Here is a 55759-nt window from a genome sequence, read left to right as displayed (position 1 = left end):
ACCGCACAACGCGCTGCTCGTCACTGACGACGCGGAATCGCCGGCAGCGATCGAGCGGCTCGACATGCGCCATTGCTGGGCGGGGATTGCCCGGATCCAGGCGGCGCACCTCGCCCAGATCGCCACGATGCCGGAAGACTATGACTTCCAGTCGGCGCTGCTGCGCGTCGCCGCCCAATCGGGCGCGTTGCAGGTGCCGCTCGCGCCGGTATGGGCACGCGCCGGCCATGCCGTCGAACGGAGCGCGCAAGGACTGGCCGAGCGCAATGATTCGGTGCTCGCCGCCCTCAGTGACCGGCGCACTTTGTGGGCGGACCGGTGGGTATTCAGCCGGGCGGCCCGCTATGTGCTGCCGCAGCTGATGGCGCGCGAGATCCCGGACTGGGCGCCGCTGATCGCTGGTGGCGTTCTGGGTGCTGGATCGGTCGTGGCGACGTTCGCGGGCTGGCAGGGCATTGGTGTGTGCATCGCGCTGCTCGCCGCACTGGCGCTTGCCACGGGCGCCGCCCATGCGGCGCTGCGGGGCGAGGAGCCACGTGCCCGCGGGATCGAGGCGGCAGTGTTCGTGCTGTTCGCGCTGGTGGTCTTGGCCAATGGCTGGCGGATGCATGTGGGGCTAGGCACGGCTGCGTCCACGCTGCTCGCCCTGGGCACACTGGTTGCGCAGCTTCTCGCGGAGCGCGTACCGGTCCCGCGCCGCCGCTGGTGGGCCAACGCATCGGCGCAGCTGCTGATCCTCACACCGTTCGCGATCGCCGGCTTCCCGCTGATCGGCTTGGCTGTGGCACAGCTTTACGCTGTCGCGACGCTCGCGGCCGCGATCGAGGCGGTTCGCCACCGATCCTAGTCCGGCGATCTTAGGCTGCGCTTAATTCGACTGGGGTAGACTGGCGTGATGTCGGACGACATCGCCGATACGCGCCATGGTTCTTTCCTGGGCGCTGAAGACCTGCTGGGGCGTGCCGCAGCGGCCGAACGGCGCGTGCGCGCTGCCACGGCTGCCGCCGCTCAGGACTTTTCGGTGCCGGAGGCGTTCCGGCTTGATGAAGCCACCCGCAGCGGCATGACGGCGCTGCTAGAAGAATGGGTGGAGGCCGCGGAGCGCGCGCTATCGGATTTTGCGACGCCGGGAGCAGGTGAAGTGCTGCCGCTGCTGCGCGCAGCTGGCCTGCTGAACGACTGGACATTGACCGACGCCCTGATCGGCCAAGTGCGGCAGGACCAGCTCGGTAAGGCGCTACCCCACCATGCGTCGGCCGATCCGGCGCGCGTCAGTCTGATCAACCGCTTCATCGATCATCCAGTGCCGGCGATCGCCGAAGCCGCCCGCGATCTTTTGCTGGCGGGGCATCACAAAGGAAATCCTGAAACGGGACAACAGCGTGCGCCTCTGCACTTGCATGCCAAGCTGCTTTGGTGGGTTGCATCCGCGAAGCGTGAGCAGGCAGGAGCCGAGGCTGATATCGCTCTAGACGAAGCATTATGCGCAGCCGTGCGCCGTGCGATCGCCGCGGCGGAGGCGTTCCCGAACGAGGCAGCAGACGCCGCAGCGATGCGGTTTGCGGCTGCGATCGGCAGTGCACCACGCGAAGTGCCCGAGCTTCTGGTCGAAGCGCTACGTGATCGTCGGCTGGCGCTGTTCCTGGCGTTGTTCGCCCATGCGGCGCAGATCGGATATGCAGATGCGCGGGCGCTCGTGCTCGATCGGCATCCCCAGCGGCTGGTGCTGGCGCTGCACGCCATAGGCGCACCGCGCGACACCATCGCGCAGATCGGGTTTCTGTTGTGTGAGGCGGATCCGAACAGAGCGATCGCCGTGCTTGCCGACTGCGTCGACGCGGTCGGCGCGGTCGATCATGCCCAGGCATGGGCGGTGCTGGCGGCGTTGCGGCTGGACCCCGCCTATCACGCGGCGCGAGCGGCCCTTCGCCGTAGCGCCATGGCAGGATGGGGCGAGGGTGGCCGATGAAGCCGGCCCCCTGGCGGTCGCGCGCGTCGATGCCGCCGGCCGGCTGATCGACGCCGAACCCCTGCTGAAGGCGCTGAACAGCCGCGCGGGGGGGCGGATCGGCGCACCGCTGGCAGTGCCAGGTATCGCCGAACTGGCCAGCCTTTCTCATCGGCTGGGCATCCGCATCGCACGCGGGGTGGTCGCGGCTGATGGCGAGGAGGATCTGGACCTGTGGGTCCGCGCCGGTCCGGATCGCGGCGGTGTCCGCCTGGAGGTGAGCGGCTGGCGGCACCGCTCGGCGTGGCGTCCAACGCACGATCCGGACAGAGAGAGCGACTTCTTGCGGACCCATGGCGAATTGCTGTGGGAGACAGACGCGTCGCTGCGCCTGACGTTCGTTTCTCCCGATGTGGGCTCGTATGAGGGTGTGGATCCGCGCGCGCTGCTGGGTCAGCCGCTGACGCGCTTGTTCGCGCTCGCGCAGGACACGGACGGGCAGTTGCCGATCCTTTCCGCGGTTTCCGCACGGGCCCGTTTCGACGGCCAATTGGCCGAGCTGCGCGGAACCGCGCAATGGGTTCGGCTGGAGGCACGGCCCCGTAGCGATGCCGAGGGACGCTTCGCCGGGTTCGTTGGCGCGGCCCATGCGCATGACGGCGGAGCCCTTGCGACGCGCGCGGCAGCGACCGCCGCCCTGCCGCAGGTGCCGTACCCACCGGGTTTCGGGAGACGCCTGGAGCGGGCACTGCGTGCGCCGCTTGCCCGGATCATCGCCGCCGCAGAAGCCATCGACAAGCAGGACAGCGGGCCGATTCGAGAGGATTATGCGGGATATGCTGGGGATATCGCCGACGCCGGGCGGCATCTGCTTGCTATGATCGAGGATCTGGCGGACTTGCAAGTGGCTGAGGAGGCAGCCGTCGCAACGACGGCAGACGCGATTGATCTGGCGGCCCTAGCCCGCCGGGCGGCCGCGCTGCTTACTGTGCGCGCATCGCAGACTGGGGTCACGATCGACGCGCCGGCCGCGGAGGCGGTGCTGCGCGTGACGGGAGATTTTCGGCGGACGTTGCAAGTCCTGGTCAACCTGATCGGCAATGCGGTGCGCTATTCACCATCCTACGGCGTCGTTCGAGTCGCGCTGGCACGGGAAGGCGGCGTCGGGTGCGTTATCGTCGCCGATCAGGGCAAAGGCATCGCGCCGGCCGACCATGAAAAAATCTTCGAGAAGTTCGCGCGACTGGATCCCGCCGAACCGGGCGGCAGCGGATTGGGGCTGTACATTGCCCGGCGGCTTGCACGGGCTATGGGCGGCGACCTGGCAGTCGAAAGCACGCCGCAACACGGCGCGCGCTTCCTCTTCTCACTGCCGCTGCGGGAGTGAACCGGGTGCCAGCGGATTTGGCGGGCACCCGGTAGCCGTTCAGCGACGGCGACAAATCTGCACGGGACGGCCGTACCGCCATTCCGTCCAGCACACGCGGCGGCCGCTATAGCGATAGCCGCCATTCCAGCCATAGGAGCGGCCACGATCCCAGCCGCGATGGTGGCCGCGGTCCCAGTGACGCTGCCGCTCCCACCGATCGTGACGGTCGACTCGATGGTCGTAGCGATGCCGTTCATAGCGCGGGCCGCCCCAGCCCTGCGCGTTGGCGCTGCTGGCGCCGGCAATTCCAGTCACGGCCAGGCTGGCGAGGGCGAATAACTTAAGCAATTTCATGGCTCCACCTCCTCTTCAATAAGGAAAGCAGTACCTTTTGCCGCGCTTCACGAAGCTGAACCGGCTCGTAGGCCCCAGTTCATCTTCGCATCATTTGGAGGAGACGGGCATGAGCACCGCGGCCGAGGGGATTGAGCAGCATCGCGGCGCAGGAAAGCAGGAAGAAGCCGAGCGGCGCGCCCGCGATCGTCCAGCGCATTGCCGCCAGCGTGCCGGCCTGTTGCTCGGCATTGGCGACATAGCCGGCGGAGCCGAAGCCGATGCCGAGGATCAGCGTGGCGACGCCGATCGCGATACGCTGGAGCAGCGCCGCCATGCCAAACACGACGCCCTCCACGCGCAGCCCAGTTGTCCGTTCGCCATATTCGATTGTGTTGGGCAGCATTGCCCAGAAGACGAAATGCAGGCCGACAATCGCCGCCTGCATCGCGACCAGATAAAGTTGCATCCCCCAGATGCTGCCGATTCGAAGCGTCCCGAACAGCACAAGGCCAAGGATGCATGCTCCGGCCGCGACGAACCATAATGCGCGGCCGCCGATCTGCCGCTGCAGCAGCATCCATACCGGTACGGCAAAACCGCTCATTACTCCCATCCAGCCCAGTGCCTCCTGGCCGGCGGCTTCATCGTGGAGGAAATATTTGAAGTAGTAGAGCACGGATTTGCCGAGGATCGAGGTAGCCACGATCATCGCCATCATCGCCACATTGAGCGTCACGAAGGCGCGGTTAGCGGCGATGCTGCGCAAGGCGGCACCGATGGAAGGCGGGGTGGCCTTCGTCGTTTCCGGCGCACCATTGGAACGATAGCTGGCGCCGACAATCAGCAGGATCCCCGTGCCCAAGGCCGCGAATGCGACTGCGGCACCCAGATAGACGCGTGCCGGTACGGCGGTGCCGGCGAACCAGGCGCCGATCGGGATGGTTCCGCGGGCCACCACAACCCAGGCCAGCGTGCCGAACAGCATCCGGGCGCCGGCGATGAACGCGCGATCACGGCTGTCGCTGCTGATCCGCGCCGACATGGCGAGGTAGGGGATGTTGACCGCGGCATAGGCGGTGCGGAACAGCAGGTGACCGCCTAGGATCAGGGCTACGCCCGCAGGTCCGTCAAGCACGGGCGGCAGATAGGTCAAGATGCATGCCAGCCCAAGCGGCACTGCGCCAAGCATCAACATGCGCCGATAGCCGCCGCGTGGCCGCCATCGATCTCCGAGCGTGCCGACCGCGAAGTTGACGAGGCCGTCCCAGACGGTCGCGGCGGTGTAGATGGCTGCCGCCGTCTCCACCGGTAGTCCGAGCGCATCGGTGTAGTAAAACAGCAGGAACAGCATTAGCCCCTGCCAGTAGAGGTTGAAGGCAAAGTCCCCGCAGGCGAACAGCAGTAGCCGTGGACGCCCGATCACGCGGTGGCGCCCAACGTCGTGCGGAGCAGATCGGTGCGCATGCGTCCGTGCGCGAGGACATGGCGGTGGAAGGCGATGGCAGAGCGGCTGCGTGCCAGATCTTCAATGGCTAGCCACATTGCGGCTTCGCCCGCGCGCGTCGCGGGCTCCCGGACGATACGGTCCAGATCAGTGGCAAAAGGTGCGAAATAGGCGGGCTCTCCCATCCATTCGCGCCAGTTATTCAGCACCATGGTGGAGGACCAGCCCTCCACGTGCAGGCCCAGATCAGCGAGGGCCCGAGCGATACGGAACAGGCGCCAGTGGCATTGTCCCAGCTCGCCCAGCGGATCGCCGCGATAGGCTCCCTGCGCCGATGCCAGTTGCTCGGCATAGATGGCCCAGCCTTCTGCGAAGGCGGCGGCATAGGTGATCCGCAGTGGGTGAGGCGAGGCCGCTGCCTCCATCGGGAGTTGAACCATGTGGCCGGGTACAAGCTCGTGATGCACCACCGCCGGCAGCGTCCAGCGCGGGCGGCGGCGGATGTCCTTCAGGTCGACAACATAGGCGCCCGGCCGTGCGCCATCGGGAAGCACACGATAGCCTTGCCGGCCAGCGGCTTCCTCTGCGCGCGTCATTCGCTGCACCCGCACCGAGAGGTGCAGGGTCGGCAGCGGGCCGAAGCCACGCCGTAATTTGGAGCGTGCCGCGTCCAGCATGCGGTTCATGTCGGCGACGGCGCGATCGCGCCCGGCATCGTCGTCGGTGTAGAGCCAGCGGGGATCACGCCAGAGTTCGGAATAGCGCGCGCCGACGCTGCCATGCCGCCGGCCGACACGTCTAAACAGCGTATCGGCACGCGCCAGTGTGCGCGCCAGTTCGGTCTGCAAGCGGCGGCGGAGTCTGGCAGGATCGGCATCGTCGCCAACCGACCGCCGCAGCAACAGGGCATAGCGATCGGCATCGTTCGGCAGCCGGCTTATACTCGACGCATGCGCGACCGGATCATTGCCGAGGCGAGCCGGGGGGAAACGTTGTGCTAGCTCGATGTCGATCGCTAGTCCTGCGCGAGCGGTGAGCAGATCAATTCTGGCGGAGGGGGCGAGCCGTGCCGGGTCCATGCTCTGCAACGCCGCAAGTGTCGCCGCGAGATTGTTTCTCGCATCGTCGAGCAAATTGCGCAGTCGCACCGCTGCATCCTCACTCTTTGTCCACCCGGGGGCAGAGGGCAGCGCGAGCAAGGCAGCGGCGCCCCCGAGCACCGAGCGGCGGGGAAGGCGATGCGCAGGAAACGTTTCGAGAGCCATGCTGGCTGCTTACCCATGTTGACGGGCGGGAGCAGCCCCCACGAAAACACTGGATCAAAAGAGTACTAGCCAGTACGATTTTTGCTTGACGTAACGGAACGCTGATCTACAAATACGATACCGAAACGAAGCCAGGTGCCGGCGTGCACATGCGCAACGGAGCGGCCCGGTGCATAGAATGCGCTGGTTGCGGAACAGCCTTTCCAAACGCAACCTGCGCAAGCCCGGGTGGAACATTCTGGCGGAACGGCAGGGCGGTGCCTGACATCGGGGCATGCCAAAGGGGCCTGACATCCGTCGTGTAGAGGGAGTGCAGGCCATGGCATATCTGGATCTTTCCCATCTTCGCGGGCAGGCAATTGCCGCGCCCCGCGATCTGATCCAGCGGGCTGCTGCCGAACTTACGAATGTGGAGTGGCAGGTTCTCGCGATTGCGCGTGGCGATCGCTTGTCGTCGCTTGAGGCGCCGAGCCGCTGGTCTGCGCTGCTCCGAACGGTATTTGGCGGTGAACGCGCCAACCCGCGGCTCGCCGATCCCCGGCTAGAGGCGCTCCGCCGATTGGCGGTGCTTGCCTGGCACAAGGGCGCGCAACTGCCGCAGCAGGAAGTCGCAGCCTTCCACGACGCTGGCTATTCGGCCGAGCAACTCGGGCTCGTGCTCGGCCATATCGGCGATAGGACGCAGGCCGCCGGGGCCGCGCGCTGACACAGACCCGGCAGCGCCGGCTTACTGATTCTTTTCTTCGCCATCCCGCTCGGCGTCGCGGTCTATCCGCGACGTCATGCCGGTCGCTGCGGCGTCGGCTTCGGTCTGCTCCTGATCGCTGAACGGTGTCGGCGTAGCGGTGGGCAGAGGCTCCGGTGCCGCGTTCTCCGTCGGCATCGCGGCCGGTTCTTCGGTCGAAATATTCATGTCAGCCGATGTCTCCGGAACGGTGATCTCCGTCACATTGGCGTCCGGCGGGCTGGTGGACTCGTCTCCATCGCCGCAAGCGGCGAGCATCAGGCAGGCACCGGCCAGGATCGCGAAAGTGCGCAGCTTCATGGGATATTCCTTTCGATGAGACGTTACGAGGCGGTTGCGGCGCTCACGGCCGCGCGCGCTTCGATCTTGTCAGCCAACAGCTTGTCCCAGCCATAGGGATCGTCGCGGAAGTTCATGGCGCCGTCCGCGCCAGCGAAGGCTGTCCAATAGAGCAGGAAGACCGACACCTGGTCGGCCTCCGCCAGCCGCACGCGCTGCGTCTTGCCGCCTTCCACGGCCGCGGCGATCGCCTCCGGCTGCCAAGCGGGATCGTTGCGAAGCAGCAGTTCGGCCAGCGGGCCGGGTTTTTCCAGCCGGACACAACCATGGCTGGCCAATCGGCTGTAGCTGGAGAAGCCGGCCTGAACGGGCGTGTCATGGAGATATACGGCATAGGGATTGTCGAAATCGAACTTGTAGCGGCCAAGCGCACTCTTCGGGCCGGACTGCTGCTGCAGGCGCCGATCCGGGCCGGTGCCGATAATGCGGTAGCCGTTACGCTTGAGATAGGCTTCGCCCTTCGGCCACAATTCCTTCGCGGCAATCCCGCTCGGCACGTTCCAGGGCGGGTTGAGCACGATCGAATGAATGCGGGATTCCAGCATCGGGGTTTCATTGCCCGGCCGGCCCGTCACCGCCTTCATCGAAGCGACGGGGCTGTCGCCTTCGAACACCGTCATCACCGCGGCGGCGATGTTCACCTGGATGCGCTTGGCGGGCAGTTGCTGCGGCAGCCAGCGCCAGCGTTCCATGTTTGCCATGATCTGTCGTACGCGATCTTCCACGGGCACGTTCAGCGCCGCCAGCGTGCCTGTCGAGACGACGCCAGTGGGGCGCAGCCCGTAGCGGCGCTGGGCGCGGACAACCGCTTCCTGAAGATTGTCGTCGAACATGTCGCCCGAGGCGGAGACCTGCTTGTCCTCCACCGCCAGCCGCTTGCGCAGCGCACGCACGCGCGCGCCGGTGGCGCCCTTAGCCAGATCTGGTCCGGTAGCCATTTTGGGCCATCCACCGGCAGTGAGGATTGCGCGGTAGGTGACGAGGCCCTTCTCCAGGCCGTCATAGCCGGCATAGGGCGGCGGGAGCGATCGTACCCAGGCCCCGAGCCGGTCGCGCTTCACCGCATCGGCGAATCCGGGCAGCGGATCAACGGGTACGGGGCGCAAGCCCCAGTCATTGATGAAGTCGCTGCTGTCGAGACGCCCGGCATGCACCGCGCGGGCATAATCGAGTGCGGCACGCACCAGCCCGTCATTGTCGTTGGGCAACGTGACCGTCGCCGTCATGCGGCGCAAGCCTTGTGCCAGGCCGGCTTCCGTAAGCAACTGGCGCAATTCTGTCATCTGGCGGCTGCTGAGCACCGGCAGCGGCGCGATAAGCCGCGGCTGAATGGGGACAGCCGGAGCAGCCTGTGCCGGCTGCGACGTTGATACCGGTGTGGCCGAGGGCGTGGGGCTTGGAGCCTGCGGCTTTGCCTGTTGCGGCTTGGGAGCAGGGATCAACCGAAACTGCGCGGCAGCCGGCGAAGCGACGACGCTGACCAGTGCGATCGCCGCCGCCATCGCCGGCTTTATCGTACCGCCCCTACGTAGCTTTGTCGTTTCGTCCACGCACAATACTCCACTCGTCGCTTCATGTATCAACAGCTGCTCCTATAGGCGAGGCTTGGGGGCGGATGCGAGTGCGAAAACCCGCCCGCTGCTTGACTTTTGGCAACGTTGTCGGGATTCGTGCCGTCAACATGGAGCACCACAAGCAGGAGGGGATCGCTTTGGCTTCCGCACGTTCCACGCAGACCACGCTGGCATTTGCCGCGGTAACAACGCTGTTCTTCGCCTGGGGGTTCATCACCTCGCTGGTCGATCCGCTGGTGGCTGCGGTGAAGGGTGTTTTCACCCTCACCAATTTCCAGGCGCAGGCGAGCGCGACGGCCTTCTTCTTCGCTTATTTCGTCGTCTCGCTACCGGCCGCCGCGCTGGTTTCCCGGCTGAAGGCGGTGCCTTCCATCCTGCTGGCGCTGTGCACGATGGTCGCCGGCTGCCTGTTGATGCTGGTCGCGGCGAATCTTGCCAACTACTGGATAGTGCTTCTCGGCCTGTTCGTGCTGGCGAGCGGGATTACCGTGCTGCAGGTTGCGGCAAATCCGCTGGCCGCTGCGCTGGGCGATCCTAAGGGGAGCCATTTTCGGCTAGTGCTCAGCCAGACCTTCAACTCCTTCGGCACGTTTCTCGGCCCGCTGCTGGGTGCGCACCTGTTCCTGCAGGGCGTCGAGGTCAAGGACGGTACGGTCGTCACGCCAGAGGTACGCGCGCAGGCGCTGGCTGGTATCGACACCGCCTATCTTTGGATCTGCGGTTTGATCGCGGCGCTCGCGGTATTCTTCTTCCTCAGTCGCCGCGTCGTGACGCAGGCTGCGCCGAAGCCGGCCGCTACCGGCGGGCTACTGAGCGCCTTTTCCTCGCCCTGGGCACTGTTCGGTGCGCTTGGTATCTTCCTCTATGTCGGCGCCGAAGTGTCGATCGGCACGCAAATGGCGCTGTTTCTTAACGACAACGGCGTGTGGGGCCAGTCCGACGCGCCGTTCGGTGTGCCGCTGCTGGGGACGCTGATGGGCAGCGACGGCGTGGCCGGCGTATCGCTGCAAGAGGCCGGCAAGGCCGTCGCCTTCTATTGGGGCGGCGCGATGGTGGGTCGCGCGCTCGGATCGCTGCTGCTTACCCGCGTGCGCGCCGACAAGCTGCTGGCGCTGTTCACGGTGATCGCGGCGGCGATGTGCCTCTATGTCGTGCTGGTCGGCGGAGTCAGCGGCGGGTTTGTCGCGCTGGCGATCGGATTGTTCAATTCGATCATGTTCCCGGTGATCTTCACCCTGACGCTGGAGCGTTCGGGTGCCAGCGAGGAGGCGACCTCCGGCTTGTTGTGCACGGCGATCGTGGGCGGCGCGGTGCTGCCGTTGCTGGTCGGTAAGGTCGCCGATCTGCACGGCTATGCCTTTGCGTTGATCGTGCCGGCGCTTTGCTACATAGTCCTGTGTGGCTTCGCAGTGACGGCGGGGCGTACCCAGGCCGTACGGATCGGCGGCAGCGCGTCGATCCATTGACGGCGGCGGAAGGCCCTGCAAGCATTCCGCCGAGGAGAGAAACCATGAACCTTCACCGCCGTTCGCTGCTGGCCGGAACACTTGCGCTTCCCGTTGTTGCGCACGCTCAGACACAGGAAAGCTGGGAGCAGCGCAAGGAGCGTCTGTTGCACGAGGACTGGCCCGAACTCAGCCGCTATGCGGAGGACAATCACCGCATCCTCTCAGCCGGCGAGACGGTGAACATCGTCTTCCTCGGCGACTCGATCACAGAGGGGTGGAAGTCAAAGCGGCCGGGCTTCTTCACCCCTGGCCGGGTCGGGCGTGGTATCGGCGGTCAGACGACGCCGCAAATGGTGCTGCGGATGATGGCCGATGTGGTGCAGCTAAAGCCGCGTTTTGTGCACATCATGGCCGGTACAAACGACATCGCTGGCAATACCGGCAAGATGACGCACGCGCAGACTTTCGACAATTTCCGAATGATGACGCAGATTGCTAAGGCCAACGGGATCGACGTAATTCTGGCGTCGGTGCCACCGGCCGATCATTTCCCCTGGCGGCCCGGCCTGGAGGTTGTCCCGCCGATCCGCACGATCAATGCCTGGCTGCGCGACTATGCCAAGGCCCAACGCCATGCGTGGGTCGACTATACTCTAGCGCTTGGCGATCCATCCGGGGCGATGAAGCCCGGCATGGCCTATGACGGCGTGCACCCGACCGAAGCAGGCTATGATGCGATGGCCGGGGCGATCGAGCCGCTGCTGCGAGCCCGCAAGGTCTAGTCAGCTTCCGATGGGAAGCCGGCGGTCTGTCGTCGTCTCGCGCTGCAATCGATCCGTCTGCACATCATTCCGAATAATCGTCCGTGTCGCGGTTCGTTCAGTATACTACTGAAAATTAATGAAATCGTTACGAGGTCTCTTGATGCTGCTCTCTGCCAACATTGTCCGAAGGCCCAAATAGAGACTCTATAGATCCGTAGATCACAATCTGAAGACATGCTAGGTGCCTGGTAAACAGGTTGTAAACCTTACCGGGGAGGGGGCGTGAAAGTTAGGGCTTCGGCGCGCTGCCAGGATTCTGGCGGCAGGAATTGGTTGCGAACGAAGGTCGGGACAGAGGCGTCAGACCGGCACTTCATTCTGAGCGTACCGGAGGAATTCAGTCATCACATCTGCGAAGAAGGTATGGCGCACGGTGCTCATATCTTCGCCGCACTGTGCGATGCTGTCTCCGGATTGCCTTTCCACCTTTCCCCGCAGAGCGGCATCGCGGAAGCGCAAAAGCTGTTGTCGGCCTGGTTCGGCTTCGCGGACCGGCCGAGACCGCCGATCCGAAAGACCATCCCCGCTGGCCTGTATCTGCCTCAGACTCCAACGCCATCGCACAACGCCGCCGGATTGCTGTTCTCCGGTGGCGTGGACGCGACCTTCACGCTCACGTGGCTGAAGGAGCAGCAGGCAGGACGGCTGCTGGCGCTGTCGATCATCCATAGCGAGGATGGCTTGCCGGAGCCGCATCAACTGGCGCTATACGAGTCCTATCGGCGTGCATTGGCCGCACAGGATGTCGATCTGATTTTCGTGGCGACCAACATCATGACCTGCAATGACCGCGTTCACGACTTGTGGGCGTTCGCAACGCACGGCGGATGTATGGCTGCCGTCGCGCACTCACTTTCCAAGCAGGTCGATCGCTGGTTCATCAGTTCCTCGCACGATCTGACGGCGCTGATCCCTTGGGGATCGCATCCGCTTCTGGATCCGCAATATTCTTCTGATCGCGTCTCCTGTACCCATTTCGGCGCGGAATTCACACGGTTTGAAAAGATCTTGGGCATCGTCCACGGGCCGGTTGGTTCGGGGACGCTGGCAGTATGTGGAGATGGGGTGCAGGGCGGCGCATGGATCAATTGCTCGCGATGCCAGAAATGCCTGCGGACGATGATGGCGCTGGATCTAGCCGGTGCACGGGAACAGTCGATCAGCTTCGATTGGAGCGGCTATTCGCTCGCGGCTGTCCGTAGTTTACGACTGCGTGGGAGGAACGAAGTTATATTCGTGCAGGAACTAATACGCGCGGCAGTCGCCCTAGGCCGAAACGAACTGCATGCGGCCCTTGATCACGTGCTGCGAAAATCCTGGCTACACCGCCGGCTTTACCGCATCGAAGTGTATCTGCGGATGAAGCTCCGGTCGGCGCAGCGCTTCAAGGCGCCGCTCAAGCGGTTGAAGCGCCTGATCTACCGTTGAATCCCCTGCCGCTTTGAAACTCCGGTCTTACCTAATAGGTGCGGTGGCCAACGGATGGAGGAGTTTGCATGATCAGAACGGGCTTGATCGGCTTCGGGCTAGGTGGCACTGCCTTTCACGCGCCAATGATCGATGCGGTGGAGGGGCTGGTGCTCGCCGCGGTGGGGACGTCGCGTGGCGAAGCGGTGGCTGCGGCGTACCCCGGCGTGCCGGCGGTGCCGCCCACCGCGCTGATCACCAATCCCGATATCGATCTCGTGGTGATCTCCACGCCCAATGCGACGCATTTTGAGCTGGCACAGGCTGCGCTGGCGGCGGGTAAACATGTGGTCGTTGACAAGCCGGTGACGCCGTCTGCCGCGCAAGCAGACTCGCTGATCGCGCTGGCGGAGACGCAAAAGCGGCTGCTCTGCCCCTTCCACAACCGCCGCTGGGACAGCGACTTTCTAGCGGTGCAGCGGCTGGTCGAAAGCAGTCGGCTGGGCGAAATCCTGTTGTTTGAAGCGCATTGGGATCGCTTCCGCCCCGATCTTGCCCAGCCTTGGAAAGAATCGCCGGAGGGCGGGGCTGGACAGTTGCTCGATCTTGGGCCGCACATGATCGACCAGATGTTACTGCTATTCGGGATGCCCGAGGCGGTGGACGCCGACTTGGCCAGCCAACGCGTCGGCGGCAGCGTCGACGACTATTTCGTGCTGACCTTCCATTATGGCCAGCGACGCGTCGTGCTGGCGAGTTCACGGATGATCGCGGCGCCGCGCCCGCGTTTCGCGATTCATGGGCGGGGCGGCAGTTTCATCAAATTCGGACTTGATCCGCAGGAAGCGGCGCTGCGGGGTGGCGGATCAGTGCACGATCCTGCACATGGCTGGGAAGATTCGGCGCAGTATGGCATCCTTACCCTGCCGGACGGCTGCGTGGAGACCGTGCCATCACCCCAGGGCGATTATCGGCGCTTCTATGCTGGCATTGTCGCTGCGATCCGCGACGGCGCGCCGCCGCCGGTACCGGCAGCGGATGCTCTGGCCGGTCTGCGGCTGATCGAAGCCGCTCGCCACAGCGCGCAAGAAGGGCGGCGCGTGCCTTTGGTATAGTGCCCCGCACCCCCGAAGCTCGCTGCGCAGCCTGCATCGGGGGGCGGAGCAGGGCGTCAGGGGCGCCAGCCGGCCGGCAGCGTGCGGGCGGGAACCTGAACGGATGTCGTGGCCGTGATCTCGTCGGCGGAGTGGCCGAGCAGGACCTTGTAGGTGCCGCCTGCGATCTTCCAGCTGTTCGACGCCTCGTCGAATGTGGCCAAGAGGCGCGGATCGACGGTCACGGTTACCGCCTTGGAAGCGCCTGCCGCCAGCGACACCTTCTGGAACGCGCCCAGTCGCTTGGGGGCTTCCCAGCCGTTGCCAGAGACATAAACCTGCGCCACGTCCGCGCCGGCGCGCTTGCCGCTATTGCGTACCGTGAAGCTCACAGTCACCTGGCCCTTGGGCGCCGCTGCCTTCAGCCCGGAATAGGCGAAGCTGGTGTAGGACAGGCCATGACCGAAGGAGAAGTGTGGCTTGTCGCCCTTTGCATCAAACCATTTGTAGCCGATTGCCGCACCTTCGGTATAGCGCGTCTCGCCGTCGTTCGGCGTGCTCGGCTTCGCGAGCTGCGAAAGGCTGCGCGGGAAGCTGACCGGCAGATGGCCAGAGGGATTGACCTCGCCGGTCAGCACATTGGCGATCGCTTCGCCGCCGGCCGTACCCGGATACCACGCTTCCAGGATTGCCGCCGTCTTGTCGGCCCAAGGCATCAGCACCGGGCCGCCAGTTTCGAGCACTACCACAGTCTTGGCATTGGCAGCGGCCACGGCGTCGATCAGGCCGTCCTGATTGTCGGCGAGCGTGAGCGAGGGGTCGAAAGCTTCGCCAGCCCACTGCGTGGCGAAGACGATCGCCATATCCGCCTGCTTGGCCGCCGCAGCCGCGGCGGCGGCATCCTTCCCGTCGAGGAAGGTGATCGTCGCGCCCGGCAGTTGGCGGCGCAGCGCCGCGACGGGGGAGGAGGGGTGGTACATCACCGGGCCTGGCCAGACCTTCGGCTCGATACCCGGCACGGCATTGCCGCCTACCGGATAGACCAGCGAGGATCCGCCGCCCGCCAGCACGCCCTTGTCGGCATGGCCGCCAATCACCACGATCCGGCGCGCCGTCCCAGCGAGCGGCAGTACGTTGCCAGCGTTCTTCAGCAGCACGATGCCCGCTTCGGCATCGGCGCGCGTGACGGCTGCATGGCTGGCGAGCATCGCCGGCGGTAGCTCCATTGGTGCGGCGGTGATCGGATGTTCGAACAGCCCGTGTGCGAACATCGAACGGAGGATGCGGTGCGCCATTTCGTCCAGGCGCGCCTTGCTCACCTCGCCCTTCGCCAAGGCGGCCTTTAGCGGCTCGCGAAAATAGGGCTGCTCGTCGAACGGCCAGCCCGATTCCTGTTCGAGGCCCGCGTTCGCGGCGGCAACGGTGGAGTGAGTGGCGCCCCAATCCGACATGACGAAGCCTTTCCAGCCCCAGTCACGGCGCAGCACGTCGGTCAGTAGCCAGGGCTGCTCGCAGGCATAGATGCCGTTGACCTTGTTGTAGGCGCACATCACCGAGCCTGGATCGGAACGCTCTATCGCGAATTTGAAGGCGAGCAGGTCGCTCATCTGCGCGGCGGCGCGGTCGATCACGGCATTCATCTTGAAACGATCGGTTTCCTGATCGTTGACCGCATAATGTTTGACGGTGGAAATGATGTGGTTCGACTGGATGCCTGCGATCTGCGCGCCCACCATAGTGCCGGCAAGAAGGGGGTCTTCGCCGCCATATTCAAAGTTGCGGCCGTTGCGCGGCTCCCGCATCAGATTGACGCCTCCAGCCAGCAGCACATTGAAGCCCGAAGCGCGCGCCTCTGCCCCGATCATCGCGCCGCCCTTATAAGCAAGAGCGGGATCCCAGGTGGCTGCGGTGGCAATACCGGCGGGAAGTGAGGTACGACCGCGTTTGCGCTCAGCGCCGCCCTGCGTTGCGACCCCGACGCCGGCATCGGTCTGCCACTGGGCGGGAATGCCCAGCCGCGGGATGGCGGGGATGTAGCCGGCCGAGCCGGGGCGGGCCTGCGGATCGGCCTTGAAGTTCTTCGGCGAAAAGTCGGTACCGAAGTAGCCGAAGACGAGGGTGAGCTTCTCGTCCTCGGTCATCTGCGCAAGGACGAGCTTGGCGCGCGCATCGGGCGCGAGCTTCGCATTGGCCCATGGCCGAGCGGCCGGCGCCTGCTGGGCCGATGCCGGGGCGGCCAGGCAGATGGCGATGGCAAACAACGGGGCGCTGAGCGTGGCTTTGCGAAGCATGTCTTCCTCTCCTGCAATTGACCGTCAGCGTTGTCGCAACGCATCTTTTTTCGCAAGCCGGAAAAATCGCGAGGTTCGTCGCGGCTCCGCCGCACCCGCTAGATGCGGATGCGGACGGGAACTGACTTTGCAGCCGGAGTGTGGGAAGCCTGGTCGTGATGGCGTAGCGCAATCAGCGGGTTCAGCTCGGGATAATAGCCGGCTAGGCAACTATCTGGAAGGTTAAACGGCAGCACTTCCAGGCCCTCCACAACCCGATCGACGCCGTCCGATGCGTCGCCCACAAGCGCCACGCGCTGCCCCTCGCGTAGCCCAGCGCGCGCCATTTCGTCGGGGTTGATCAGCACAACGTCGCGTTTGCCTTCGATCCCGCGCAGGCGATCGGAATAGCCATAGACCGTCGTGTTGAACTGATCATTGGAGCGCAGAGTTATAAGGCGGTACAAGCCCTCTTCTGCCGCAAAGCCGGTGGCGTTGAGCGCTGCTGGCACGGTGAAATCGGCCTTGCCGCTCTTCGTCTTCCAGTTTCGCTCGCGGGCGCTGTTGCCCTTGAAGAAGCCGCCGGGGGTGAACAGCCGCTGGTTGAAGTTGCGGAACATTTCGGGATAGGTGGCTTCGATCGCGTCGCGTACCGCGGCATAGTCCACCGCCCATTCCGCCCAGGGCACGCGCGGATTGGGATCGAGCGTCGCCTGTGCCAGCCCGGCTACGATCGCCATTTCCGATTTGAGATGCGGACTGGCCGGCTTGGCCTCACCGATCGAGCCGTGGATGCAGCTGAGGCTGTCTTCCATCGTCACGACCTGCGGCGTGTCGTTCTGGATGTCCTGCTCGGACCGAACGAGGCAGGGAAGGAGGTAGGCGGTTTCGCCGCAGAACAGCTGGCCGCGATTGAGTTTGGTGGCGATCTGGACGGTTAGGTCCATGCTGGTCCAAGCCTTTTCCATAACGCCGTGATCGGGAACGGCGCGCAGAAAATTGCCGCCAAGGCCGACGAAGGCGCGCACCTTGCCCGCAACGATCGCCTCGCAGCCAGTGACCGTGGTGTAGCCTTCGTCCCGGGGTGGGTCGAAGCCATATTGTTCGGCGAGCCGATCGAGCGGCACGAGTTCGGGCTTCTCAGATATGCCTACGGTGCGCTGGCCCTGCACGTTCGAATGGCCGCGCACCGGCGATACGCCGGCGCCCAGTCGGCCGATATTCCCGCGCAGGAGCATCAGGTTCACGACGCCGGCGACGTTGTCGTAACCGCCATGATGCTGGGTGAGGCCCATCCCCCAGATGCCGATGGCACGCTCGGCGCCGATATAGACGTCTGCCGCCTCGATGATCTGAGCCCGGGCAAGGCCTGTTTCGGCCTCGATGGTTTCCCAGCTGGTGGTGCGCGCCTTCTCCGCGAAGGCTTCGAAGCCGTGGGTGTGCTCTGCGATAAAGGCGTGATCGAGCACGCCGCCGCGGCGATCTTCCTCAGCGAGAACGTGCTTGGCCATGCCGATCATCGCGGCGATGTCGCTACCAGCCTTGAGCTGATAGTAATGGGACGAAATTTCCGTTTTGCCGCCCGTCACCATCTGCGTGCTCTGCGGATTGCGGAACTCGAGCAGGCCCTTTTCATAGATCGGATTGAAGGTGACGATCTTCGCACCGCGTTTGCGCGCCGCCGTCAGCGTATGGATGAAGCGCGGGCTGTTGGTCCCGGTATTCTGGCCGAAGAAGAAGATCGCGTCGCAATGCTCGAAATCTTCGAGCAGGCAGGTGCCAACTGGCGCGCCGATTGTCGATTTCAGCGCCACCGAGGTGGTTTCGTGACACATGTTGGAGCTGTCGGGCAGGTTGTTGTGGCCATAGAGCCGCGCGAACAGCGCCCAGGCATAGCTTGCCTCTAGGCTTGCCTTTCCGGAGGCGTAGAAAATGGTCTGTTTGGCGGGAATACCCCGAAGCTTGCGGCCGATGGCGCGGAACGCCTCTTCCCAGGTGCAGGGCAAATATTTGTCCGTCGCGCGATCGTAGCGCATCGGGCTGGTGAGCCGGCCGGCCTGTTCCAGGTCATGGTCGCTCCAGCCGCGCAGTTCGCTAAGCGTATGGTGGGCGAAGAACTCGGGTGTCGCCCGGCGGGTGGTAAGATCCCAGAGCGTAGCCTTTGCGCCGTTCTCGCAAAATTCGAACATGTGCGGCTTGGCCGGCTTGGTCCAGGCGCAGGAGGTGCACATCATGCCACCCGGTTTGTTCTGTCGCGCGAGCGTGGACAGCGCTTCCGGGCTCGGCCTTTCGGCGCCTGCGACCAGCGCCATGCCGCGCAGCGAGCCCCAGCCACCTTCTGGCCCTGAATAGTGGATCGTGCCGTCTTTTGCCCGGGCCATCGCGCCGCTCCTTGATCTCTGCCTTTCTCCTATACCCTTCGGGGACTGAGCGCCTATTCTGGCCACATGGAAATGTGGTTCAATCGCGTTACGCCGGAGGGGTCGGAGACCCGGATTCAACGCCCGTTGGTGCCCGAAGTGCCAATCGCCATCGAAATCAACGGGATTGGCTATGCCGTGATGATGGCGACCCCCTCTCATCTGGCCGATTTCGCCTATGGTTTCGTCGCCGCCGAGCGGTTGGGCACGCCCGTAGACGTGGAGACGCATGAAGCCGAGCGCGGCGTGATCCTACGCGTCACGCTGGCCGATCCTACTACAGTGATCGAACGTGTGCGTCACCGAACGACCGATTCCAGTTGCGGCTTGTGCGGCATCGAGAACCTGGAGGCCGCGTTGCGCCCCTTGCCGCCAATCGAGCAGGCGACGGAGGCCTCCACGACTGCGATCTTCCGGGCGGCCTCGGCGCTTCGCGAACACCAGCCGCTAAACCGGGTAACGGGGGCGGCGCATGCCGCTGCGCTGTGCGCGGTGGATGGCGGCATCCGGCTGGTGCGCGAGGATGTCGGGCGGCACAATGCTTTCGACAAGTTGATTGGCGCGATGGCGCGGGGCGGCCTTGGCTGGGACGGGGGCTTCGCACTGATCAGTGCGCGCTGCTCGTTCGAGCTGGTGGAAAAGGCGGTGCTGGCCGGATGCCCTATGCTCGCGGCAATCTCCGCGCCCACCGAGCTGGCAGCGGAGCGCGCTCGCGCCGCCGGTTTGCGGCTGGCCGCGCTGGTGCGATCCGATGCGCTGCTGGCGCTGGTACCATGAAGCCGATCGGTGCCATTCTGGCAGGCGGTCGGGCGCAGCGGTTCGGGTCGGACAAGGCACTGGCGCGCTTGGGTGGGCGCACGCTGATCGATCACGTCGCCGCGCAACTGGCGCGGTATTGCTCGAGCGTAATCCTATGCGGGCGCATTGATGGCGATGGGGTGCTGGATCGCCCCGAAACGGGACGAGGGCCGCTTGCTGGCCTGAACGCCGCGTTGCACGCGGGCACCGCGCGTGGCGCAGCGACGGTGCTGGTCGCACCTTGCGACACGCCGGTGCTGCCGGACGCGCTGCTGGCGCTCCTGGCGGCAGAAGAGCAAGCGGCCTATGTCGCGCAATTGCCGGTCCTGGGCGTGTGGCCGACCCACTGGGCGGCAACGTGCGACCTGCATCTGGCGGAAGATGCCAAGGCCTCGATGCGGGGGTGGGCGGCGCGGATCGGTGCGAAGGCAATCGATTGGCCGGAGCCGATTCCGAACATCAACTCTCCGGAAGATCTCGCGGGCGTGTCCGGTTTTTTTCCTTAGTTCCGCTTTCGCTTTCCATGCGCTAGTCCTCGTATAGGTTTGTGCCGGGCGACCGGCCGCAGGGGGTCGGATGGAACGCGTGCTTGCTGCCTTCTGGAGTGGAAACTACGCTCCGCATGGCTATTGCCTGTTCTGGCAGCCGACGCTGCTGTGGTCCCACATCATTGCCGACACGCTGATTGCGATTGCCTACTTTTCCATCCCGATCGCGCTCGTCACACTAATACGTCGGCGCAAGGATCTTATTTTCGGCTGGATTTTCTGGTGCTTCGGCCTCTTCATCCTGGCCTGCGGGCTGACCCATGTGATGGGAATCATCACGCTCTTCTATCCGCTGTACGGCGTTGAAGCGATCGTCAAGCTGATCACGGCGGCCGCCTCGGTCGCAACGGCCATCCTGCTCTGGCCCTTGCTTCCGCGGCTGGTCCGACTGCCGTCTTCCGAGAAACTGAAGGAAGCGAATGCGCAACTGGCGGCGATGGTGGAACAGCGCGACGCTGCGCTTGCCGATGTGAAGGCCGAAGTGGCGCAGCGGGAAAGTGTGGAAGCCGCGCTGCTGCAGGCGCAGAAGCTGGAGGCCGTCGGGCAGCTGACCGGGGGAATCGCGCATGACTTCAACAATCTGCTTCAGGCGATCGCCGGCAATCTGGAACTGATCGCCCGCAAGCCGGACGATGCGGATCGCGTAATCCGCTGGACGTCCAGCGCGCTGGATGCGGTGGAGCGTGGACGGCAGCTCACCGGACAGCTGCTCGCCTTTTCCAGCAAGCAGCGACTTGACGTGAAATCGGTGCGACTGGCGGATCTGGTCGGCGGGATGGCCGGGCTGGTCGAACGCGCGGTGGCGCCGCTCAGCCGGGTGCGGATCGAGCGGATCGACCCGGTCTGGAACGTGCAGACCGACGCACTCCAGCTTGAACTCGCGATTCTGAATCTCGCTTTCAACGCCCGCGATGCGATGCCCGAAGGCGGGTTGCTGACGATCTCGGCGGAACTGCGCAGCGGCAAGGTTGCGGCGGATCTGCCCGTCGGGGATTATGTGGCGCTTACCGTGTCCGACACGGGGACCGGCATGACGCCGGATGTGCTGGCCCGCGCCGTCGAGCCCTTCTTTTCCACCAAGGGCGTCGGAAAGGGAACGGGCATGGGCCTGTCGATGGCGTTCGGCGTCATGCGGCAATCCGGCGGTACGCTTACGATCGACAGCGATGTCGGTCGTGGAACGGCGATCACGCTGGTCCTGCCGATCGCGACGGTGGAACCGCGGCGGGACGTGCAGGACGATGCCGCGCATGACGAACGGGTCGATCTTTCCGGGGCAGAGGTAGCGCTGGTCGACGACGACGATCATGTTCGCGGATCGCTGATCGAAACGCTGTGTGCGGCGGGTGCCACCGTTGCGGAAGCGGCGGATGGCGAAAGCGGAATCGCGCTGGTGCGGGCAAAGCGCTACGGCGCGCTAGTGGTGGACTTCGCCATGCCAGGCCTCAGTGGCAGCGAAGTCGCGGAACAGGTCGCCGCGATCGATCCCGAGCTCCCGGTAATCCTGATCACCGGGTTCGCCGATTCCAGTAAACTGGATGCCGTCGCACCCAATGTGACCATCCTGCGCAAGCCGTTCGAATCGAAGGAACTGCTGCACCACATCCAGAAGGTGTGCCGGCGATGAGCCGTCAGGGTAGGGCAGCGCGCAGTTCCTCAATCCAAGTCGTCGCTACGCTATCTGACGGTGCGCGCCAGTCGCCGCGCGGGCTGAGCGCGGCGGCGCCGGAGACCTTCGGACCATTGGGCAGCGCCGATCGCTTGAACTGACTGGTTTGAAAGAAGCGGAACAAGAAAGTTTCAAGCCACTTGGCGATCGTCGCCAAATCATAGTGGTTGCGGCCCTCCGACGGGAAGCCGATCGGCCACTGACCCGTTTTTGCATCCTTCCATGCGTGCCAGGCGAGAAATGCTACCTTAGAGGGGGGGAGGCCGGAGCGGGTGGTGTGGTGGATAAAGAAATCGTGAAGTTCATAGGGACCTATCCGGTCCTGCGTGCTCTGCATCTTGCCGTCGGCATCGGCCGGGACGAGCTCGGGTGAAATCTCCGTATCGAGGATCGACAGCAGCACCGTCGCCGCCTCGCCGTCGAACTGGCCGCTCTCCACGCTCCAGCGGATCAGATACTGGATCAGCGTCTTGGGCACTCCGGCATTGACGCCGTAATGGCTCATCTGGTCGCCGACGCCATAGGTGCACCAGCCGAGCGCGAGTTCCGACAGATCGCCGGTGCCGAGCACGAAGCCGTGGTGGTGATTGGCGAGACGGAACAGATAATCGGTGCGCAGGCCCGCCTGCACATTCTCGAACGTCACGTCATAGACCGGCTCGCCATCGGCGAAGGGATGGCCGAGATCGGCGAGCATCTGCCGGGCGGTGGGACGGATATCGATCTCCGCCGCGGTGACGCCGATCGCGCGCATCAGTGCCCAGGCATTGGACTTGGTCCCCTCGCTCGTCGCGAAGCCCGGCAGGGTATAGCCGAGGATATCCGTGCGGGGCCGCCCGAGCCGGTCCATCGCCTTCGCGGCGACGATCAGCGCATGGGTGGAATCGAGCCCGCCGGACACGCCGATGATCAGCGCCTTGCTCTTCGTCGAGGCGAGGCGCTGGCGCAGCCCCTCTACCTGGATGTTGAACGCCTCGTAGCAATCCTCCTCCAGCGCGGCCGGCGTGTTGGGCACGAAGGGGAAGCGCCGGATCGGGCGGATCAGCCCACGATCGGCGAAATCCGGCTGGTGGGCGAAGCCAATGCGCCGAAAGCGGGTTTCGGGGTGACCGGCATTGCGCGCGTTGTCGTTGAAGGTGCCGTCGCGCATCCGCTCCAGCCGCAGCCGCTGGAGATCGAGATCGGCATAGGTGATCGCATCCGCGAGTTCGAAACGCTGCGACGCCGCGAGCTTTTCGCCGAATTCATAGATCAGCCCCTGGCCATCCCAGGCGAGATCGGTGGTGCTTTCCCCCGGACCGGAGGCGGAATAGAGATAGGCGGCGATTGTCCGCGAGCTTTGCGAGGCGCAGAGCAGTTCGCGCTCGCGCCCCTTGCCGATCACGATGTTCGAGGCGGAAAGATTGCACAGCACCAGCGCGCCTGCCATCGCTCCTTCGGTGGACGGGGGCTGCGGCGCCCAATAATCCTCGCAAATCTCGATATGGAAGACGAAATCGCGCAGGTCTTCGGCCGCGAACAGCAGGTCCGGGCCGAAGGGCACCGTCTGACCCGCCACGGTGATATCGAGATCGCGCAGGCCGGAGCCCGAGGCGAACCAGCGCTTCTCATAATATTCGCGATAATTGGGCAGATAGGTCTTGGGCACCACGCCCAGAATACGACCCCGGGCGATCGCGACCGCACAGTTATACAGGCGCCCGTTCCGCTCCAGCGCCGCGCCGACCAGCAGCACCGGCTTCAGCGTCTGGCTTGCCTCGACGATCGCGGCGATGCCCGCCTGGGTGGCGCCCAGGATAGCATCCTGAAGATGCAGATCATCGATCGCATAGCTGGTGACGTTGAGTTCCGGGAAGACCAGCAGGTCCGCACCCGCCGCATCCCCTTGCTTGGCCAGCGCAATCGCGGCGCGCGCGTTGGCGGCCGGATCGGCCACCGTGCCCAGCGGCGTACAGACGCCTGCCCGGATCATTCCATGGCGATGCAGTGCGAAAAACGGGTGCGGTTCGGACATGCCTGTCTCCTATGCCGGGGACCATGGCCTGCCAACCCCGCGGAGGCGGGTTCGATCCGTGGTTATGCCTTGGCGGCGTAGATCATGCGGCCCGGGCCGAGGCGTTCGAACACCTTGGCGAGCTGGCGTTCGCCGACTGCGAAACAGCCCTGGCTTCGGCCGAGCTTGCCGTGCTTCGAGATCATGTCCGGGTTCGCATACCAGGCAGAATGGATCACAATCGCACGCGCCATCGCGTTGTTGTTGGTCGGATCCAGCCCGATCAGCCGCTGCGAATCGCCGTGCTTGCCGACATAATAATCGGCGGTAAGGAAGGCGCCTTCGCAGGTCGCCTCCGAATTGATCTGGTTCGAGAAGCGCTGCAGCACGCCGGTATGGGCAGGATCCGATCCGATGCCGTGCGATACCAGCAGCGTTTCGACTTCGCCGGTGCCCATGTTGACAAGGAAGAAGCGCGCCTCCGACGACGGCAGCGAGAAATCGGCGATTGCGATACGATCGTGCGTGTCGACCCGCACCGAATGACGATCGAGCGCGGCGGTGGCGCGCTTGAACAGTTCGGGCCGAATGCCCTGCGGGGTGACGCGCGCAGCGGCAGCCACCTTGGGGGCCGGAGCCAGCGCGGCGGGCGCGGGCTTCACCGGCGGATGGACCGGGGCTGGCGAATGCGACGCCATCGAGCCGATCGTGCGCGATGCGCAGGCAGAGACCGCTGCGCCGCTTGCCATGACCAGCGCCGACTTGAGCAGTCCCCGACGCGATTTAATCGTAGCGATAGAATCCATGATTTTTGTTCTGCGCCCGCGAAATATACCTGATGCCCTGCAACCGTATAACAAAATCAGCGTTAACAAGGGGATTGCCAATTGACATCTCGGCCGCAGTTCGCCGCGACTCCGGCCCGGTTCGCCGAAGCAGCGTGCCGGCGAGAGACAGTTGGGCGGTCTGACCGCAGCGCAGCGCGAATCATGTTGCCCCGTTCCGGCATGATTCTTTCGCGCGCCGGAATGCGAAAACCGCCTGCTTCTCGCCGCGCCATACGCTAGGGGGCGCACTATGACCATGACGTACGAACAGGCCGTAGCGGCCCTGATCGACGCCGGACGCCGGCTGGACGCGCGCGGGTGGGCGCCGGCGACGTCGGGCAACTATTCCGCGCGCCTGGACGACGGCAGCATCGCGCTCACCGTATCGGGCCGGCACAAGGGCAGGTTGACCGCCGACGGTATCATGCGCGTTGACCTGGACGGTCGTCCGCTCTCCGCGGGCAAGCCTTCCGCCGAGACCGAGCTGCATCTGGCACTGTATCGCATGTTCCCCGGCGCCGGCGCCGTGCTGCACGGCCATTCCCCGCAGGCGGTGGGCCTGAGCCGCGCAGCGGCCGACGCCGATGGCTGGGTGCTTCGCGGGCACGAGATGCTGAAGGCCTATCCTGGCCACACCACGCACGAGGCCGAAGCGCGGCTGCCGATCGTCGAAAACAGCCAGGACATGGCGATGATCGAGGCGGCGGTGCGGCCAGCGCTGCTGGCGCCGGATGCAATTCCGGCGTATCTGATCCGCAGCCACGGGCTCTATGCCTGGGGCAAGGATGTGGACGAGGCCGAACGCGTGCTGGAAGCGACCGAATGGATGATCGCCGCCGAACTTGCCGAGGCCAGTTTCAAACAGGCATGGGCGCGATGAGCCAGCTCAAACTCTATGCAGAGCAGGGTGGGGCGCCGCTTCTCGATACCCGGGATGCGGCGGAAATCGCCGCAGCCCTGGGCGAAGTCGGCGTGCGGTTCGAGCAATGGCCGTCGCGCCCGGTTCCTGCCGATGCCGATCAGGAGGCCGTGCTGGCGGCGTTCGCACCCGAAGTGGAGCGGCTGAAGGCCGCGAAAGGCTATCGATCGGTCGACGTGATCCGCATGGTGCCGGAGCACCCGGAGCGCGACGCCCTGCGGGCCAAGTTCCTTTCCGAACACCGCCATGCCGAAGACGAGGTTCGCTTCTTCGTGGAAGGCGAAGGGCTGTTCACGCTGCATCTGGACGATCGCGTCTATGCCGTGCTGTGCACGGCCGGCGATCTGATCTCCGTTCCCGCCGGCACGCCGCACTGGTTCGACATGGGGCCGAGCCCGCGCTTTACCGCGATCCGGCTGTTCACCAATCCGGACGGCTGGATCGCCCAGTTCACCGGCGATGCCATCGCCGACCGTTTTCCGCGCCACGAGCCCGTCGCTGCCTGAGCGCGGCGTTTCGAGAATAGAAGCCATGACCCAGCCCAAGGCCGTCCTGCTCGATATCGAGGGGACCACCAGCAGCATCGCCTTCGTGGCCGAGGTGCTGTTCCCCTATGCCCGCCAGCATCTGGCTGCCTATGTTGCCGCGCATCCAGAGGACGTCGCCCCGATCCTGGCGGAGGTGCCGGGCGAGGACAAGGTCGCCACGCTGCTCGGCTGGATCGACGAGGATCGCAAGGCAACCCCGCTCAAGACGCTGCAGGGGCTGATCTGGGAACAGGGCTATGCCGATGGCACGCTGAAAGGCCATGTCTATCCCGACACGCCCGATGCGCTGCGCCGCTGGTACACGGCGGGCGTGGCGATCTACATCTATTCCTCGGGCTCGATCGCGGCGCAGAAGCTGATCTTCGGCCGATCGATCGCCGGGGATCTGACGCCGATGCTCGCCGGCTATTTCGATACGACCACCGGGCCGAAGCGCGAGGCGGAGAGCTATCGCAGGATCGCCGCGGCAACGGGCCTGGCGCCGGGCGAGATCCTGTTCGTGTCGGACGTGCAGGCGGAAATAGACGCGGCGCGCGCCGCGGGCCTTGGCGCGCTGCTGATCGATCGCGCCGGCGCGCCCGCCGATCTTCACTCGCTCGCGGAGATTCGCTTGTGATCCTGGAAGGCAAGCACACCCGATCGATCGCCCGAACCGGGGACGGGCAGGGGATCCGCATCCTCGATCAGCGCCAGCTGCCCTGGGAAATACGCTGGGTGGAGGTACGCGATTGCGAAGCGGCGGCAATCGCGATTCGCGAGATGTGGACGCGCGGTGCGCCGATGATCGGAGCAACCGCCGCCTATGGCCTTGCCATGGCCCTGGCGGTCGATGCGAGCGATGCCGCGCTCGATGCGGCCTATGCCATGCTGATCGAAACGCGGCCGACGGCGATCAATCTGCGCTGGGCGCTGGACCAGGTGCGGGGGGCGGTGCAGGGGCTTTCGGAGGCAGAGCGTGCCGCAGCCGCCTTCGCGCGCGCCGATGCGATCTGCGACGAGGATGCAGAGCTTTGCCGGGCGATCGGCGAACATGGGCTGGGCTTGCTGCGCGAACTGCACGCGAAAAACCCGGGCCGGCCGCTCAACATCCTCACCCATTGCAACGCGGGATGGCTGGCCACGGTGGATTACGGCACCGCGACCGCGCCGATCTACCTCGCGCACGATGCCGGCATTCCGGTGCATGTCTGGGTGGACGAGACACGGCCGCGCAACCAAGGCGCGCTGCTTACCGCGTTCGAGCTGCGCAACCACGGCGTGTCGCACAGCGTGATCACCGACAATGCCGGCGGGCTCCTGATGATGCAGGGGCAGGTGGACGCAGTGATCGTCGGCACCGATCGGGTGACCGCGAACGGCGATGTCTGCAACAAGATCGGCACCTATCTGAAGGCGCTGGCGGCGCACGACAACGGCGTGCCGTTCTATGTCGCGCTGCCCTATACCACCTTCGATCCGGCCACAGCCACGGGTGCCGACATCCCGATCGAAGCGCGATCGGCGGAGGAAGTGACGCGGCTGACCGGACCGGACGAGGCGGGCCGCATCGCCGCCATCCGCGTGACGGATTCGCCTGCGCTGAACCCGGCGTTCGACGTTACGCCCGCGCGGCTGGTGACGGGATACATCACCGAGCGGGGCGTGCTCGCGACGATCTGATGCGGGCTGTCGATCGGCGCATCGCCGAGGATGGCGGAGCTTCTTCAACGCGCGGGATGGCTGCCCTCAAGGCGGTTCAATCCGAGAACTGGCGCCGCCAATCCTGCACGCGCTCGATCGCGGCATCGAGCACCGCCGCTTCCTTGACGAAGCAGAAGCGGACGACGTTGGTCACCGCGTCTTCGGCGTAAAAGGCGGAGACCGGGATCGTCGCGACCTTGGCCTCTTCCACCAACCGTTCGCTGAAGGTGACGTCGTCCATCGGCAGCCCGGACGCCGCGAGATCGACCGACAGGAAGTAGGTGGCGGCACTCGGCAACACCACCAGGCCCGCCCGGCGCAGCCCCGCCGCCAGCCGGTCGCGGCCGGCCTGGAAGCGGTGGCGTGCCTCGCCCACCCACGCATCCTGCGTCATCAGCCCCTCCGTCACCGCCCATTGCAGATTCGGCGGGGTGGTGAAGGTGAGGAACTGGTGCGCCTTGGCGAGCACGCGCGCGAGTGGCGGGGCGGCGCACATCCATCCCACCTTGAAGCCCGTGAGCGCGAAGATCTTGCCAGCGCTGCCGATCTTCACCGTCCGCTCGCGCATGCCGGACATCCCGATCAGCGGAACGTGCCGGGCACCGTCGAACGTGACATGCTCCCAAACCTCGTCGCAGATCGCGACCAGATCGTGCGCGACGCACAGATCGGCGACCATCGCCAGTTCCTCGGCGCCGGACATGGTGGCGGCGGGGTTGAGCGGGTTGTTGAGCAGGAGCAGCCGCGTCCGGTCGCTGATCGCCGCTTCCAGCGCCGCACGATCGATCCGCCATTCGGGCGGGCTGAGGCGGACGAACCGGGGCACGCCGCCCGCGCGGCGGATCAGCGGCACATAGGCATCGTACAGCGGCTGGAAACAGATCACCTCGTCGCCGGGTTCGATCAGCGCCAGCAGCGCGGCGGCGAGCGCTTCGGTGGCGCCGGAGGTGACGATCACTTCCTCCGCCGACAGGTTCAGCCCCTGATGCCGCGCATAGTGATCGGCCACGGCCTGGCGCAGCTCCGGCAGGCCGGCCATGGGCGGATATTGGTTCGATCGCTCCAGCACCGCGCTGGCCGCGGCCTGCAGCACGGGCTCCGGCCCGCGTCCGTCGGCAAAGCCCTGACCAAGATTGATCGCGCCGCTTGCCCGCGCCCGCGCAGACATGGCTTCGAAGATGGTGGTGCCCATCCGGGAATAGATCGGGTTCATCGCATGCCGCTATTGCGGGTTGCGCTTGCGGGTTGCAAGTCGGGCCGGATCGGTCGCATGAATGGGACCGGACCGTAGCTGCGTAGTCAAAGGAAGAAGATGAGCAACAAGCCTTCCGTTCTCGAAGAGGCCCAGGCGTCCACTGCACAGGCGGAGCCGCCGCACGAAGGCGAGGCGATCGCAGTCGCCAAGGAGCTTGCCGAAGCCAAGAAGCGCAGACTGCCGAACAACCGGCAGATCGGCATGGGCGCTGCTATCGGCGTGGGCTCGGCCGCCATCGTCGCCGGCCTGCTTTACTGGCGCGGCGGCCGTAAGGACCGGAAGTAAGCGCTTCGCTTTCGGGTGATCGTTATGACCGCGTTCGGCCGGCGACCGTTCGAGATCGGGCCGCCGGCTGCCGTGTTGTTCCACAAGTCTATTTTGTACCCTACGGATATTGCACAATTTCCGCCGCGGCGGCTTGCTGCTTCACTCCGCCCCCCGGCTGCCGTAAATACCGCCTGAACCTTAGGTAGATGTCCTTGGGACAGTTTCGTGCGCCGGTGACCGATCGGTAAGAGATCGTTTCTATAATGCACTAGACCACAGTCCGGAAACGGGTGGGGGAGGCGCGACTGCAAGCCGCTGGCGGGCAGGTGCCGGCTTCCTCTTCCTTCGGTTCGGCGGCACCTGCCGTTGCACCGATCCGGGCCCCAAACCTTGCGCCTGACGGTATCGGAAAGTCCAGCAATGATCGCATCGATGAAAATTCCGAGGAAGCTCGCACTGTCGTTCCTGCTGATATGTGCATCGGCGGCGATCGTGATGATCGTGTTCTTCATGAACATCTCGATGATCCGTTCGGTTACCGATCAGAACAATCTCAGCCAGCAGGTCCATTCGAAGACGCTGACGCTGGAAACGGCGCTGCTGCGCCAGAACAGTCAGCTGCGCGGGTTCCTCGTCACGGCCGATCCGACCTATCTGAAGTCCTATGACGAAGGCCGCAACGAGTATGACGAGACTTCGGTCGAGCTCGAGAAGCTGCTGACCGATCCGGCATTGCTCGAGGCGGTGCGCAAGTCGCGTGCGGAAACGCTGGCCTGGCGCGAGAAGTGGGGCGATCGCCTGATCGCCGAAGTGAAGGCCGGCCGTCGTGAAGAAGCGCAGGCCCAGGTTCGCGGTGCCGGCAAGTCGGTGCTGGTTTCGGCGGCGGTGCTGCCGCTGCGCGCGATCAAGGATGCGCAGGCCGAACTGATCGAGAAGAATTCCGAGCGGCAGGAAACCGCGATCGCCACCGCGACGACCGTGCTGATCCTCGGCGCGATCGCCCTGATCGGCATCGCCATCGGCCTGGCCGTAACGCTGAGCCGCATCATCGCCCGCCCGATCAGCCAGCTGACCAAGACGATGGCCGATCTCGCAGCAGGCCGGAACCATGTCGAGGTGCCCGCCACCACCCGCGGCGACGAACTGGGCGACATGGCCCGCGCGGTGCTGGTGTTCCGCGACGCCGCGATCGCCAAGGAAGCCTCCGACGCCGCGAGCGCCAAGGCCGAGGCCGAGCAGAAGATGGTCGTCGACACCGTGTCCGCGCATCTTGCCGAACTGGCGCAGGGCAACCTGACCGCAGTGATCAACACCGAATTCCCGTCGCACTACGGCGTAGTGAAGAACAACTTCAACGATGCCATCGGCAGCCTGCGCGAGCTGATCGCGTCGCTGATGGAGGCGACCACGTCGATCCGCACCGGATCGAACGAAATCGCCCAGGCGAGCGAAGACCTCGCCCGCCGCACCGAAGCCAATGCGGCCAGCCTGGAGCAGACCGCCGCCGCCGTCACCCAGATGGACCAGCGCCTGAAGGCGACCGCCGCGGCCGCCAGCCGCACGGTGGAAAGCGCCGACGGCACCATGTCGACGGTCAACAACGGCCGCTCCACCGCCGACGAAGCCGTGCAGGCGATGACGCGCGTTTCCGACAGCGCCAAGGGCATCGACAGCGTGATTGAAGGCCTTGACAAGATCGCCTTCCAGACGCGGGTTCTGGCGATGAACGCCGCCGTCGAAGCCGGCCGTGCCGGTGAAGCGGGCCGCGGCTTCGCAGTGGTCGCCGATCTCGTCTCCGCCCTGGCGATGCGCGCCGAGGAAGAGGCTGGCCGCGCCCGCGACCAGCTTACCGCGACGCAGACCGACATCGTCACTGCGGTGCAGGCCGTGCAGCGGGTGGACGGCGCGCTCGCCGACATCTCGAGCGGCGTGGGCGAGGTGCACACGCTGCTGGGCAACATGGCCTCCGACAACCAGGCGCAGTCCAGCGCGGTCACCGAAATCAGCGCCGCTCTGGGCGCGATGGACCAGTCGACCCAGCAGAACGCCGCGATGGTCGAGGAAACCTCTGCCGCAGCGCGTAACCTTGCCAGCGAAGTGGGCGTGCTTGCCGAGCAGGCCGGTCGCTTCCAGGTGGGCGACGGTGGCGGCTCGCGCGGCGCGCGCATGTCGCCGGGCCGGTTCAACGGTGCGGTCAAGCCGCTGCCGGCGGCCGCGGTGCCCGCTCTCGTGCGCAGCAGCAGCGCCGATGACGACTGGCAGACTTTCTGATCGGGATGGTGCCGACGCATCTAGGGGCGTCGGCGTGAAGTACGGTACATTCGCCAGGTTGGCGGGGACGGGCGGATCGTGCTCGTTTCGGGGGGAGCGTAAATGAATATGGTGGTGCCCCGGACCGGTCTTCACGAACTAAGCCGCATGGCGCGGTTGGTGCGCGGACTTGGTTCGCCCTTCGTGGCGCGGATTTTGGAGGCAGGGCAGCGCCAGTTGTGGCGCGGCCCGCAGAGCGAAGCAACGATCCTCGGCTGGAGCGGAGACGCGGCTGCAGCAGCGCTGGCGATGCGGCTGAACGCCGCGCTGCATTTCCTCGCCCGGCGCGGCAAGCCGGCATCGCTGGCAGCGCTGTATCGCGGGGAGCATGAGGATTTCGATGCCGCCGTCGGCGAGGCGCTGGAAACCGAAGACGCGCTGATCAACGACTTTCTGCGTCGGACCCCGCAGACCAACGAGGTGGGGCGATCAGGTGCGATCGTCGCGGCGCTGATGCAGGTCCGTCGCGCGTTCGACATGCCGTTCGAGCTGCTCGAAATCGGATCGAGCTGCGGACTCAATCTCAACCTCGGCCGCTATGGCTATGATCTGGGAGGAGTTCTCGCCGGAGATCGGCTGTCGCCGGTGCAGGTCGCGCCGGACTGGCATGGCCCGGCGCCCCAGCCCGCGCCGCTGGAGGTGGTGAGCGCGCGCGGAGTGGACCTGAACCCGCTCGACGCCAACGATGCCGCCACATGCGAGCGGCTGATGGCCTATATCTTCGCCGATCAGCCGCACCGGCTGCACCGCCTGGAGCAGGCGATCGGCATGGCGCGCAGCTACCCGCCGCTGCTCGAGCGGGGCGATGCATCGATCTGGCTGGCGGAGGCGCTGGCCCGGCCGCAGGCGGCGGGGGTCTGCCGCGTAGTGATGCATTCGATGGTGCTGCAATATCTTCCGCCGCAGGACCGCGCCAAGGTGGTCGCGATGATCCACGAAGCCGGCCGCGCGGCGACGCCGGAGCGGCCGCTCGCCTGGGTGGGCTTCGAATGGACGGAAACGCGCAGCGAAGTGCAGCTGGCGCTCAGCTGGTTTCCCGGCGCGGAGGAGCGGCGGGTGCTGGCGCTATGCCACCCCTATGGCAACTCGGTAGACTGGCGCTAGACCTGCACGGCCTGTTCGGCGCGTCCGGCACTGCCGAACACCCGCAGATAGCGGCGGATCTCGTCAGGATCGCCCGTCGCTTTGGCGGGATTGTCCGATAGCTTGACCGCCGGCCTGCCATTCGCTGCCACCACCTTGCAGACCAGCGAAATGGGCTCCAGCCCAGCCTCGCCATCGGGATCGCAGCCGCGGAAATCGTTGGTCAGGTTCGTCCCCCAGCCAAAGCTCATCCGCACGCGACCGTTGAAGTGGCGATAGGTCGCCTCGATCGATTCCACGTCCATGCCGTCGGAGAAGATCAGCAGCTTTTCGCGCGGATCGCGGCCATGGTCTTGCCACCAGCGCATGATCTGCTCCCCGCCGGCGATGGGCGGCGCGCTGTCCGGCCGGAAGCCGGTCCAGTCGGCCAGCCAGTCCGGGGCGTGGGCCAGGAACGCGGTGGTGCCGAACGCATCGGGCAGCGCGATCAGCAGGTTGCCGCCATAATGGGCGCGCCATTGCTCCAGCACGCGGTATGGGGCCCCGGCGAGGCTCGCCTCGTCCGGCGACAAGGCCGCCTCCACCATCGGCAGCTCGTGCGCATTGGTGCCGATCGCTTCCAGATCCGCATCCATCGCGAGCAGCACATTCGACGTGCCGATGAAGCGATGACCCAATCCTTCCTTCAGCGCCTCCACGCACCAGCGCTGCCACAGAAAGCCGTGTCGTCGGCGGGTGCCGAAATCGGTGAGCACCAGATCAGGCAGGGTGCGCAGCCGCTCCACCTTTTCCCACAGCTTCGCCTTCGCACGGGCATACAGGATATCGAGCGCGAAGCGATCCTTGGTCCGCAGCGCCGCGCGCGACCGCAGCTCGTTGACGATCGCCAGCGCAGGGATTTCCCACATGGTCGTATGTGTCCACGGGCCATGAAAGTGCAGCGCGAACTGCCCGTCGCGCCGCTCCAGCTCATAGGGCGGCAGGCGGAAATCGGCGAGCCAAGCGATGAAATCCGGCGCGAACATCTGCGTTTTGCCATAGAAGCTGTTGCCGGCGAGCCAGATCAGCTCCTTCTTGGTGAAGCGCAGGCTTCGGGCATGATCGAGCTGGGCGCGCAACTCGGCCTCGTCGATCACCTCGGCCAGCCGCACCGTCTTCGTCCGATTGATCAGCGAGAAGGTGACCTGCGTCTCCGGATGCAGTCGCCGGATCATCTGCAGCATCAGCAGCTTGTAGAAATCGGTATCGAGCAGGCTGCGGACGATCGGATCGAGCCGGAAGTTGTGATTGTAGGTCCGCGTGGCGATATCGGTGAAGGTCATCGCACATCCTTATGCCGCGCCCGAGCGAAGCGCGAGCGCGATGGCCGTTCGCGCTGCTTATTTGAGGCGAAGCGGCAGGCCCGCGGCCAGGAACTGAACCTCCTGCGCGGCGGCGGCGACGGCCTGGTTCAGCCGGCCTGCAGCATCGCGGAAGCGGCGGGCGAGCGCGTTGTCCGGCACGATGCCGAGCCCGACTTCGTTGGCGACGAGGATCACCGGCCCGGACGCCTGCGCCAGGGCGCCGGAAAGCGCCTCGGTCTCGGCATCGAGATCCCGTTCGGCGAACAGAAGGTTCGAGGTCCAAAGCGTGAGGCAGTCGACCAGCAGCACGCGACCCGGTGCGGCGTTCGCGGCGATGGCGGCGGGCAGGTCCAGCGGCACTTCCAGGGTGGACCATCGCCCGTCCCGATCGGCCTGATGGCGGGCGATGCGATCTTCCATCTCGTCGTCCCACGCCTGGGCGGTGGCAACGAACAGCAAGCTGCCGGGCAGGGACTCGGCGCGGGCCTGGGCGTAGCGGCTCTTGCCCGATCGGGCGCCGCCGAGAACGAGCAGATGGTTCATGGCTGGGCCTCTTGAGCAAGCGCGATCAGCGCGGGAATGTCGACATGAACCTCGAGATCGGCGGCGATGGCATCGAGCGCCGCATCGACCGACGCGGCATAATCGACGCCCGCCGAGCGGATGCCGATGCGGCCCAGCAGCGCCCTGCGCAGATCGGTGCTCGCGAACAGGCCGTGGAGATAGGTGCCCATCACCCGCCCGTCGGCGGAGCGCGCGCCGTCCGCACCGTTGCCCAGCTGCGCAAAGGGGCGCAGCGTGTCGGGGCCGCTGGTGATGCCCATATGCATCTCATAGCCGTGTATGGCGGCGCCCAGCGCAGTGCCCTGCGCCGGGTGCAGCGCCTTCTCGCGGGTGAGTTCGGTCGCCACGTCCAGCAGCCCCAGCCCGTCCGCGCTGCCCGCCGGCCCCTCGACCCCATGCGGATCGGCGATCGTTCGCCCCAGCATCTGATAGCCGCCGCAAATGCCCAGGATCGCGCCGCCGCGACGATGATGGGCGTGCAGATCGATGTCCCAACCCTGTTCGCGCAAGGCGGCGAGATCGGCGATCGTCGCCTTGGAGCCGGGGAGGATCACCAATGCCGCCTCTGCCGGGATCGGCTGTCCCGGCGGGATCATCGCCAACGTGACATCCGGCTCCAGTTTCAGCGGATCCAGATCATCGAAATTGGCGATGCGCGGCAGCATCGGGCACGCCATCAGCGTGGCGCCGGCGCTTGCGTCCGCGCTGCGTTCCAGCACCACCGCGTCTTCGCTCGGCAGCCGGGCCGCAGCCGGGAGCCACGGGATCAGGCCGTAGCCGCGCCACCCCGCACGCGCTTCGATCTCGGCATAGCCATCGGCGAACAAAGCAGGATCGCCGCGGAATTTGTTGATCAGGAAGCCGCGGATCATCGCCGCGTCCTCGAGATCGAGCACGGCGCGGGTGCCGACGATCGCGGCGATCACGCCGCCCCGGTCGATATCGCCGACCAGCACCACCGGCACTGCCGCCGCGCGCGCGAACCCCATGTTCGCGATGTCTCCGGCACGCAGGTTGATCTCGGCAGGCGAACCCGCGCCTTCGACGATCACCAGATCGCATTGCGCCCGCAGCCGCTCGAAGCTGGATAGAACATCGCCCAGCAAGGGTTTGCGCGCCGCACGGAAATTCCCGGCATGAAGGGTGCCGCGCACCTTGCCGCCGACGATCAGCTGCGACGTGCGATCCGCCTGCGGCTTCAGCAGCACCGGGTTCATGTCGGTATGGGGCGCCACCCGGCAGGCCAGCGCCTGCAGCGCCTGGGCACGGCCGATCTCGCCGCCATCCTCGGTTACCGCGGCGTTGTTCGACATGTTCTGCGGCTTGAAGGGACGCACGCGGAGCCCCCGGTTGGCGAGGGCGCGGCACAGCCCGGCGACGAGCACCGATTTGCCGACGTCCGAACCCGTTCCCTGCAGCATCAGCGCAGCCATGCGATGCCTCCCGCAAGGATCCACAGCAAGGCACAGGCGCGCGCGTAGAGCTGCAGCCCGCGGACGATGTCGTCGGCACGCGCCGCCGTGCGGCCGCCGCCGATCCACGGCTTGATATGAGTCACGCCGTCATAGGCGACCGGCCCTGCCAGGCGGAGGCCCAGCGCGCCCGCCATGGCCGCTTCGGGCCACCCGGCATTGGGCGAGGCGTGCTTGTGCGCGTCGCGGCGAACCGTGCGCCAGCCGCCCGCACCGGCGCAGCAGAGCAGCACCGCGGCAAGCCGCGCCGGAACCAGGTTCATCAGATCGTCGGTGCGGGCCGCCGCCCAGCCGAAGGCGCGCCACCGCGGCTCGCGGTGGCCGATGAGGCTGTCGGCGGTGTTGACCGCCTTATAGGCCCACAGGCCCGGCAGGCCGCCGATCAGCAGCCAGAACAGCGGTGCGACGATTCCGTCGCAGAAGCTTTCGGCCAGGCTCTCCAAGGCGGCGCGGGCGATGCCGGCGGTGTCGAGCCCCCCGGTGTCGCGGCCCACGATCCGGCCCAGCGCCGCGCGGGCACCGAGCAGGTCGCCCGCCGTCAGCGCTGCGGCGATGGGGCGGACGTGCAGGTACAGGCTCCGCTGGGCGAGGCCGGGAAAGGCGCACAGCGCGACCAGGATCCAGCCCGCCGACGATCGCGCCGCGATCGCTTCGATCCCCAAGCCGGCGCCGATCGCGACGGCGAGCAGCAGCCCGACCGTGCCGATCCCGAACGCCCGACGCGCGGCAGCGGGCAGGTGCTCGCGGTTGCCGCCGCGTTCGCACACGGCGATGATGCGGGCGAAGCCGCCCACCGGGTGCCCGATCCGCCGGTAGATGGCGTCGGGCCAGCCGATCGTGGCGTCCAGCGCCAGTGCGGCAAGGGCGACGGGGTCAGCCATGCGCCAGTGCCCGGTCCAGCCGGTCGAACGCCGCATCGTCGGCGGGCAGGCCGAAACGCAGCCAGCGCGGCGCATAGTCGAAGGGGCGGGTGAGGATGTGCGCATGCGCGAGCCGTTCGAACATCCCGCCCGCATCCTCCCGATCGATCAGCCGGAACAGCGGCGAGGCGCCGATCGGTTCGAGCCCATGGCGCCGAATCAGATCGTCGAGCCTTGCGGCACGCGCGGCCAGCGCAGCGCCGGTCGCGTCGATCCAAGCACTGTCGCGATAGGCGCGGGTGGCGATCTCCAGCGCGGCCGCCCCGATCGGCCAGTCGCCGAGCGCGCGGCGATACTGGGTACACACCGCCGGCGGCGCGAGCACGAAGCCGAGCCGCAGCCCCGCCAGGCCGAAGAACTTGCCGAAGGACCGGAAGACCACCAGCCGCCGGCCCGGGGCGACCAGGCCGGCGACGCTCGCCTGCGGATGCGGATCGACAAAGGCTTCGTCGACGACGAGCCAGCCGCCCGCCGCTTCCCGATCGCGCAGCTGCGCTTCCAGGCGCGCGCGGGGCTGCAGCGTGCCGCACGGATTGTTCGGATTGGCGAGGATCAGCGCCGCCTCGCCGGGCGGCGGCGCCGCGTCCGCCGCCAGCGGGGTGCTGGCTGCAAACATGGCGCCGTGCGTGCGGTACCCGGGCACGCGGTGGAAGGCGCTGCCGCCGAGCAGCAGACCCAGCAGCCGCAAGCCCATTTCGCTGCCCGGAAGCGCGCAGACCAGCGCCGGATCGACGCCGAAATGCGCTGCCGCGGCCGCCTCCAGCGCTGCCAGCGCAGCGGGCTGGGGCAGGGCATGCCAATCCCAGCGCAGATCGTCCGGTACCGGCCAGGGGACCGGGTTGATGCCGGTAGAAAGATCGATCCACGCGCCCTCGCCATAGCGTGCCCGCGCGGCGGCGAGGTTGCCGCCATGGTGGAGGAGCGGCGCTGTCATCCGATCCGCGGCGCCATCAGCAGGGCTACCAGCAGCCCAGTTTCGACGAGTTCGATCCCCGCGCCGTGCCCGTCGCCCGAAATGCCGCCCAGCATCCTGCGGACATGCCAGCCCCAGGCGCCGATGAACAACGGCGCGGCGACCAGCGCGGGTGTCGCCAGCGTCGCGGCGAAGCCGAGCAGGATCAGCCACACGATCAGATCGGCAGGCCGGATGATGCTGCGGAAGCGGCTGGCCAGCCCTTCGTGCAGCGGGGGCAGCCACCAGCTCCATGCCAGCGGGCCGATCCGGGCGGCGGCGGGCACGAAAGCGAGGGTCCAGAACGCCGGGCCGGCGATCAGCGCGTGAAGCAGGACCAGCTTGGCGATCAGCTGCAGCGCGATCGCGGTGACGCCGAAGCTGCCGACATGCGGATCGGCCAGCACGTCGCGCAGCCGCTCGGGCCCCTTGTGGATCGCGCCGCCGGCGTCGGCGAGATCGGCGAGACCATCGAGATGCAGCGCACCGGTGATTCCCACCCATGCGACCAGCGCGGCCAGCGCCCCCGACCAGGGGTCCAGCTGCGCGCCGGCCCACGCGGCCAGCGCGACCACCACGCCGATCACCAGGCCGGCGGCCGGGAACCAGCGGATCGAGCGCGCAAAGGCGGCTTCATCCGCATCGATCGCGGGCAGCGGCAGCCGAGTGAGAAACTGCAGGGCGAGCACGAATTCCTTCACGTAACCAATCCGATCATCTGGCCGACACGGGGAGTGCCGGGCCACAGGCGCAAAGTGAGCAGCGCGGCATGGGGCAGGGCGATGTTCCACAGCTGGGGAAAATCGATGGCGCAGGTTGCCGCGAGCGCGGCCCGCATCGCGCCGCCATGGGTGACGACCAGCGTCGGCCGATCGATCGCCGCCAGCGCGTCGGCAACGCGCGCCACAAGATCGGGCCAGCGCTCGCCCTCCGGCGGAGAACCGCCGGCGGGATCGGCCTGGAACGCCGCCCACGCCGGGCCGTCGATGGCGTCGAATGCCAATCCGTCCCACGCCCCGAAATTCAGTTCGCGCCAGCGGGCGTCCACGCGCGGGACCGCCCCTCTCGACGCGCCGATCGCCTCCGCTGCCGCGCGGGCGCGACGCAGGTCCGATGTGACGATATCGACGCCCGTCACGTGTCGCGCGCGCGCCGAACAGGCAGCGATCCCCTCTGGCAGCGGTGCCGCATCGGTGCGGCCGATGAGCCGCCCTTCCGCCTCGGTACTGCCGTGGCGGAGCAGGTGTACAACGAAGCTGCTCATGCGCCGTTCGCAACCCCTGCTTCGGCGAAAGTCGCCATTTCGGCATGGGCGGCGAGCGCCGACCGGATCACGGCAGCGGCCACGGCGGCGCCGCTTCCTTCGCCGAGGCGCATGTTCAGGTTCAGCAGGGGTTGAAGGCCCAGCCGTTCGAGCAGCAGCCGGTGCCCGGGCTCGGCCGAGCAATGGGCGGCAAGGCAATGATCAACGATTCTCGGAACCGCCGCCGCCAGCGGGGCGATGGCGGCGCAGCAGATATAGCCGTCGAGCAATATGGGTATGCCGATATGGCGCGCCGCGACCACGGCGCCGGCGATGGCGACCAGTTCGCGTCCGCCCAGCCGGCGCAGCGTTTCGAACGGCGTGATCGGCGCGTCGCCATGATATGCCATTGCGCGGGCGATAACCGCGGCTTTCTGACGCACTCCCGACGGGTCGATGCCGGTGCCGGGGCCCACCCAGTCGGCTGCGGTCCCCCCGAAGCTGCGCAGGCAGAGCGCTGCGGCGGCAGTTGAGTTGGCGATGCCCATCTCGCCGAGCAGAAGCAGATCGGTGCCCGGCGAAACCGCAGCGGCACCGGTGTTGAGCGCGGCGAGGCACGATTCCTCGTCCATGGCGGGCGCTCCGGTGAAGTCGGCGGTCGGGCGATCCAGATCCAGCGCGATCACGCGCAGCGGGATGCCGACCGCGCCGGTGAGCGCGTTGATCGCCGCGCCGCCCGCTTGGAAGTTGGCGACCATCTGCGCGGTCACGTCCGCCGGAAAGGCACTTACGCCCTGCGCCGCGACGCCGTGGTTGCCCGCGAAGATCAACGCCCTGGCTCCCGCCAGCGTCGGCCGCTCGCGCGCCTGCCACCCGGCGAGGAACAGCGCGATTTCCTCCAGCCTGCCCAGCGAACCTGCCGGTTTGGTCAGCTGCGCCTGGCGCCGTGCGGCTGCCGCGATCGCCTGGGCGTCGGGACCGGGCAGTTCCGCCAGCGCCGCATGAAAGGCACCGACGCTATCGAACCCGCAATGTTCAACCCTTGCTTCGTACTTCATCGCGCACCCCGAATCGATCGAACACACGCCGGGCGCGTTGCACCCGACGTCACCGGCGTTTGTCGCTCGAACGGACCTGCGAGCCGCACTCTGGCCACACCCTGGACCTGAGACGAGCGACCCATATCGGCAGGTCTCCTGGCTTGCGGGTCATCGCGGATCGGCCCACCTTCTCGGAATCGCTTCCAATGGCAACCGGGCCGATCGCTCGCCGCTTACAGTTGCAGGGGCAGCTGCGGCATTGGGCACGCCCGCACCGCATTCCCTATCAAGCCCGTTGGGCACCGATACGGTTGGTGGAGGTGAAACCCCCGCACGCGCTGTAGCGGCGTGATCGTTGCCGCGCCAGACCCCGGGCGGAGGTTAGGCTGCCGATACCGTCGCGCGGTTTCGGGCGCGCGGCGATGTGGCCGTGGAGCGCGATCGAGCAACGCCGCCATCGCGGCTTCGACATCATCCCTGGGAGGTCGTTTTGCGGCGTGACGGATAAGTTTCTGCAGCATCGCCATGTTCTCGCGCCCGCACGCTGAACGAAAAACGTCGTTCCGGTAAAGGTCCGGTATTCTTCGCAAAAGTCGTATTTCTGGTGGCCGCGGTTCTACTTGCAGCCGCGACTGCAGCGGATCTGTCACCATCGACATGGCCTCGTTCGCGGGATCGCCACATCGCATGTCCGCGCATGCAAATCTGTGCAGCCGCGTTGACCGGCGGCATTGGAGTACCTAATTTGCGGCCCGATGTTTGCGAGTGAACCCCCGCTGACGCTGCCGACCATCGTGTTGGTTGAGGATGATCCCCAGCTGCGGACGCTGACGGCGCGCGCCCTGCAGGAGCATGGCTATACCGTCCGACCCGCCTCTTCCGCGCCGGAAATGTGGCTGGCGCTGGAGAACGGCCCGATCGATCTCGTGCTGCTTGACGTGATGCTGCCGGGCACCAGCGGCATCGATCTGTGCCGCGCAATCCGGCAGAAGAGCTCGGTCCCGATCATCTTCATTTCCGCCAAGGGCAGCGAAACCGATCGCGTCGTCGGCCTGGAACTGGGCGCCGACGATTATCTGCCCAAGCCGTTCGGCACGCGGGAACTGGTGGCGCGCGTGCGCGCCGTTCTGCGCCGTGGCGGCAGCGAGCGGGATCCCAGCGAAAGGCCGGCCGGGCTGATCCAGTTCGAAGGCTGGACCGTGAACCTGCCGCGACGGGAGCTGATGTCGCCCACCGGCGCCGTCGTCGACCTGACCGGCGCCGAGTTCGATCTGCTGGTGACGCTGTGCGATCATGCCGGGCGAGTGATCTCGCGCGAGCGGTTGATCGAGCTTTCGCGCACGCGGCTGGGCGACAGCTCCGACCGAAGCATCGACGTGCTGGTGAGCCGATTGCGGCGGAAACTGTCCGATGCGGGCCATGCCGCGCCGATCGTGACGGTGCGCGGTGTGGGATATACGCTCAACGTGCCTGTGACGCGCGCTTGAGGGCGTTGCTCAAGACACCCACGGGCCTTGTCGGACGGATCTTCGCCGTCCTGCTGCTCACCATTCTGGTCGAATTCGGCGTATCGACGCTGTTGTACGAGCGGGCGAGCCAATTCTCCGTGCGCGATGACGAAGCGCGGCGATTGGCCGAGCATCTCGTGATCGCGCGCAAGTTGCTCGTCGAGCAAGTTCCGTCGCGCCGGCCGGAGTTTGCCGCAGAGCTTACGACGTCGCGGTACGAGATCCAGTGGATGCCGACATTGCCGCCGGCGCTGCGGACCCAGCCCGAGCTGGATCGCATCTATGAGCAGGTGCTGCTGTGGGAGCCCAGCCTGGCCGCCGCGGACTTGCGGCTGCGGCTCACCTCGCAAGGCCGGCACGCGCTGATCGTCGGCGCGCTGATGCTGCCGGACAGGAGCTGGCTGTATTTCCGAACGCGCGAACAGGTGCACCAGGCGGACCTGGGATCGGCGCGAATCCTGCTCGCGCTTGCTCCCGCGCTGGCCCTGATCCTGATCAGCGGCGTGCTGGTGCGCCGCATGTTGCTGCCGATGCGCCGCCTGGCGGAGGCGGCCGACATGGTCGGCATGGCCGGCATCCAGGAAGTGCCGGAGGAAGGGCCGCGCGAACTGCGCCGGGTGATCAATGCGTTCAACCGCATGCAAGCGCGCATCCAGCGGCTGATCGCCGATCGCACCCAGGCGCTGGCCGCGGTGGGGCACGACATGCGGACGCCGCTGGCGCGGCTGCGGCTGCGCGTTGACGGAGTTGCCGATCCGGACGTGCACGCCGCGATCGACGCCGATATCGGCGAGATGGAGGCGATGATTGCATCGTTGCTCGCTTTTCTGGGCGGCGAGGGAGACGAGGAGAAGCCCGCCCGAGTCGACCTGGCCGTTCTGTGCGCGACGATCGCGGACGACAATGACGATCGCGGCCGCGACGTGGAATATGACGGGCCGACCCATTTCGAGCATGTGCTGCGGCCGCTGATGATGAAGCGTGCGCTGAACAACCTGGTCGACAATGCCGTGCATTATGCGGGGCAGGCATGCATCCGGCTGGTGCCGGGCGAAGACGGCGTCGCGCTGCGCGTGGAAGATCATGGCCCGGGCATCCCGGTAGAGGATCTGGAGCGCGTAACGCAGCCTTTCGTCCGGCTAGATACGGCGCGGTCGCGCGACACCGTCGGATTCGGCCTGGGCCTTTCAATCGTTGCGCGGGCGACCGAGCTGGAGGGGGGGCGATTCCGCCTCTTCAACCGCGAGGACGGCGGATTGTGCGCCGAAATCTTCCTCCCACGCGACGGGTTCACCCCTAGCAATATTTCCTTACGAACGCGCCGCAGTGCAGCAACCCCACAGGCTTAGTTTGGATTCCTGAAGAAGTGCCTGCGCCGCGGGCCGGAACCCAGGAGCTAGCCGTGAACGAAGTGATCGGACGCGTGGTGGATTTCGAGAAGCAGGTCTTCCCGAACCAGAGCGCACTCTATTCGAACCTCGCCGCCAACGGGCAGAGCCCCAAGGCACTCATGATCTCTTGTGCCGACTCGCGCGTGGTGCCGGAACATATCATCCAGGCGCAGCCGGGCGACCTGTTCGTCTGCCGTAACGCCGGCAACATCGTGCCGCCCTTCGCCACCCAGAATGGCGGCGTTTCCTCGACCGTGGAATATGCTGTCGCTGCGCTGGGCGTCCGCGACATCATCGTCTGTGGCCATTCGGACTGCGGCGCCATGAAGGCGCTGATGAAGCCGGAAATGCTGGAAGGCATGCCGAACGTCGCCGCATGGCTGCGGCACAGCCACGCCGCCAAGTGCGTGGTAGACGGCGGCTACAGCAACCTGGGCAATGCCGATGCGGTGCGCACCGCGGCGATGGAAAACGTCGTCGTGCAGCTTGCGCATCTTCGTACCCATCCGTCGGTCGCGGCGGGCATCGCGCGCGGCGAAATCGCGCTGCATGGCTGGTTCGTCGATATCGCGGCCGGCATCGTGCTTGGCCTGGACGGCGAAACCGGCCGCTTCGTGCCGATCCGTGAAGATCGCATGCCCGTCGCGCTGCCGGCAGGCCAGCGGCTCGCGAGCGACGTCGCGCTTCCGGAGGCCGCGGAATGACCTCCGCTCCCGTTGCGGACAAGCCCAAGAGCTTCGTTCGCGATTTCACGGCGTCGATCGTCGTGTTCCTGGTGGCGATGCCGCTCTGCATGGGCATCGCGATCGCCTCCGGCGTTCCGCCCGAAAAGGGCCTGGTAACCGGCATCATCGGCGGCCTGGTGGTCGGCATAATCGCCGGTTCGCCGCTGCAGGTGAGCGGCCCGGCGGCCGGCCTGGCCGTGATCGTGTTCGAACTCGTGCGCGAACAGGGCCTCTCCGCGCTCGGGCCCATCCTTATCCTCGCCGGTCTGATCCAGGTGATCGCCGGCGTGCTGCGCGTCGGCGGCTGGTTCCGCGCGATCTCGCCGGCGGTGGTGCACGGCATGCTCGCCGGCATCGGCGTGCTGATCGTGGTCGGCCAATATCACGTGCTGTTCGACGCCAAGCCGCTGTCGAGCGGGCTGGAGAACCTCGCGGCGATGCCGGGACGGCTGCTCGGCCTGTCGTCCAGCATCGAATCCGCCGAAATGGCGCTCGGGCTGGGCCTGCTGACCATCGCGACGATGGTAGGCTGGGACAAGTTCAAGCCGGCGGCGGTGAAGCTGATCCCGGGCGCATTGGTGGGCGTGGTGGCGGCGACGCTGGTCGCGTTCACCCTGGCGCTCGACGTGACCCGCGTCAGCGTGCCCTCGAACATCGTGTCCGCGATAGCGCTGCCCGAAACCGGCTTCTTCGCGCGCTGGCTGGACCCGACCGTCATTACCGCCGCGATCGCGCTTGCGTTCATCGCCAGCGCGGAAACGCTGCTTTCGGCTGCCGCGGTGGACCGGATGCATGATGGCGTGCGCACCAACTACAACAAGGAACTGCGTGCCCAGGGTATCGGCAACCTGCTTTGCGGTTTTGCCGGTGCGCTGCCGATGACCGGCGTGATCGTGCGCAGCTCGGCCAATGTGCAGGCGGGCGCGCAGACTCGCTGGTCCGCGGTGATGCACGGCGCGTGGATTCTCGGCTTCGTCGCGCTGCTGCCGTGGCTGCTGCGCGAAATCCCGATGGCCGCGCTGGGCGCCGTGCTGGTCGTCACCGGTGTCAAGCTGGTCAACCTGAAGCATGTTCGCCACCTTTTCTCGCACTATGGCGTGTTGCCGGCGGCGATCTGGGCGGTGACCTGCCTGCTGGTGGTGACCGAGGACCTGCTGACCGGTGTGCTGGTGGGCATCGCGCTTTCGCTGCTCGAGCTGGTTCCGAACCTCCGCCGCCTGCGGCTCAAGGTGAACCAGAGCGAAGTGGCGGGTTCGCACACGATCGCACTGCAAGGATCGGCCACATTCGTCACGCTGCCCAAGCTTTCCGACCGGCTTGAGTCGGTGCCGGGCGGCGCGCCGGTGCGGCTGGACGTGTCGCAGCTCCAGGCCGTCGACCATAGCTGTGCGGAACTGCTCAAGGACTGGCTGCAGCGGCGTCGCGCAGGCGGATCGCCCGTGGAGCTGGAAGGCGCCACCGGCAAGATGGCCACGCTGGCCCGCTGAGAGAAGCACACCCCGAAGACTGAAGGGCGGCTCCCTGGCGAGCCGCCCCTTTTTTTGCGTCAGATCTCCAGCTGGCTGCCCAGCTCCACGACCCGGTTGGTCGGCAGCTTGAAGAACTCCATCGCGCTTTCGGCATTGCGCACCATCCAGGCGAAGATCTTCTCGCGCCAGATCGCCATGCCCGGGCGCGACGAAGGCAGCAGGGTCTGGCGGGCGAGGAAGTAGCTGGTTTCCATCGGCTGGAACGGCGCCCCGCAGCCGCGCGTGGCGCGGAGCGCGGACGGAACGTCCACCTCGTCCATGAAGCCATAGTGGAGCAGGACACGATAGAAGCCCTCGCCCAGCACCTCGGTCGATATGCATTCCGCCGCCCGCACGTGCGGCACCTGCTCGATCGCGACCGTCAGCAAGATGATGCGTTCGTGCAGAACCTTGTTGTGCTTCAGGTTGTGCAGCAACGCCGGCGGGATGCTGTCCGGTGCGGAGGTGAGAAACACCGCCGTGCCTTTCACACGCGCCGCCGATTGCGCGGCAGACCGTATAAACAGCGACACCGGCATCGCCCCCTCCGACAACCGCCCCAACACCAGCGCGCGGCCGCGCGCCCAGGTGGTCAGCAGCACGAAGGCGATTGCCGCCACCAGCAGCGGAAACCAGCCGCCATCCGGGATTTTGGTCGCATTGGAAGCGAAGTACGCCCCGTCGATCAGCAGGAACGCGCCGGTGACGAGTCCGGCGAGCAGCGGATGCCATTTCCAGACCGCGAAGGTGAGTACGCCCAGCATGCAGGCGGTGATGAACATCGTGCCGGTGACCGCGATGCCATAGGCGGAGGCGAGGTTGCTCGAGCTGCGGAAGCCGAGCGTGAGCAGCACCACGAGAACCAGCAGGCTCCAGTTGACCAGGGGGATGTAGATCTGGCCCGCTGCCTTGGCGCTGGTGTGGAGAATCCGCAGCCGCGGCAGGAAGCCGAGCTGTACCGCCTGTTGCGAGATCGAGAAGGCACCCGAAATCACGGCCTGGCTGGCGATCACCGTCGCCATTGTGGCGAGGAGGACGAGCGGCAGTCGAGCCCAATCGGGCGCCATCAGGAAGAAGGGATTCTCGATCATTTCAGGATTGCGCAGGATCAGCGCCGATTGGCCGAGATAGTTGAGCAGCAGGCACGGGAAGGCAATGTAGAGCCAGGAAACCATGATCGCGCGCCGACCGAAATGCCCCATGTCGGCGTACAGCGCTTCCGCTCCGGTGACGGCGAGGACCACCGAGCCAAGCGCGAGGAAGCCGAGCGCCGGATCCAACGCGAAGAACTGCACCGCGTACCAAGGATTAAGCGCCCACAGGATTTCGGGCGCCGCCGCGATCCCGCGAAGGCCGAGAAGGGCGAGCACCAGGAAATAGACGAGCATGATCGGGCCGAACAGCTTGCCCACGCTCGCCGTGCCCCGCGCCTGGATGGCGAACAGCGCCACCAGGATGGCGATCGTGACGGGAAGGACGAGCGGCGTGAGCCCTTGCTGGATAGTCGTGATCCCCTCCACCGCGGACAGCACCGAAATCGCCGGCGTGATGATCGCGTCGCCATAGAACAGCGCCGTGGCGAACACGCCCATGGTCGTGATGGCGGCGCTCCAGCGTGTCGGGCCCATCTTGCGCATGATCAACGCGAGCAAGGCAAGGCTGCCGCCTTCGCCCTTGTTGTCGGCGCGCAGGATCAACGCGACATATTTGACGGTGACGATCAGCGTCATCGTCCAGAAGATCAGCGACAGCACGCCGTAGATATGAGCGGCGTCGACAGCCAGCGGGTGATGGCCGACGAAACTCTCTTTGAGCGAATAGAGCGGGGACGTGCCGATATCGCCGAAAACGACGCCGATGGCGCCGATCGCCAACGCACTAGGCCCGTCCTGAGGCGTGTGCGCGGCCGATGGCTCTGCGCTGCCTGGTTGTTCCACTGCATGTCTCCGTGGCCCGACGGATTCGGGTGCGGCGCTGTAGGCGGCACCGAATGGCCGTTCCACGGATTTTACGGGTTCTTTATGACGCGGGCGAGCGGTGCGCGCCTGGGCCGGTGCCAAAAGGAAAGGGCCGCACCGATCGCTCGGTACGGCCCTTTGCCTTGAACTATGCCGCTTCGCTTAGCCCTGCGCGTCTTCCGCGGGAGCTTCGGTAGCGATTTCGCCCGGCTCGGCGTTGGGATCGTAATCCTCGGTGAAGCCGGCTTCTTCGCGTTCGAACATTGCAGCCATGACGTCGACGCCCTGGGCCTGCATCTCGGCCTCTTCCGGCGAACGCGCGACGTTCACCTTGATCATCACCGGAACTTCCGGGTGCAGCGCGACCTTGACCTCATAGAGGCCGATCGCCTTGATCGGGCGGTCGAGAACGACCTGCGACTTGTTCACCTTGTGACCGTCGGCAACCAGCGCGTCGACCAGATCGCGCACGGCGACCGAGCCATAGAGCTGGCCGGTGTTCGACGCCTGGCGGATCAGGGTAACCGAAGCGCCCTCGAGCGTCTTGGCTTCCTTCTCGGCATCGACGCGACGCGAAGCGTTTTCGGCCTCGATGCGTTCGCGATTGGCTTCGAAAACCTTGCGGTTCGCTTCGTTGGCGCGGAGCGCCTTCTTGCGCGGCAGCAGGAAGTTACGGGCAAAGCCGTCCTTCACCTTCACCACGTCGCCGATGTGGCCGAGCTTCTCGACTCGTTCGAGCAGAATGACTTCCATGGGATCCGCTCCTTACTTCACGATGTAGGGCAGCAGGCCCAGGTGACGGGCGCGCTTGATGGCCTGGGCCAGTTCGCGCTGCTTCTTCGCGCTCACCGAAGTGATGCGCGAGGGGACGATCTTGCCGCGCTCGGAGACGAAGCCCTGCAGCAGGCGGACGTCCTTGTAATCGATCCGGGGCGCGTCCTTCGCGGAGAAGGGGCAGCTCTTGCGGCGGCGGAAAAACGGTCGTGCCATGGTCTATCGCTCCTTATTCGCCGTCGAAACCGCCGTCGCGCTCGCGACGACCACGACGCTCGCGGTCACCCTTGCGCATCATCACCGAAGGACCCTGCTCGTGGCCGTCAACCTTGACGGTCATGTAGCGAATCACGTCTTCGTTGATCTGCGTCTGGCGCTCCAGCTCGGCGACCACGCCGGCCGGCGCGTCGATCTCGAGCATGACATAGTGCGCCTTGCGGTTCTTCGCGATGCGATAGGCGAGGCTGCGGAGACCCCAGGTTTCGGTCTTCACGACCTTGCCCTGATTGTCTTCGACGATCTTGGTGGCGGCTTCCGCCAGAGCGTCCACTTGCGCCTGTGCCAGATCCTGGCGCGCAAGGAACACATGCTCGTAAAGAGCCATATATTCTCTTCCTGTTGGCCGATCGCTGACGCCGCCCCGTGCGGCGCCCCTCCGGCTGTCGTCTCGATAAAGCAAACGGAGCGGGCGCATTGCTGCTCCGCTCCGATCGCGTGCCCCTACTGCAAAACGGGGGCGGGATGCAAGGGCTATCAGGCCGCCGCGAAGCGAACCTGGCGGCTCCGTCGACGGCGAAGCGCAGCGCCGGCCATGCCCGCACCGGCGATCATCATGCCCCAGCTGGCCGGCTCCGGCACACCGGTCGGCAATGCCGTGCCGAAGAACACGATGTGCGAAACGTCGCGCGGATTGCGGTTATAAGGAATGTCGCGCGTACTCCAGCTGCCGCTGCTCAGATCGGCGATCTTGTAGAGCGAGAAGTAGTTGCCCGCTTTGATGGCCATATAGTCGATCGCATAGCCCGGCGTCGTCCATGTGCCCGACGAAGATCCGGCCCCGGTGATGAGGCCGGCGGTTGTCGTTGTATCGAACAGGTAGTTCAGCGTGATGTTGGGCTGCGCCGTGGGCGCGAAATTGTTGTACAGGTTATAGACCAGCTGCGCATTGACGTAGCCGTTGATATTGAGAGGGTTCGAGTTCCCGTTGATGTTGCCGAGGAACAGGCAGCCGCTCGACGAAGCAACCGAGGTGCATTTCGTCGGCACGATGACCGCAGCGTTCGCGACGCAGGGGGTGGCGGCGGCTGTGATCGCCGCCGCGGCGAGAAATGTCTTGAACTTCATTGCTGGGCATACTCACTGATCGTACTTGCTGTAAAGAAAAGCGTAGGGCGCGCATCTGCTGACTGCAAACCTAACAATTTCAGTAAATTGTCTCGAATTGGGCGCATGGCTCAATTTGATACGAACGGCCTTTGGGGGCGCTTGAACGCGTTTGCCGGTCCATCGCTTGACCAGGCAGCGCGAACGGGGCGGCCGAGACTTGCATCGGTACCGGGTCTCGCCGTAACGCGCTCGCCCATCAACGCGCTTGCGCAGGAGGAGACAGCTATGCGCGCTTTCATTTTTCCCGGCCAGGGCAGCCAGGCCGTCGGCATGGGCAAGGCGCTCGCCGAAGCGAGCCCCGCCGCGCGCGAGGTGTTTCAGGAAGTCGACGAGGCGCTGGGCCAGCATCTTTTCAAGCTGATGTGCGAAGGGCCGGAAAGCGACCTGACGCTCACCGCCAATGCCCAGCCGGCGATCATGGCCAATGCCATTGCGGTGCTGCGGGTGCTGGAGAAGGAAGGCGGCATTCGCCTGACCGACAAGGCCGACTTCGTCGCGGGCCATTCGCTGGGCGAATATACGGCACTGTGCGCGGTGGGTGCGCTCGATCTTCCCACGACGGCGCGGCTGCTACGCAAGCGCGGCGATGCCATGCAGTCAGCGGTTCCGGTGGGCGAGGGGGCGATGGCTGCGCTGCTCGGTGCTGACCTCACCAAGGCGCAAGCGATCGCCGATGCGGCCGCGGAGGGCGAGGTCTGCACGGTCGCGAATGACAATGACCCGACTCAGGTGGTGATTTCGGGTGCGCGCGGCGCGATCGAGCGGGCGGTGGCGATCGCCAAGGATCACGGCGCCAAGCGCGCGCTGCTGCTGCCGGTGTCGGCTCCGTTCCACTGCCCGCTGATGCAGCCCGCCGCCGATGCGATGGAAGCGGCACTGGCAGCGGTGGCGATCCGGGCGCCGCTGGTGCCGGTCTACGCCAACGTCACCGCCGCGCCGGTCGCCGATCCGGCGACGATCCGCACGCTGCTGGTGGAGCAGGTGACGGGCATGGTCCGCTGGCGCGAGTCGGTTTCGGCGATGTTCGATGCGGGCGTCCATGATTTCGTCGAGCTGGGCGGCAAGGTGCTCGGCGGCATGGTCAAGCGGATCAGCCCCGATGCGAGCGTGACCAGCGTGGTGACGATGGACGACATCGAGGCGCTGATTAAGGTGCTTTAAGAAGACAAGAGTGGTTCACGCGGAGGCGCGGAGACGCGGAGGGTTGGTTCTTGATGGATATCGACCAGATCAGTGGCGATGTGATCGACGTGGCAATCCGCGTGCATCGGGAGTTGGGTCCCGGTCTTCTGGAGAGTGTGTATGAGGCGATTCTTGCCAGCAAGCTGGCAAGGATGGGATATGTGGTCGACCGTCAGCGCGCCGTGGACATCGAGTTCGAGGACATATCGTTCGAAGGCGCGTTTCGCATCGATCTGCTCGTGGAAGATCGATTGATCGTCGAGATCAAATCGGTCGAGCGGTTGATTCCCGTCCACAGCAAGCAGCTTCTGACCTATCTCCGCTTGATGAAGCAGCCCGTAGGGCTGCTGTTGAATTTTGGAGGCGAGACCCTGAAAGAGGGGCTGAAACGTGTGGTGAATGACCATCATCCCTCCGCGACTTCGCGCCTCCGCGTGAACCAATCCCTTTCTTCTTCTTGATTGATAGGATGAACATGTTCGATCTCACAGGCATGACCGCGTTGGTAACCGGCGCTTCGGGCGGTATCGGTTCGGCGATCGCCAAGGCGTTGGCGGCGCAGGGGGCGACGCTGGCGGTTTCGGGGTCCAATGCGGAGAAGCTGGAGGCGTTCCGCGCCGGCCTGGGCGGTGAGCATGTCGCGCTGACCTGCAACCTTTCCGATCGCGCCGCGGTCGACGCGCTGGTGCCGCAGGCGGTGGAAGCGCTGGGCGGCAAGCTCGACATCCTCGTCAACAATGCCGGCGTCACCCGCGACAACCTGGCGATGCGGATGAAGGATGAAGAGTGGGAGCAGGTGATCCAGGTGAATCTGGAAGCCGCATTCCGCCTGATGCGCGCCGCCGCCAAGCCGATGATGAAGGCCCGCTTCGGCCGCATGATTTCGATTACATCGGTAGTCGGCGCCACCGGCAATCCGGGCCAGGCGAACTATGCCGCGTCCAAGGCCGGCTTGGTCGGCATGTCGAAGGCGCTGGCGCAGGAACTGGCCAGCCGCAACATCACCGTCAACTGCGTCGCGCCCGGCTTCATCCGGTCGGCCATGACGGACGTTCTGCCGGATGCGCAGAAGGAGGCGCTGCTCGGCCGCATTCCTGCCGGAAAGCTGGGCGAGGGCGAGGATATCGGCGCGGCCGTAGTCTATCTCGCCAGCAAGGAAGCGGCCTATGTCACGGGTCAGACCTTGCATGTGAACGGCGGGATGGCGATGCTCTGAGCCGAGCAGCCGGGGGGGCGTGGAGTAGGAAGAATATGCGTCTGGTTTTTGCCGCCATCCTTGCACTTGCCACTGCTACCCCGGCGTTCGCTGGTCCGGCAGATCCCGCAACCATCGGCTGCGTCGCGCAAAAGCTCGATGCAGCCGTGAAGGCGCAGCTTGCCGCCGATGTCGAGCAGAACCTCGCCAATGCCGGGCAGCGGCCGAAATATTCGAGCGCGGTCACGCGCGGCCTCAACGACGCCACCACCGCCTGCGCCAATGAGCGGGGCTGGAGCGGCGCCGCCGCCTCTGCGTCCGGTGTCTATGCGCTCGCCGAGGTCGGCTTGCCGGTCGCCAAGCGCGTCGTGCAGGCGAAGGGTTTCGACCCGGCGGCGCTCGATCAGCAGTTCGCGGCCTTGCCGGACGAGGTGCGCCGCAAGCCGCTGACCCCCAAGGCGACGCAGGACCTGATCCGCGCTGCCGTTACCGATGAAGCGCAACAGACCCGCGCCAATGCGGTACTGCTCGCGCAATATTTTGCGTTTCTCAACACGCTGGAATATGCTTCAGCCGACTTTTCCCGCTGACGAGAGCGGGTGCCTTGCGGCACCCTCTTGCAACCGCCCCGGCGGCATTCTAGGTGCGGGAAAACGGATTCAGAGCCCCATCACAAAGGAAAACAGGGACCATGGCCAACCAGGAAGAGATCACCACCCGCGTGCAGGCGCTCGTTGTCGACCATCTGGGCGTCGATGCCAAGGACGTGGTGCCGACCGCGAGCTTCACCGATGACCTCGGCGCGGACAGCCTCGACATCGTCGAGCTGGTGATGGCCTTCGAGGAAGAGTTCGGGGTCGAGATCCCGGACGACGCCGCGGAGAAGATCAGCACCGTCGGCGACGCCGTTGCCTACATCTCCGAGCATCAGCAGGGCTGACGCTCGAAACGCGCTCCCGGCCCGATGGGCAGGATTGCGACTAGGCGGCTTCCCGTCCCGTGCCTTTGGCGATGCGGACGGGGAGCCGTTTTGTATTACGAACGAACCGAACAGAAATTGACTGGAGAACTGCCATGCGCCGCGTAGTCGTGACCGGCCTGGGCCTCGTCACCCCGCTGGGGGCCGATGTCGAAACCGCCTGGAAGAACATCCTCGCCAGCAAGTCCGGCGCGGGCACGATCACCAAGTTCGACGCGACGGATTTCCAGAGCAACTATGCCTGTGAAGTGAAGCCGGCGGATCATGAATATGGCTTCGACGCCGGCAAGCGCGTCGACCACAAGATCCAGCGCCAGGTCGATCCGTTCATCGTCTTCGGCATCGATGCTGCGGGCCAGGCGATCGAGGATGCCGGCCTCACCGACATGCCCGAAGAGATGCGCTTCCGCGCCGGCTGCTCGATCGGTTCGGGCATCGGCGGTCTTCCGGGCATCGAGAGCGAATCGCTCGTTCTCCACGAAAAGGGTCCGAAGCGCGTTTCGCCGCACTTCGTCCATGGTCGCCTGATCAACCTCATTTCGGGCCAGGTCTCGATCAAGTACGGCCTGATGGGCCCGAACCATGCGGTCGTGACCGCCTGCTCGACCGGCGCGCACTCGATCGGCGACGCCGCGCGGATGATCGCGATGGACGATGCCGACATCATGCTCGCCGGCGGCGCGGAAAGCACCGTCTGCCCGATCGGCATCGCGGGCTTCGGCCAGGCGCGTGCGCTTTCCACCGGCTTCCGCGACGATCCCAGCAAGGCCAGCCGCCCGTGGGACAAGGACCGCGACGGCTTCGTCATGGGCGAGGGCGCGGGCGTGGTCGTGCTCGAGGAATATGAGCATGCCAAGCGCCGCGGCGCCAAGATCTACGCCGAGGTGGTCGGCTATGGCCTGTCGGGCGATGCGTATCACGTGACCGCGCCGCATCCCGAAGGCTCGGGCGCGTTCCGCTCGATGCAGATGGCGATGCGCAAGTCGGGCCTCGCGCTGGGCGACATCGACTATATCAACGCGCACGGCACCTCGACCCCGATGGGCGACGAGCTCGAACTCGGCGCCGTGCGTCGCCTGTTCGGTGACGACATCGGCGGCGCGTCGATGAGCTCGACCAAGTCGGCGATCGGCCACTTGCTCGGCGGCGCGGGCGCGGTGGAGAGCATCTTCTGCATCCTCGCGCTGCGCGACCAGATCGTGCCGCCGACGCTCAACCTCGATAATCCAAGCGAGAACTGCGCGGGCGTCGACCTGGTGCCGCACATCGCCAAGGAGCGGAAGGTGAAGGCCGTGCTGAACAACTCGTTCGGCTTCGGCGGCACCAACGCCAGCCTGGTGATGAAGGCGATCTGATCCCATGCCGCAGGACGCGCGTGCCCGTTCCCGCAAACGCCCCGGCCCGCGCCGGGGCAGGGGGCCACGCATCCTGCTGATCGCCGCGCTGCTTGCGGTCTGCGCTTTTGGCGGCGGCTGGTGGCTATGGGCTGGACCGGGACCAGCGCAGCGCGAGCTGAGCATAGTGGTGCCCGAAGGGGCGACGCTCTCCCGTGCGGCGGGCGCGCTGGAGAAGGCGGGGGCGATCCGCTCGCGCCAAAGCTTCCTGCTGTTCGCGCGCCTGTTCGGCGGCGGCGGCACGATCCGCGCAGGCGAGTATCAGGTCGCGCCGCGGGCGAGCGCGCGGCAGGTGCTGGCGATGCTGCAGGAGGGCAAGACGCTGCAGCGGCTGGTGACGGTGCCTGAGGGCATGCCGTCGATCCTCGTCGCCGAGGCGCTGGCCAAGGCACCGGCGCTGACGGGCACCGCCAAGACGCCCGCCGAAGGATCGGTGCTGCCCGACAGCTATGCCTATGTCCGCGACGAGCCGCGGGCGGCGGTGCTGGGGCGGATGCAGAAGGCCATGACGGACTATCTCGCCAAGGCCTGGGCCGGGCGGGACAAGGGGTTGGTGGTGAACAGTCCGCGCGAGGCGATCATCCTCGCTTCGATCGTCGAGAAGGAAACGGGCAAGTCGGCCGAGCGCACCACGGTAGCCGCCGTCTATGCCAACCGACTGAAGGCGGGCATGCCGCTGCAGGCGGATCCGACGATCATCTATCCGATCACCAAGGGCAAGCCGCTAGGCCGCCGCATCCTGCAATCCGAACTGCGGGCGAAGAACGGCTACAACACCTACGCGATGCGCGGCCTGCCTGAGGGGCCGATCGCCAACCCCGGGCGTGCCTCGATCGACGCAGTGCTGCATCCGGCCCGCTCCAAGGCGCTGTACTTCGTCGCCGACGGCACCGGCGGCCATGTGTTCGCCGAAACCTATGAACAGCACCAGGCGAACGTAGCCAAATGGTACGCCATTCGTCGCGCGCGCGGCGAGATGTAAGCCGCTGAACGACGGCTTGTTTCTGCATCACGGGCATGTAACAAAGTTTCCCTCGCCAAGACTTTGAGGGGGAATTTCCGGATGCGTCGCACCGCCTTGCTGTGCCTGTTGCTTGCCACTACCAGCCCGGCCTGGGCGCAGGAAAAGCCTGCCGCCAAGGGACCGGACCACCGCGAGCAGATGAAGGCCGAAGCCGGGGCTGCCTGGGCCAAGCCTTCCGTCGACGAGACAACGGCCGTCAGCCACGGCGCGGTCACCGTGGACGGGCAGCGCATCGCCTACACCGCCACCGCCGGCACGCTGACCATCCGCGACGATGACGGCAAGCCGACCGCCTCCTATTTCTACACCGCCTATACCCGCGATGGCGGGTCGCGCGAGCAGCGGCCGGTGACCTTCTTCTACAATGGCGGCCCCGGTTCGCCGACGATCTGGCTGCACATGGGGAGCTTCGCGCCGGTTCGCGTGACCACCGCGAACCCCGAATATATCCGCCCGGCGCCCTATGGCTTCGGCCCCAATCCGAACTCGCTGATCGACAAGAGCGACTTGGTGTTCATCGACGCGCTCGGCGCCGGCTGGTCGCGCCCGCTGGGCGACAAGACCGGCAAGGATTTCTGGGGCGTCGACCAGGACGCCGACGGGTTCGCCCGCGCGATCCTGCGCTACACCAGCAAATTCGAGCGCTGGCCGAGCCCGAAATTCCTGTTCGGCGAAAGCTATGGCACGTTGCGCAACCCGGTGGTCGCGGCCAAGCTCGAGGATGCGGGGCTCAGCCTCAACGGCATGGTCCAGTTCTCGACGATCATGAACTATGGCGTCCGCCAGCCCGGCTACGACCAGAATTTCCTGACGCTGTTCCC

The 55759-nt window shown here is 66.1% G+C and carries 53 protein-coding genes and 1 riboswitch (2 of these 54 only partly in view); of the genes, 30 read left to right on the top strand and 23 right to left on the bottom strand.

Features of this window, described 5'->3' with window-relative positions; translation table 11 throughout:
* The 3 genes in view from B215_RS0113440 to B215_RS0113430 are tightly spaced (at most 48 nt apart) and all read left to right on the top strand, a layout consistent with a single transcriptional unit that may run on beyond the window.
* Positions 1 to 847 carry the 3' portion of a hypothetical protein gene (locus tag B215_RS0113440; protein ID WP_019370166.1) on the top strand. The gene continues 347 nt to the left of window position 1, outside the view, so the window shows 847 of its 1194 coding nt (coding positions 348–1194); the start codon falls outside the window, past its left edge; the stop codon is at positions 845 to 847.
* 48 nt (positions 848 to 895) lie between these two features.
* Positions 896 to 1969, top strand: a complete 1074-nt coding sequence (locus tag B215_RS0113435) for a DUF2336 domain-containing protein (RefSeq protein ID WP_019370165.1) — start codon at positions 896 to 898, stop codon at positions 1967 to 1969.
* The gene (locus B215_RS0113430) at positions 1959 to 3335 is read left to right on the top strand and encodes a PAS domain-containing sensor histidine kinase (protein ID WP_019370164.1); all 1377 of its coding nucleotides are present in this window, start codon (positions 1959 to 1961) and stop codon (positions 3333 to 3335) included. Before B215_RS0113435 ends, B215_RS0113430 begins: the two co-directional genes overlap by 11 nt.
* A gap of 39 nt (positions 3336 to 3374) precedes the next feature.
* Here the strand turns inward: B215_RS0113430 and B215_RS0113425 are convergent, their stop codons facing one another.
* The 3 genes from B215_RS0113425 to B215_RS0113415 all read right to left on the bottom strand — a co-directional run bounded on the left by B215_RS0113425 (position 3375) and on the right by B215_RS0113415 (position 6245).
* Positions 3375 to 3671 carry a hypothetical protein gene (locus B215_RS0113425; RefSeq protein ID WP_019370163.1) on the bottom strand — a complete coding sequence of 99 codons (297 nt, stop codon included), beginning with the start codon at positions 3669 to 3671 and terminating at the stop codon, positions 3375 to 3377.
* A gap of 79 nt (positions 3672 to 3750) precedes the next feature.
* Complete coding sequence (locus tag B215_RS0113420) at positions 3751 to 5076, bottom strand: MFS transporter (protein WP_019370162.1); 1326 nt, start codon at positions 5074 to 5076, stop codon at positions 3751 to 3753.
* Entirely contained in the window at positions 5073 to 6245 is a 1173-nt protein-coding gene (locus B215_RS0113415) for a DUF885 family protein (RefSeq protein WP_236704431.1), read from the bottom strand. The genes B215_RS0113420 and B215_RS0113415 overlap by 4 nt, the downstream gene beginning before the upstream one ends.
* Before the next feature lie 436 nt (positions 6246 to 6681).
* Here B215_RS0113415 and B215_RS0113410 point away from each other — a divergent pair, with 436 nt between their 5' ends.
* Positions 6682 to 7068, top strand: coding sequence for a hypothetical protein (locus tag B215_RS0113410; RefSeq protein ID WP_019370160.1), 387 nt, complete (start codon positions 6682 to 6684; stop codon positions 7066 to 7068).
* Between the two features lie 21 nt (positions 7069 to 7089).
* Here the strand turns inward: B215_RS0113410 and B215_RS0113405 are convergent, their stop codons facing one another.
* Positions 7090 to 7407 carry a hypothetical protein gene (locus tag B215_RS0113405; protein WP_019370159.1) on the bottom strand — a complete coding sequence of 106 codons (318 nt, stop codon included), beginning with the start codon at positions 7405 to 7407 and terminating at the stop codon, positions 7090 to 7092.
* Between the two features lie 23 nt (positions 7408 to 7430).
* Positions 7431 to 8948 carry a L,D-transpeptidase family protein gene (locus B215_RS0113400; RefSeq protein WP_019370158.1) on the bottom strand — a complete coding sequence of 506 codons (1518 nt, stop codon included), beginning with the start codon at positions 8946 to 8948 and terminating at the stop codon, positions 7431 to 7433.
* Between the two features lie 209 nt (positions 8949 to 9157).
* On the opposite strand from B215_RS0113400, the gene B215_RS0113395 reads away from it, so the two are divergent.
* The 4 genes from B215_RS0113395 (at position 9158) to B215_RS0113380 (ending at position 13814) form a co-directional block, all read left to right on the top strand.
* Positions 9158 to 10486, top strand: coding sequence for a sugar MFS transporter (locus B215_RS0113395; RefSeq protein ID WP_037513761.1), 1329 nt, complete (start codon positions 9158 to 9160; stop codon positions 10484 to 10486).
* A 44-nt stretch (positions 10487 to 10530) separates the two neighbouring features.
* A complete protein-coding gene (locus B215_RS0113390; RefSeq protein WP_019370156.1) occupies positions 10531 to 11250 on the top strand; it encodes a GDSL-type esterase/lipase family protein in 720 nt (239 codons plus the stop codon).
* Between the two features lie 315 nt (positions 11251 to 11565).
* Complete coding sequence (locus tag B215_RS0113385; protein WP_152997770.1) at positions 11566 to 12720, top strand: hypothetical protein; 1155 nt, start codon at positions 11566 to 11568, stop codon at positions 12718 to 12720.
* Positions 12721 to 12788: 68 nt separating this feature from the next.
* A complete protein-coding gene (locus tag B215_RS0113380; RefSeq protein WP_026009238.1) occupies positions 12789 to 13814 on the top strand; it encodes an oxidoreductase in 1026 nt (341 codons plus the stop codon).
* 56 nt (positions 13815 to 13870) lie between these two features.
* Here B215_RS0113380 and B215_RS0113375 read toward each other — a convergent pair whose 3' ends face one another.
* Both B215_RS0113375 and B215_RS0113370 read right to left on the bottom strand, forming a co-directional pair.
* Positions 13871 to 16084, bottom strand: coding sequence for a beta-glucosidase family protein (locus B215_RS0113375; RefSeq protein ID WP_019370153.1), 2214 nt, complete (start codon positions 16082 to 16084; stop codon positions 13871 to 13873).
* A 98-nt stretch (positions 16085 to 16182) separates the two neighbouring features.
* On the bottom strand, positions 16183 to 18444 hold the full coding sequence (locus tag B215_RS0113370) for an FdhF/YdeP family oxidoreductase (protein WP_026009237.1): 2262 nt from the start codon (positions 18442 to 18444) through the stop codon (positions 16183 to 16185).
* A 66-nt stretch (positions 18445 to 18510) separates the two neighbouring features.
* Between B215_RS0113370 and fdhD the strand changes: the two genes are divergently transcribed.
* The 3 genes from fdhD (at position 18511) to B215_RS0113355 (ending at position 21456) form a co-directional block, all read left to right on the top strand.
* Positions 18511 to 19260: a formate dehydrogenase accessory sulfurtransferase FdhD gene (fdhD, locus tag B215_RS0113365; RefSeq protein ID WP_019370151.1), complete on the top strand. Its 750-nt coding sequence runs from the start codon at positions 18511 to 18513 to the stop codon at positions 19258 to 19260.
* Positions 19257 to 19787, top strand: a complete 531-nt coding sequence (gene mobA / locus B215_RS0113360; RefSeq protein WP_019370150.1) for a molybdenum cofactor guanylyltransferase — start codon at positions 19257 to 19259, stop codon at positions 19785 to 19787. The genes fdhD and mobA overlap by 4 nt, the downstream gene beginning before the upstream one ends.
* A gap of 70 nt (positions 19788 to 19857) precedes the next feature.
* Entirely contained in the window at positions 19858 to 21456 is a 1599-nt protein-coding gene (locus B215_RS0113355) for an ATP-binding protein (protein WP_019370149.1), read from the top strand.
* A 4-nt stretch (positions 21457 to 21460) separates the two neighbouring features.
* Here B215_RS0113355 and B215_RS0113350 read toward each other — a convergent pair whose 3' ends face one another.
* Positions 21461 to 23512 carry an NAD(+) synthase gene (locus B215_RS0113350; protein WP_019370148.1) on the bottom strand — a complete coding sequence of 684 codons (2052 nt, stop codon included), beginning with the start codon at positions 23510 to 23512 and terminating at the stop codon, positions 21461 to 21463.
* Between the two features lie 62 nt (positions 23513 to 23574).
* Positions 23575 to 24297 (bottom strand): murein L,D-transpeptidase catalytic domain family protein, encoded by a 723-nt coding sequence (locus tag B215_RS0113345; RefSeq protein WP_019370147.1) that lies wholly within the window; start codon positions 24295 to 24297, stop codon positions 23575 to 23577.
* 271 nt (positions 24298 to 24568) lie between these two features.
* Here B215_RS0113345 and B215_RS0113340 point away from each other — a divergent pair, with 271 nt between their 5' ends.
* Genes B215_RS0113340 through mtnA form a run of 4 tightly spaced genes read left to right on the top strand, consistent with a single transcriptional unit; the run spans position 24569 to position 27444 of the window.
* Positions 24569 to 25198: a methylthioribulose 1-phosphate dehydratase gene (locus B215_RS0113340; RefSeq protein WP_019370146.1), complete on the top strand. Its 630-nt coding sequence runs from the start codon at positions 24569 to 24571 to the stop codon at positions 25196 to 25198.
* Positions 25186 to 25743, top strand: coding sequence for a 1,2-dihydroxy-3-keto-5-methylthiopentene dioxygenase (locus tag B215_RS0113335; protein WP_019370145.1), 558 nt, complete (start codon positions 25186 to 25188; stop codon positions 25741 to 25743). The genes B215_RS0113340 and B215_RS0113335 overlap by 13 nt, the downstream gene beginning before the upstream one ends.
* Before the next feature lie 25 nt (positions 25744 to 25768).
* Positions 25769 to 26401 carry an acireductone synthase gene (gene mtnC, locus B215_RS0113330; protein ID WP_019370144.1) on the top strand — a complete coding sequence of 211 codons (633 nt, stop codon included), beginning with the start codon at positions 25769 to 25771 and terminating at the stop codon, positions 26399 to 26401.
* Positions 26398 to 27444, top strand: a complete 1047-nt coding sequence (gene mtnA / locus B215_RS0113325) for an S-methyl-5-thioribose-1-phosphate isomerase (RefSeq protein ID WP_019370143.1) — start codon at positions 26398 to 26400, stop codon at positions 27442 to 27444. Before mtnC ends, mtnA begins: the two co-directional genes overlap by 4 nt.
* Positions 27445 to 27520: 76 nt before the next feature.
* Here the strand turns inward: mtnA and B215_RS0113320 are convergent, their stop codons facing one another.
* Positions 27521 to 28678, bottom strand: coding sequence for an aminotransferase (locus B215_RS0113320; protein WP_019370142.1), 1158 nt, complete (start codon positions 28676 to 28678; stop codon positions 27521 to 27523).
* Positions 28679 to 28777: 99 nt separating this feature from the next.
* On the opposite strand from B215_RS0113320, the gene B215_RS0113315 reads away from it, so the two are divergent.
* The 3 genes from B215_RS0113315 (at position 28778) to B215_RS0113305 (ending at position 32401) form a co-directional block, all read left to right on the top strand.
* Positions 28778 to 29005, top strand: a complete 228-nt coding sequence (locus B215_RS0113315) for a hypothetical protein (protein ID WP_019370141.1) — start codon at positions 28778 to 28780, stop codon at positions 29003 to 29005.
* A gap of 402 nt (positions 29006 to 29407) precedes the next feature.
* Positions 29408 to 31258: a HAMP domain-containing methyl-accepting chemotaxis protein gene (locus B215_RS0113310; RefSeq protein WP_019370140.1), complete on the top strand. Its 1851-nt coding sequence runs from the start codon at positions 29408 to 29410 to the stop codon at positions 31256 to 31258.
* A gap of 102 nt (positions 31259 to 31360) precedes the next feature.
* A complete protein-coding gene (locus B215_RS0113305) occupies positions 31361 to 32401 on the top strand; it encodes a DUF2332 domain-containing protein (RefSeq protein WP_019370139.1) in 1041 nt (346 codons plus the stop codon).
* On the opposite strand, the gene pncB is transcribed toward B215_RS0113305, so the two are convergent.
* From pncB to cobT, 8 genes are read right to left on the bottom strand one after another with little or no spacing between them, the layout of a single operon-like run.
* Positions 32398 to 33702 carry a nicotinate phosphoribosyltransferase gene (gene pncB / locus B215_RS0113300; protein ID WP_019370138.1) on the bottom strand — a complete coding sequence of 435 codons (1305 nt, stop codon included), beginning with the start codon at positions 33700 to 33702 and terminating at the stop codon, positions 32398 to 32400. The genes B215_RS0113305 and pncB overlap by 4 nt on opposite strands.
* 57 nt (positions 33703 to 33759) lie before the next feature.
* Positions 33760 to 34266 carry a bifunctional adenosylcobinamide kinase/adenosylcobinamide-phosphate guanylyltransferase gene (gene cobU / locus B215_RS0113295; protein WP_019370137.1) on the bottom strand — a complete coding sequence of 169 codons (507 nt, stop codon included), beginning with the start codon at positions 34264 to 34266 and terminating at the stop codon, positions 33760 to 33762.
* Entirely contained in the window at positions 34263 to 35720 is a 1458-nt protein-coding gene (locus B215_RS0113290) for a cobyric acid synthase (RefSeq protein WP_019370136.1), read from the bottom strand. Before B215_RS0113290 ends, cobU begins: the two co-directional genes overlap by 4 nt.
* Positions 35708 to 36640, bottom strand: a complete 933-nt coding sequence (cbiB, locus tag B215_RS0113285) for an adenosylcobinamide-phosphate synthase CbiB (RefSeq protein ID WP_152997871.1) — start codon at positions 36638 to 36640, stop codon at positions 35708 to 35710. The genes B215_RS0113290 and cbiB overlap by 13 nt, the downstream gene beginning before the upstream one ends.
* Positions 36633 to 37613 (bottom strand): aminotransferase class I/II-fold pyridoxal phosphate-dependent enzyme, encoded by a 981-nt coding sequence (locus B215_RS0113280; RefSeq protein ID WP_019370134.1) that lies wholly within the window; start codon positions 37611 to 37613, stop codon positions 36633 to 36635. The genes cbiB and B215_RS0113280 overlap by 8 nt, the downstream gene beginning before the upstream one ends.
* Positions 37610 to 38332: an adenosylcobinamide-GDP ribazoletransferase gene (gene cobS / locus B215_RS0113275; RefSeq protein WP_019370133.1), complete on the bottom strand. Its 723-nt coding sequence runs from the start codon at positions 38330 to 38332 to the stop codon at positions 37610 to 37612. Before cobS ends, B215_RS0113280 begins: the two co-directional genes overlap by 4 nt.
* Complete coding sequence (locus tag B215_RS0113270; RefSeq protein ID WP_019370132.1) at positions 38329 to 38895, bottom strand: histidine phosphatase family protein; 567 nt, start codon at positions 38893 to 38895, stop codon at positions 38329 to 38331. Before B215_RS0113270 ends, cobS begins: the two co-directional genes overlap by 4 nt.
* Complete coding sequence (cobT, locus tag B215_RS0113265; RefSeq protein WP_019370131.1) at positions 38892 to 39932, bottom strand: nicotinate-nucleotide--dimethylbenzimidazole phosphoribosyltransferase; 1041 nt, start codon at positions 39930 to 39932, stop codon at positions 38892 to 38894. The genes B215_RS0113270 and cobT overlap by 4 nt, the downstream gene beginning before the upstream one ends.
* A gap of 111 nt (positions 39933 to 40043) precedes the next feature.
* Positions 40044 to 40236, bottom strand: a riboswitch (cobalamin riboswitch).
* A 454-nt stretch (positions 40237 to 40690) separates the two neighbouring features.
* Here cobT and B215_RS0113260 point away from each other — a divergent pair.
* Genes B215_RS0113260 through B215_RS0113245 form a run of 4 tightly spaced genes read left to right on the top strand, consistent with a single transcriptional unit; the run spans position 40691 to position 45025 of the window.
* Positions 40691 to 41401, top strand: coding sequence for a response regulator (locus B215_RS0113260; protein WP_026009235.1), 711 nt, complete (start codon positions 40691 to 40693; stop codon positions 41399 to 41401).
* 5 nt (positions 41402 to 41406) lie between these two features.
* Complete coding sequence (locus tag B215_RS0113255; protein WP_019370128.1) at positions 41407 to 42771, top strand: ATP-binding protein; 1365 nt, start codon at positions 41407 to 41409, stop codon at positions 42769 to 42771.
* A 53-nt stretch (positions 42772 to 42824) separates the two neighbouring features.
* Entirely contained in the window at positions 42825 to 43517 is a 693-nt protein-coding gene (locus tag B215_RS0113250; RefSeq protein ID WP_026009234.1) for a carbonic anhydrase, read from the top strand.
* Positions 43514 to 45025: a SulP family inorganic anion transporter gene (locus tag B215_RS0113245; RefSeq protein ID WP_019370126.1), complete on the top strand. Its 1512-nt coding sequence runs from the start codon at positions 43514 to 43516 to the stop codon at positions 45023 to 45025. Before B215_RS0113250 ends, B215_RS0113245 begins: the two co-directional genes overlap by 4 nt.
* Before the next feature lie 59 nt (positions 45026 to 45084).
* On the opposite strand, the gene B215_RS0113240 is transcribed toward B215_RS0113245, so the two are convergent.
* The 5 genes from B215_RS0113240 to B215_RS21835 all read right to left on the bottom strand — a co-directional run bounded on the left by B215_RS0113240 (position 45085) and on the right by B215_RS21835 (position 49122).
* Positions 45085 to 46983 carry a potassium transporter Kup gene (locus B215_RS0113240; protein WP_050990180.1) on the bottom strand — a complete coding sequence of 633 codons (1899 nt, stop codon included), beginning with the start codon at positions 46981 to 46983 and terminating at the stop codon, positions 45085 to 45087.
* A gap of 183 nt (positions 46984 to 47166) precedes the next feature.
* The gene (gene rplI, locus B215_RS0113235; RefSeq protein WP_019370124.1) at positions 47167 to 47757 is read right to left on the bottom strand and encodes a 50S ribosomal protein L9; all 591 of its coding nucleotides are present in this window, start codon (positions 47755 to 47757) and stop codon (positions 47167 to 47169) included.
* Positions 47758 to 47769: 12 nt separating this feature from the next.
* Positions 47770 to 47994, bottom strand: coding sequence for a 30S ribosomal protein S18 (gene rpsR / locus B215_RS0113230; RefSeq protein WP_010543816.1), 225 nt, complete (start codon positions 47992 to 47994; stop codon positions 47770 to 47772).
* 13 nt (positions 47995 to 48007) lie between these two features.
* Positions 48008 to 48382: a 30S ribosomal protein S6 gene (rpsF, locus tag B215_RS0113225; protein WP_019370123.1), complete on the bottom strand. Its 375-nt coding sequence runs from the start codon at positions 48380 to 48382 to the stop codon at positions 48008 to 48010.
* A gap of 149 nt (positions 48383 to 48531) precedes the next feature.
* A complete protein-coding gene (locus B215_RS21835; protein ID WP_019370122.1) occupies positions 48532 to 49122 on the bottom strand; it encodes a PEPxxWA-CTERM sorting domain-containing protein in 591 nt (196 codons plus the stop codon).
* Between the two features lie 267 nt (positions 49123 to 49389).
* Between B215_RS21835 and fabD the strand changes: the two genes are divergently transcribed.
* From fabD to B215_RS0113180, 8 genes are all read left to right on the top strand, one after another.
* Positions 49390 to 50325, top strand: coding sequence for an ACP S-malonyltransferase (gene fabD / locus B215_RS0113215; protein ID WP_019370121.1), 936 nt, complete (start codon positions 49390 to 49392; stop codon positions 50323 to 50325).
* Positions 50326 to 50378: 53 nt separating this feature from the next.
* The gene (locus B215_RS0113210; RefSeq protein WP_019370120.1) at positions 50379 to 50807 is read left to right on the top strand and encodes a GxxExxY protein; all 429 of its coding nucleotides are present in this window, start codon (positions 50379 to 50381) and stop codon (positions 50805 to 50807) included.
* A 14-nt stretch (positions 50808 to 50821) separates the two neighbouring features.
* A complete protein-coding gene (fabG, locus tag B215_RS0113205) occupies positions 50822 to 51562 on the top strand; it encodes a 3-oxoacyl-[acyl-carrier-protein] reductase (RefSeq protein ID WP_026009233.1) in 741 nt (246 codons plus the stop codon).
* 35 nt (positions 51563 to 51597) lie between these two features.
* Positions 51598 to 52131: a hypothetical protein gene (locus tag B215_RS0113200; RefSeq protein WP_019370118.1), complete on the top strand. Its 534-nt coding sequence runs from the start codon at positions 51598 to 51600 to the stop codon at positions 52129 to 52131.
* 101 nt (positions 52132 to 52232) lie between these two features.
* Positions 52233 to 52481: an acyl carrier protein gene (locus B215_RS0113195; RefSeq protein ID WP_010543822.1), complete on the top strand. Its 249-nt coding sequence runs from the start codon at positions 52233 to 52235 to the stop codon at positions 52479 to 52481.
* A gap of 134 nt (positions 52482 to 52615) precedes the next feature.
* Positions 52616 to 53875 (top strand): beta-ketoacyl-ACP synthase II, encoded by a 1260-nt coding sequence (gene fabF / locus B215_RS0113190; protein WP_019370117.1) that lies wholly within the window; start codon positions 52616 to 52618, stop codon positions 53873 to 53875.
* 4 nt (positions 53876 to 53879) lie between these two features.
* Positions 53880 to 54896: an endolytic transglycosylase MltG gene (mltG, locus tag B215_RS0113185; protein WP_019370116.1), complete on the top strand. Its 1017-nt coding sequence runs from the start codon at positions 53880 to 53882 to the stop codon at positions 54894 to 54896.
* An 81-nt stretch (positions 54897 to 54977) separates the two neighbouring features.
* On the top strand, positions 54978 to 55759 hold the beginning of the coding sequence (locus B215_RS0113180) for a S10 family peptidase (protein WP_019370115.1). 823 nt of this gene lie beyond the right edge of the window; only the first 782 of its 1605 coding nucleotides appear in the window; the start codon lies at positions 54978 to 54980; the stop codon falls past the right edge of the window.

This window comes from Sphingomonas sp. ATCC 31555, assembly GCF_000282895.1.
GTDB lineage: Bacteria > Pseudomonadota > Alphaproteobacteria > Sphingomonadales > Sphingomonadaceae > Sphingomonas.
The sequence above is the reverse complement of the archived record's forward strand: the minus strand, read 5'-3'. Positions and strand labels throughout refer to the sequence as shown.

What these genes read in the sequence shown, in the direction of transcription:
- B215_RS0113435 (WP_019370165.1), top strand. Translation starts at nt 896, where the DNA reads ATGTCGGACGACATCGCCGATACGCGCCATGGTTCTTTCCTGGGCGCT.
- B215_RS0113425 (WP_019370163.1), bottom strand. Translation starts at nt 3,671, where the DNA reads ATGAAATTGCTTAAGTTATTCGCCCTCGCCAGCCTGGCCGTGACTGGA.
- B215_RS0113410 (WP_019370160.1), top strand. Translation starts at nt 6,682, where the DNA reads ATGGCATATCTGGATCTTTCCCATCTTCGCGGGCAGGCAATTGCCGCG.
- B215_RS0113405 (WP_019370159.1), bottom strand. Translation starts at nt 7,407, where the DNA reads ATGAAGCTGCGCACTTTCGCGATCCTGGCCGGTGCCTGCCTGATGCTC.
- B215_RS0113400 (WP_019370158.1), bottom strand. Translation starts at nt 8,948, where the DNA reads ATGGCGGCGGCGATCGCACTGGTCAGCGTCGTCGCTTCGCCGGCTGCC.
- B215_RS0113390 (WP_019370156.1), top strand. Translation starts at nt 10,531, where the DNA reads ATGAACCTTCACCGCCGTTCGCTGCTGGCCGGAACACTTGCGCTTCCC.
- B215_RS0113380 (WP_026009238.1), top strand. Translation starts at nt 12,789, where the DNA reads ATGATCAGAACGGGCTTGATCGGCTTCGGGCTAGGTGGCACTGCCTTT.
- B215_RS0113375 (WP_019370153.1), bottom strand. Translation starts at nt 16,084, where the DNA reads ATGCTTCGCAAAGCCACGCTCAGCGCCCCGTTGTTTGCCATCGCCATC.
- B215_RS0113370 (WP_026009237.1), bottom strand. Translation starts at nt 18,444, where the DNA reads ATGGCCCGGGCAAAAGACGGCACGATCCACTATTCAGGGCCAGAAGGT.
- fdhD (WP_019370151.1), top strand. Translation starts at nt 18,511, where the DNA reads ATGGAAATGTGGTTCAATCGCGTTACGCCGGAGGGGTCGGAGACCCGG.
- mobA (WP_019370150.1), top strand. Translation starts at nt 19,257, where the DNA reads ATGAAGCCGATCGGTGCCATTCTGGCAGGCGGTCGGGCGCAGCGGTTC.
- B215_RS0113355 (WP_019370149.1), top strand. Translation starts at nt 19,858, where the DNA reads ATGGAACGCGTGCTTGCTGCCTTCTGGAGTGGAAACTACGCTCCGCAT.
- B215_RS0113350 (WP_019370148.1), bottom strand. Translation starts at nt 23,512, where the DNA reads ATGTCCGAACCGCACCCGTTTTTCGCACTGCATCGCCATGGAATGATC.
- B215_RS0113345 (WP_019370147.1), bottom strand. Translation starts at nt 24,297, where the DNA reads ATGGATTCTATCGCTACGATTAAATCGCGTCGGGGACTGCTCAAGTCG.
- B215_RS0113340 (WP_019370146.1), top strand. Translation starts at nt 24,569, where the DNA reads ATGACCATGACGTACGAACAGGCCGTAGCGGCCCTGATCGACGCCGGA.
- B215_RS0113335 (WP_019370145.1), top strand. Translation starts at nt 25,186, where the DNA reads ATGGGCGCGATGAGCCAGCTCAAACTCTATGCAGAGCAGGGTGGGGCG.
- mtnC (WP_019370144.1), top strand. Translation starts at nt 25,769, where the DNA reads ATGACCCAGCCCAAGGCCGTCCTGCTCGATATCGAGGGGACCACCAGC.
- B215_RS0113320 (WP_019370142.1), bottom strand. Translation starts at nt 28,678, where the DNA reads ATGAACCCGATCTATTCCCGGATGGGCACCACCATCTTCGAAGCCATG.
- B215_RS0113315 (WP_019370141.1), top strand. Translation starts at nt 28,778, where the DNA reads ATGAGCAACAAGCCTTCCGTTCTCGAAGAGGCCCAGGCGTCCACTGCA.
- B215_RS0113310 (WP_019370140.1), top strand. Translation starts at nt 29,408, where the DNA reads ATGATCGCATCGATGAAAATTCCGAGGAAGCTCGCACTGTCGTTCCTG.
- B215_RS0113305 (WP_019370139.1), top strand. Translation starts at nt 31,361, where the DNA reads ATGAATATGGTGGTGCCCCGGACCGGTCTTCACGAACTAAGCCGCATG.
- pncB (WP_019370138.1), bottom strand. Translation starts at nt 33,702, where the DNA reads ATGACCTTCACCGATATCGCCACGCGGACCTACAATCACAACTTCCGG.
- cobU (WP_019370137.1), bottom strand. Translation starts at nt 34,266, where the DNA reads ATGAACCATCTGCTCGTTCTCGGCGGCGCCCGATCGGGCAAGAGCCGC.
- B215_RS0113290 (WP_019370136.1), bottom strand. Translation starts at nt 35,720, where the DNA reads ATGGCTGCGCTGATGCTGCAGGGAACGGGTTCGGACGTCGGCAAATCG.
- cbiB (WP_152997871.1), bottom strand. Translation starts at nt 36,640, where the DNA reads ATGGCTGACCCCGTCGCCCTTGCCGCACTGGCGCTGGACGCCACGATC.
- B215_RS0113280 (WP_019370134.1), bottom strand. Translation starts at nt 37,613, where the DNA reads ATGACAGCGCCGCTCCTCCACCATGGCGGCAACCTCGCCGCCGCGCGG.
- B215_RS0113270 (WP_019370132.1), bottom strand. Translation starts at nt 38,895, where the DNA reads ATGAGCAGCTTCGTTGTACACCTGCTCCGCCACGGCAGTACCGAGGCG.
- cobT (WP_019370131.1), bottom strand. Translation starts at nt 39,932, where the DNA reads ATGAAGTACGAAGCAAGGGTTGAACATTGCGGGTTCGATAGCGTCGGT.
- B215_RS0113245 (WP_019370126.1), top strand. Translation starts at nt 43,514, where the DNA reads ATGACCTCCGCTCCCGTTGCGGACAAGCCCAAGAGCTTCGTTCGCGAT.
- rplI (WP_019370124.1), bottom strand. Translation starts at nt 47,757, where the DNA reads ATGGAAGTCATTCTGCTCGAACGAGTCGAGAAGCTCGGCCACATCGGC.
- rpsR (WP_010543816.1), bottom strand. Translation starts at nt 47,994, where the DNA reads ATGGCACGACCGTTTTTCCGCCGCCGCAAGAGCTGCCCCTTCTCCGCG.
- rpsF (WP_019370123.1), bottom strand. Translation starts at nt 48,382, where the DNA reads ATGGCTCTTTACGAGCATGTGTTCCTTGCGCGCCAGGATCTGGCACAG.
- B215_RS21835 (WP_019370122.1), bottom strand. Translation starts at nt 49,122, where the DNA reads ATGAAGTTCAAGACATTTCTCGCCGCGGCGGCGATCACAGCCGCCGCC.
- fabD (WP_019370121.1), top strand. Translation starts at nt 49,390, where the DNA reads ATGCGCGCTTTCATTTTTCCCGGCCAGGGCAGCCAGGCCGTCGGCATG.
- B215_RS0113210 (WP_019370120.1), top strand. Translation starts at nt 50,379, where the DNA reads ATGGATATCGACCAGATCAGTGGCGATGTGATCGACGTGGCAATCCGC.
- fabG (WP_026009233.1), top strand. Translation starts at nt 50,822, where the DNA reads ATGTTCGATCTCACAGGCATGACCGCGTTGGTAACCGGCGCTTCGGGC.
- B215_RS0113200 (WP_019370118.1), top strand. Translation starts at nt 51,598, where the DNA reads ATGCGTCTGGTTTTTGCCGCCATCCTTGCACTTGCCACTGCTACCCCG.
- B215_RS0113195 (WP_010543822.1), top strand. Translation starts at nt 52,233, where the DNA reads ATGGCCAACCAGGAAGAGATCACCACCCGCGTGCAGGCGCTCGTTGTC.
- fabF (WP_019370117.1), top strand. Translation starts at nt 52,616, where the DNA reads ATGCGCCGCGTAGTCGTGACCGGCCTGGGCCTCGTCACCCCGCTGGGG.
- mltG (WP_019370116.1), top strand. Translation starts at nt 53,880, where the DNA reads ATGCCGCAGGACGCGCGTGCCCGTTCCCGCAAACGCCCCGGCCCGCGC.